This window comes from Pseudomonas sp. L13 (genome assembly GCF_009935965.1).
Classification (GTDB): domain Bacteria; phylum Pseudomonadota; class Gammaproteobacteria; order Pseudomonadales; family Pseudomonadaceae; genus Aquipseudomonas; species Aquipseudomonas lactis.
Genome location: NZ_QODJ01000038.1, coordinates 1 through 57637 on the forward strand (window position 1 = coordinate 1; position 57637 = coordinate 57637).

Below are 57637 nucleotides of genomic sequence, written 5' to 3' on the forward strand. Positions count from 1 at the left end.
AAGAGCGTTTTGCTTACTTTGCCGCTTTTGCAAAGTGAGCCGCCGTCAGGGCGGAACCCTAAGTGGCCGTTACCTAACTAACGGATATGTACTCAATCTGATCCCACATCCCGGTCGGCTGTCAGGCCGCCTTCGCGAGCAAGCCCGCTCCCACATTGGGATCATGGGGTGTCAGGTAGATAGCCGTCGGCTGGCAAGCCGTCATCGCAGGCAAGCCACACACAGTTGAATCGTGGGGTGTCAGGTAGATAGCCGTCGACTGGCAGGCCGTCATTGCAGGCAAGCCAGCTCCCACACAAGCTCCTTGGCCACAAGATATGTGCCGCCCATGCTATGGTGCTCGCCCCTTACCGTGCCTGTTCATCATCGTATGATCGTGATCCCTCGCCCCCTGCGTCTGACCTTCTATTCGCTGTTGATCATCGCCGGTGCGGTGCTGGCCACCGCCTTGGCCACGCGCCATGCCGAACGCCAGGCCCTGGTGGACGACGCCGCCCGTGCCAATCAGCAACTCGCGCTGTATGCCAACTCGCTGCACACCCTGATCGAACGCTACCGTGCCCTGCCTGCCGTGCTGGCGCTGGATTCGGAGATGATCAGCGCCTTGAAGGGCCCGCTGGACGCCGCCACGCAAGACCGGCTCAACCGTAAGCTGGAGCGTATCAACGGGGCTGCGCAGTCTTCAACCCTGGAACTGATGGACCGCACCGGCCTGGCCGTGGCCGCCAGCAACTGGAACCTGCCCAGCAGTTATGTCGGCCACAATTACGCGTTCAGGCCGTATTTCAGCCAGACCCTGAGCCAGGGCACCGGGCGCTTTTATGCGGTGGGGGTGACCACGGGCATTCCGGGTTACTTTCTTTCCAGCGCGGTCGTGGATGAGCACGAGCAGTTCCTCGGCGCCATGGTGGTCAAGCTGGAGTTCCCCGAGCTGGAACGCGAATGGGCCCAGGGCAATGACCTGCTGTTGGTCAGCGATGCGCGGGGCATCGTGTTTATCGCCAACCAGCCGGGCTGGCGTTATCGCAACCTGCGGCCGTTGTCCGAAAATGACCTGGCCGAACTCAAGGCCACCCGCCAATACGACAAAAAGCAACTGCAGCCACTGGACACCCAGCCCCTGCAACGCTTTGACGAAAACAGCCACTTGATCCGCGTCAACGGCCCCGACGGCAACGCCAATTACATCTGGGAGTCGCTGCCGCTCAAGCGCGAAGGCTGGACCCTGCACCTGTTGCGCAAACCCCAGTTCGCCTTTGAAGACCAACGCAACGCCGGCCTTGCCGCTGCGGGTTCGTGGCTGGCCCTGGTGTTCCTGGTACTGTTCCTCAGTCAGCGTTGGCGCCTGGCCCGCTTGCGCCAGCGCAGCCGTGAAGAACTGGAGCAATTGGTCGAAGAACGCACCCAGGCGTTGCGCACCGCACAGGATGGCCTGGTGCAGTCGGCCAAGCTGGCGGCGCTGGGGCAGATGTCCGCCGCCCTCGCCCATGAAATCAACCAGCCGCTGACCGCCCAGCGCATGCAATTGGCGACGCTGCGGCTGTTGCTCGACCATGGTCGCGTGGACGATGCCTACAAGGCCCTCACGCCATTGGATGACATGCTCACGCGCATGGCCGCGCTCACCGGCCACCTCAAGACGTTCGCCCGCAAGAGCCCCAGCGGCCTGCGCGAAAAGCTGGACCTAGCAACGGTGGTCGACCAATCCCTGCACCTGCTCGACGCGCGCCTGCGTGACGAAGCCATCGGTGTGGTGCTGGACCTCACCCGCCCGGCCTGGGTACGTGGCGACGCGATCCGCCTCGAACAGGTACTGATCAACCTGTTGCGCAACGCTCTGGACGCCATGGCCGACAAACCGCGCAAGCGCCTGGAGATCCGCCTGCATGCCGATCAGCAGCTGTGGCAATTGAGCGTCTGCGACAGCGGCGGCGGGATTGCCGAAGAACATTTGAGCAGCGTGTTCGACCCGTTTTTCACCACCAAGCCGGTGGGCGACGGGCTCGGCTTGGGGCTCGCGGTGTCCTACGCTATCGTGCATGAACTGGGCGGCCGCCTGAGTGCCGATAACCGTGGCGATGGCGCAATTTTCACTCTGACCTTGCCTATCGCCCTGGAGACGCCAGACCTATGTTGAACGCGGTGATTGTGGTCGATGACGAAGCCAGTATTCGCACGGCCGTCGAGCAATGGCTGAGCCTGTCGGGGTTTGACGTGCAGTTGTTCAGCCGCGCCGAAGAGTGCCTGGCGCAACTGCCCAAGGACTTTGCCGGGGTGATTCTGAGTGACGTGCGCATGCCGGGGCTCAGCGGCCTTGAGCTGTTGGCCGAGGTGCAGCGCCGCGATGCCGATTTGCCAGTGATTTTGCTCACTGGCCATGGCGACGTGCCAATGGCCGTCGAAGCCATGCGCGACGGGGCTTACGACTTCCTGGAAAAACCCTTCAGCCCCGACGCCTTGCTCAACAGCCTGCGCCGGGCGCTGGACAAGCGCGGCCTGATCCTGGAAAACCGCCGCCTGCATCAACAGGCCGATCATCGTGCGCAGTTGGAGTCCAGCCTGCTGGGCGTGTCCAAGGGCCTGCAAAGTTTGCGCCGCCAAGTGCTGGACCTGGCGAGTTTGCCGGTCAATGTGCTGATTCGTGGCGAGACCGGCAGCGGTAAGGAGCTGGTCGCCCGCTGCCTGCATGACTTCGGCCCACGCGCCAAGAAGCCCTTCGTGGCCCTCAATTGCGCGGCGATCCCCGAGCAGTTGTTCGAAGCCGAGCTGTTCGGGCATGAAAGCGGCGCCTTCACCGGCGCCCAGGGCAAACGCATCGGCAAGCTGGAGTATGCCCACGGCGGCACCTTGTTCCTGGATGAAATCGAAAGCATGCCCCTGGCCCAACAGGTGAAATTGCTGCGGGTGTTGCAAGAGCAGAAGCTGGAGCGGCTGGGCTCCAACCAGAGTATCCAGGTGGACCTGCGCATCATCGCCGCCACCAAGCCCGACCTGCTGGAAGAAGCGCGGGCCGGGCGCTTTCGCGAAGACCTGGCCTATCGACTCAACGTCGCGCAACTGCGCCTGCCGCCATTGCGTGAGCGTCGCGAAGATATTCCGCTGCTATACGAGCATTTTGCGCAAAGCGCCGCCGAGCGTCTGGGCCGCCAGGTCGAGCCCTTGAGTGGGCCACAGTTGGGGCGCCTGCTCAGCCATGAGTGGCCGGGCAATGTGCGCGAACTGGCCAACGTCGCCGAGCGCCAGGTGTTGGGGCTGGACGAGCCGGAACCGCAAGGGATCGAAGCCGGGCAGTCGTTGGCGGCGCAGCAGGAGGCGTTCGAGGCACACTGCCTGAAGGCCGCGTTGACGCGTCACAAGGGCGATATCAAGGCGGTACTGGCCGAGCTGCAACTGCCGCGGCGGACCTTCAATGAAAAGATGCAGCGGCATGGGTTGGTGAGGGAGATGTTTGTGTAGCGACCTTTGAATCGCCATCGCGGGCAAGCCCGCTCCCACATTTTGATCTGTGAACACAGGCAGGTGTGGGAGCTGGCTTGCCTGCGATGGCGTCGGTAGCCATAAGCGGATTTCCGCTCATCACCCCAAAACCATCAGCGACTTTCCGCTCAAAAAAATCCCGCAACCCTTCTATTCCGGGCCTTCCTCTACCTGGCACAGCTCCTGCTATAGCCCCAACAGGCTGCGCACGCGCCGCTCCATAAAAACAACTAGATGAAGGATCCTTTAATGGATAACTCCAATACCGTGCCTCTGGGATCGACGGCTGCAAAAGCGCAGGAGCGCACCACCTCCAGCCGCATCAAGTCGATTTTCAGCGGATCAGTCGGCAACATGGTCGAATGGTACGACTGGTACGTCTACGCCGCCTTCTCGCTGTATTTTGCCAAAGCCTTCTTCCCCAAGGGCGACACCACTGCCCAACTGCTCAACACCGCCGCGATTTTCGCCGTGGGCTTCCTGATGCGCCCGATCGGTGGCTGGCTGATGGGCCTGTACGCCGACAAAGTCGGGCGTAAAAAAGCCTTGATGGCCTCGGTCTACCTGATGTGCTTCGGCTCGCTGCTGATTGCCCTGAGCCCAGGCTATGAAGTCATTGGTATCGGTGCGCCGATCCTGCTGGTGTTTGCCCGCCTGCTGCAGGGCCTGTCGGTCGGCGGCGAATACGGCACCTCTGCCACTTACCTGAGTGAGATGGCCACCAAGGAACGTCGCGGTTTCTACTCCAGCTTCCAGTACGTGACCCTGATCTCCGGCCAGCTCATCGCGCTGGCGGTGCTGATCGTGCTGCAACAGGTGCTCACCACCGAGCAGTTGTACGCCTGGGGCTGGCGTATCCCGTTCGCCATCGGTGCCTTGTGTGCAGTGGTCGCGCTGTACCTGCGTCGTGGCATGGAAGAAACCGAGTCGTTCACCAAGAAAGAAAAAGCCAAGGAAAGCGCAATGCGCACCTTGATGCGCCACCCCAAGGAACTGCTGACCGTGGTCGGCCTGACCATGGGCGGCACGCTGGCGTTCTACACCTACACCACCTACATGCAGAAATACCTGGTGAACACCGTCGGCATGAGCATCTCCGACTCCACCACCATCTCGGCGGCGACGCTGTTTCTGTTCATGTGCCTGCAACCGATCATCGGTGGGCTGTCGGATAAAATCGGCCGCCGCCCGATCCTGATCGCTTTCGGCGTGCTTGGTACCCTGTTCACCGTGCCGATCCTCACCACTTTGCACACCATCCAGAGCTGGTGGGGTGCATTCTTCCTGATCATGGCAGCGCTGATCATCGTCAGCGGCTACACCTCGATCAACGCCGTGGTGAAGGCCGAGCTGTTCCCGACCGAAATCCGCGCCTTGGGCGTGGGCCTGCCGTATGCCCTGACCGTGTCGATCTTCGGCGGTACCGCTGAATACATCGCGCTGTGGTTCAAGAGCATCGGTATGGAAACTGGCTACTACTGGTACGTGACGGCGTGTATCGCGGTGTCGTTGATGGTGTACGTGACCATGAAAGACACGCGTAAACACTCGCGCATCACCACCGACTAAAACATGTGGGAACGGGCTTGCCCGCGATAGCGGAGGATCAGTCAAAGTTGTATCAACTGACCCACTGCAATCGCGGGCAAGCCCGCTCCCGCATTTAGTCTTAGGACAACTCTGCAGCCTCGCTGCGCCCATAGCGCCGTTGTGCATACGACGCGCCGACAATCATCACCAGCAACACCGCCGCCAACACCGCCGATGAACCGACGGTGCCAAAATCCAGGCCGCCCTTTTCATGGGGTTTGGTCAGGAAATCTCCCAAGGTCGCGCCAAACGGCCGTGTCAGTACAAACGCCACCCAGAACAACAGCACCGACGAGATGCGCGTGAAGTACTTGAGCGCCACCACCGCGGCGATGGTCGAGCCAATCAACAATGCGCCGCCGGCGAAGCCCAGTCCCGAATCGTCCGCGAGGAAATCGCCCAAGGCGGTGCCCAAGGTGTTGGAGAACAGGATCGCCATCCAGTAAAACAGCTCGCCCCGGAAAGTCTGCACCTTGTTCACGTTCAGCGAGTCACCACTGAGGTGCCACAGCGCAAAGATGATCATCAGGATCACGATCAGGATCATCGACCCGGTGGCGTAGCCCAGCCCCAGCGTGCGGTCCATGAAGTCGGACATCGTGGTACCCGCCGTGCTGGTGGACAAAATCACGATCCAGTACAGCACCGGGTTGTAGGTTTTCGACCAGAGTTGCGTCACCAGGGTCACCAGGAACACGCTGATGAGGATCATGGAGCTGATGGCGTAGCCAACGTTCAAGGTCATCGACAGCAAGTCCCCGGCGGTTTCGCCCAAGGTGGTTGCGCAGATTTTCATGACCCAGAACGCCAGGGTGATCTGAGGAAGTTTGTTCATGCAGTAAATGGCTCCAAGGCTCAGTCTTATAGGGGGTATTGACCTTGGGGCGCAGACTGAAGGGAAAGCTGTGAAAAATAGGTGGCCTATGTATGAAAAATCCATGGGCACCGTGGAAATTCACCGCCATGAATTGCACTATGACGGCCTCCCAAACCGCGTAGCAGGAACCCCGGCCATGCCTGACGACATCCACTTTTACGAACCCGCCAACGGCCACGGCCTGCCCCATGACCCGTTCAATGCCATCGTCGGCCCACGCCCGATTGGCTGGATCTCCTCGCACGACCGCGAAGGCCGCCTGAACCTGGCGCCCTATAGCTTCTTCAATGCCTTCAACTACATTCCGCCGATCATTGGGTTTTCCAGTGTCGGACGCAAAGACAGCCTGAACAATATCGAACAGACCGGCGAATTCGTCTGGAACCTGGCCACCCGTCCGCTGGCCGAGCAGATGAACCAGAGCTGCGCGGCGGTATCGCCCGAGGTGAATGAATTCGAACTCTCCGGGCTGACGCCAGTGGCTTCGAAAATCGTCGGCGTACCACGGGTGGGCGAGAGCCCGGTGTCGTTCGAGTGCAAGGTGACGCAAATTATCCAGCTGCAACGTGCCGACCAGCAGTTGGTGCCAAGCTGGCTGGTGTTGGGCGAGGTGGTTGCGGTGCACATCGCCAAGTGGTTGCTCAAGGATGGGATCTACGACACCGCTGCCGCCGAGCCGATTTTGCGCGGAGGTGGCCCGGCGGATTATTTCCAGCTGGGGCCTGAGGCCCTGTTCAAAATGTACAGACCAGGCGCCACCAAACCCTGACTGAAATGCAATCAAAACTGTGGGAGCTGGCTTGCCTGCGATGGCGGTGGGTCAGTTAACTCAGGGTGACTGATACACCGCTATCGCAGGCAAGCCAGCTCCCACATTGGTTAGGTGTGCTGCCTCAGCGTTCAGCAGTCGCCCAGGTCAGTTGGCCTTCTGCATCCACATCGACCAGATGCTCAAGTTGCAGCGTCGCCGCATCATCGGCATCCGAAGCCGTCTTGAACGTCTGCCCATCAAGGATCTTGTGAAACCGGGGTGCGCCCATGCCATCCAGTGCCTTGACGGCGACGGCGGCGCTGTAGCCACCTTCGCCCGGTACTACGGCGGAAACGGCTTCGTGGTGGGCAAATTGTTTACGTGCCATGTTGCAGGTCCTGGCCAATGGAAAGTCGGCCATTCTAACCGTTAACCGGCCAGTTGCAGGTACTCGCCGTAGGCCTGTGCCGCCGATGCGTCGGTGAAGGTCTGGAAATCCATGCTACGCACGACCATGTCGTTCAGCAGCTCGGTGAAGATCATCAGGGCTGGGGAGCTGAAGTAGGCGCTCATGGCCTGCTCGCTGCTCCAAAACCCGGACACCAGCCAGACATCGGGGTCGACCTGGGAGTGCTGCAACGAGAATTGCAGGCAGCCCTGGGTCTGGCGACCCGGTTCAATCAAACTGCTCAAGCGTGCACCGAGTTCGGTGCTGCACCCGCTACGGGCACGGATAAAGGCCATATGGCTCGCGGGAATGGGGGTGGACATGTTCGACTCTCCCGTTGAGAAGTGATGCTCGGCAGCACAATAAGGGCGTGTTGCCACAGGATCAAAGATAACGGCGCGAGGGTGGGCGCGGTTAGTCAATTCCTGCAGGCTTATTGCACAATCCTGCGAGAAGCGTAGGGAGGACGTTCGGCCCCAGGATTTATTCCAGGCCCAGGCCCCATGTTTCAGGCAGATGACAGGCTGCGTACTTGCCTGATTCACGCTATCTCGCAGGATCAGGCAAGGATGCTGCAGAATCGACGTAGCACTACTTGAACAGCCGCCGCTAAGCTGAGCCCATCAAAGCAGCGTGTAGAGGACGCCCCATGCCGTCGCCCGAATCCAAGTCCACTCCCCTCGATGCCGAAATGGAGAAACAACGCGCCGAGCTGGCCAGTATCGTGCACCGTCATACCTGGGAGGACGGCTCCTACGGCACAGCGATTACCTCGCTGTACCTGAACCGCCACAACGCGCCCCGGGATTTCATGCCGGTGCTGGTGGAACCTGCGCTGTGCATCCTCGCCAGTGGCAGCAAGGAGGTGCGCCTGGCCGACGAGATCTTTGCCTACGACCCACTCAACTACCTGGTGTTCTCGGTGGCGATGCCGGTGGCCGGCCGCATCATCGACGCCACCGCCGAGGACCCCAACCTCTCGGTGCGCATCAACATCGACCCGGCGCAGCTCACAGCGCTGATCGCAGAGGCCGGGCCGATGGGCGTGCCCTCACGCCCGACCTCGCGAGGCATGTACGTCGACCGCATCGATCACGCACTGCTCGACGCGGTGCTGCGCCTGACCCGCTTGCTGGACACCCCTAAAGACATCGCGATGCTCGCGCCGTTGATCAACCGTGAAATCCTCTACCGTTTGCTGCGTGGCCCGCAGGGTTATCGCCTGTATGAAATTGCTGTGGCTAACAGCCAGAGCCATCGGGTGAGCCAGGCAATCACCTGGTTGAACGGCAACTACGAACAGCCGCTGCGTATCGACGACCTGGCCAAGGAAGTGAACCTGAGCGTCTCGACCTTGCACCACCGGTTCAAAGCGATCACCGCCATGAGCCCGCTGCAATACCAGAAGCAACTGCGCTTGCAGGAAGCCCGGCGGCTGATGATCGCCGAAGGGCTGGAGGCTTCGGCGGCGGGGTATCGGGTGGGGTATGAAAGCCCGTCGCAGTTCAGCCGGGAGTACAGCCGGTTGTTTGGTGCGCCGCCGCTGCGCGACTTGGCCCGGCTGCGTCAAAGCATCTGATGTACACAGAGCAACATGTGGGAGCTGGCTTGCCTGCGATGGCGGCGTGTCAGTCACTATTGTATTAACTGACCCACTGTCATCGCAGGCAAGCCAGCTCCCACAGTAGTCCTGCGTATATTCAGTCTAATCCGCGGGGGAGTTGCAGGGTGACGCGCAGGCCGCCTTCGCGCAGGTTCTGCAAACTCACTTCGCCCCCGTGGCTGTGGGCAATGTTGCGCGCAATCCCCAACCCCAACCCGTAACCCTGCTGCTGGCCGGCCAGGCGGAAGTGCGGTTCAAACACCTGCTCCAGTCGCTGCTGTGGCACGCCTGGGCCCTCATCATCCACGTGCAGGATGAACTGCACGCCATCGTCCTCGATATGCAAATGCGCGTTCTGCCCGTACTTGAGCGCGTTGTCGATCAAATTGCCGATGCAACGCTTGAGCGCCAGCGGTTTGCCTGGGTAGGCAGACAGCGCCGCGCCATCGAGGGTCACTCGGCCATTGCCATGGGGTGCCAGGTACGGCTCCACCAGGCATTCGAGGACGTGGTTGAGGTCGACCGGCTGGATGTTTTCGTGGATATCGGTGTCTTTCACGCATTGCAGCGCGCCCTTGACCAGTAACTCCAGCTCATCCAGGTCCCGGCCGAATTTGTTTTGCAGGTTCTCGTCTTCCAGCAATTCCACGCGTAGGCGCAGGCGGGTAATGGGCGTGCGCAGGTCATGGGAAATCGCGCTGAACAACTGGCTGCGCTCGGTCAGGTAACGGCTGATGCGTTCACGCATGGCATTGAATGCACGGCCCACTTCCACCACTTCACTGCCTCCGCCTTCAGCCACCGGCTCCACATCGGCGCCCAGGGACATGTCCCGCGCCGCTCGTGCCAGGCGCTTGAGCGGCCGGCTTTGCCAGTGCACCAGCAGGCCGATGAACAGCAGCAGAAAACCGCTGGTGAGCACGATGAACCACACCTGCTGGGACGGCAGGCCCTGTTCTTCCAGGCTGGTGTAGGGTTCGGGCAACAGCGAGGCGATGTACAGCCATTCGCCGGGCGCCAGTTGAATCTGGGTGACCAGCACCGGCGGGTTCACCGGCTCCAGGGTCAGCGCGTAATGGGCCCAGGAGCGTGGCAGTTCGTCGAGCTTCAGGCCGGCATTGAAGATGCGCAGGTCTTCGGCGCTGACGAACTCTACCGAGATATGCACGTCGGCGCCCAGGGTCTGGCGCAGCACTTCATCCACCGCCACCAGCACCGCTTGTTTGCGCGGGGTTTCGGGCAGTATTTGCATGTCCAGCGGACGATCGTTGAGGGTCACCACAAAACGCGTGCCACCCATGCTGCGCAATTGGTCCAGCACCAACGGGCGATAGGCCACCGGCAGCGACCGGAAGTAACTCACGCTGGCGGTCATTGAATGCGCGAGGCTGCGGGCGCTGGTGACCAGGCCCTCAAGCTGGGTGGCGCGCAATTGCGACACCCAGATCACGCTGGACAGCGCCTGGGCGAACAACACCGCCAGCAAGGTCAGCAATAACATGCGCCCCAGCAGCGAGCGGGGTACCGGCAAGCGGCGCCGGCGTTCGATCAGCGGTTCAGTGGGCATTGCCGGCAACCACGCTGGCTGCCAGTTGATAGCCGCTGCCGCGCACGGTGCGGATCAGCCGCGGAGGTTTCTCGGTGTCGCGCAGGCGCTGGCGCAGGCGGCTGACGGCCATGTCGACGATACGGTCCAAGGGCATCAGGTCGCGGCCACGGGTGGCGTTGCCGATGGTGTCACGGTCGAGAATCTGCTGCGGGTGGTCGAGAAACAACTTGAGCAGGGCAAAGTCGGCACCGGAGAGAATCACCTCTTCACCGTCCACATGAAACAAGCGGTGGCTGATCATATCCAGGCGCCACTCATCGAACACCCACACATCGCCGCCACTGCTGCGCTCCTGGCCGAACTGGCAGCGGCGCAGCAATGCCTTGATGCGCGCCTGCAACTCGCGGGGGCTGAACGGCTTGCCGATATAGTCATCGGCGCCCAGTTCCAGGCCGATCACGCGGTCGGCTTCGTCGGAACTGGCGGTGAGCATGATGATCGGCACCTGCGCCTGGCGCGGGTGCTGGCGGATCCAGCGGCACAGGCTGAAGCCGTCTTCGTCTGGCAACATCACATCGAGGATGACCAGGTCACAGGGTGCCTCGTTCATGGCCTGGCGGAACCCCGCCCCGTCGGACACGCCACGGACCTGGAAGCCGGCGCGACTGAGGTAAGTTTGCAGCAATTCGCGGATTTCCTGGTCGTCGTCGACGAGGAGAATGGATTTACTGATTACGCTCACGGGGGCCTCCTTGTTGTTATGGCCTGGCTTAAATCATTGGGTGCCCTTTAGGCCGCCATCGCAGGCAAGCCAGCTCCCACACTTGGAATGCATTCCAGACGGTGGGAGCTGGCTTGCCTGCGATGGTGCCATTATGACCTATGCAAAGGCTTGCTCAAGCGCCACACCCGCCCCAGTCAGCCCGGAATACGGCGCCGTCACCAACCACACTGGAATACCCTTGAAGTAGTCGCTCATGCAGCCTTTATCCGCAAAGCTTTTGGCGAAACCGCTGGTGATAAAGAAGTCGGCAAACCTCGGTATCACACCGCCCACGATATACACACCGCCACGCCCGCCCGTGGTCAGCACGTTGTTACCCGCCACCCGGCCCAGCCAGATGCTGAACTGGTCCAATACTTCCATGGCCACCGGGTCACCGGCCAGGCCCGCCGCCGTGATGGCTTCGGGGGTGTCCAGCACCGGCTCATGCCCATCCACCGCACAAATCGCCCGGTACAGCCGCGGCAGGCCACCACCGCTCAACGCGGTTTCGGCGCTGACATGCCCGATCTCGCTGTAGATGTGTTGCCACAGCTGGGTTTCCCGTGGGCTGCTCAGGGGCAGGTCGACATGCCCACCCTCCCCCGGCAGCGCTGCCCAACGGCCTGCGCCGAGGTCCAGCAAGGTGCCGACGCCAAGGCCAGTGCCCGGGCCGATCACCACGGCCGGGCGCAAGGGCTCTGGCGCGCCTTCGCAGACCACGCGAAATTCGTCGGGCTTGAGCCGGGTCATGCCCAGGGCCATGGCCGAAAAATCATTGACCAGCAACAGTTCATCCACCTGCAGGGCCTGGCAAAACGCGGTTTTGCTCAGGCGCCAGTGGTTGTTGGTGAACTTGAATTCATCGCCGCTCACCGGCCCGGCCACCGACAGGCACACCGCACCGATGTCGCCGATTTGCAGGCCTTCCTCTTTGAGGTAGAGCTTGATCGCCTCTTCAGGGCTGCCGTGATCCGCCGTGGCATGCACGCGGATCGAATGCAGCTCCTGATCCCGCCATAACGCAAAACGGGCGTTAGTCCCCCCGATGTCACCGACCAGCGCAAGCTTCACTTAAGCGTCTCCAAGGCAGAGGTAAAGGCGCTGGCGCCCTGCTCTGCGGAGCTTGCGGCCAAGCGCATGAATGCAAACAGCTCGCGACCGGCCCCCACGTTATTGCCCAACAGGCCCGTGGCAGGCGTGCGCGCTGCAAATACTTCGGCGTCCACCTTAAGCTCCAGGGTGCCGGTAACGCCATCCACACGGATGATATCGCCATCCTGGACCCGCGCCAGCGGCCCGCCGCTCTGGGCTTCGGGGTTGACGTGGATCGCGGCAGGGATCTTACCCGACGCGCCGGACATTCGCCCGTCTGTCACCAGCGCCACTTTGAAACCACGGTCCTGCAACACGCCCAGAAACGGGGTCATCTTGTGCAATTCGGGCATGCCATTGGAGCGCGGCCCCTGGAAGCGCATCACCGCAACGAAGTCTTTTTCTAGCAGGCCGGCCTTGAAGGCATCGGCCAGGTCCTGCTGGTCCTGGAACACCACCGCCGGCGCTTCGACCACCTGATGCTCTGGCGCTACCGCCGAAACCTTCATCACGCCACGGCCGAGGTTGCCTTCCATCACGCGTAGGCCGCCTTCCGGCGAGAACGCACGGGCCACCGGGCGCAGGATGGTTTCGTCGAGGCTTTCGATCGGGCCGTCGCGCCAGACCAGTTCGCCATCCACCAGGAAAGGTTCCTGGATATAGCGGCTCAGGCCCTTGCCGGCCACGGTGTTGACGTCTTCGTGGAGCAGGCCGGCCTCCAGCAATTCGCGGATCAGGAACGACATACCGCCCGCCGCCTGGAAGTGGTTGATGTCGGCCTTGCCGTTTGGATACACGTGGGACAGGGTCGGCACCACCTCGGAGAGGTCGGCCATGTCCTGCCAGGTCAGGATGATGCCTGCCGACATGGCGATGGCCGGCATGTGCAGGGTGTGGTTGGTGGAACCGCCGGTGGCGTTGAGTGCGACGATGGAGTTGACGATGGACTTCTCGTCGACAATCTCGCCAATGGGCGTGAAGTTGCCATTGGCCTTGGTCAAGCGCGTGACCTGGTGCGCGGCTTCGCGGGTCAACGCATCGCGCAGTGGCGTGTACGGGTTGACGAACGAAGCGCCGGGCAAGTGCAGGCCCATGACTTCCATCAGCAACTGGTTGGTGTTGGCGGTGCCGTAGAAGGTGCAGGTGCCGGGGCTGTGGTAGGACTTCATCTCCGATTCCAGCAGTTCTTCGCGGCTGGCCTTGCCTTCGGCGTAGCGCTGGCGCACATCGGCCTTCTGCTTATTGGAGATACCCGACGGCATCGGCCCGCCCGGCACGAAGATCATCGGCAAATGGCCGTAGCGCAGCGCGCCCATCATCAGACCAGGAACGATCTTGTCGCAGATGCCCAGCATCAGCGCGGCGTCGAACATGTTGTGGGACAGCGCTACCGCCGTGGACATGGCGATGACTTCACGGCTGAGCAGGCTCAGCTCCATGCCAGGCTCGCCCTGGGTCACGCCGTCGCACATGGCGGGGGTGCCGCCGGCGAACTGGCCGACCGAGCCGACTTCGCGCAGGGCCTTTTTGATTTGTTCGGGGAAATGCTCGTAGGGCTGATGCGCCGAAAGCATGTCGTTATAAGAAGAAACAATTGCCACGTTGGCGGCATTCATCATGCGCAGGCTGTTTTTGTCTTCGGTGCCGCAACCGGCCACGCCGTGGGCGAAGTTGGCGCATTGCAGCTTGCCGCGCATCGGACCGTCGCTGGCTGCGCCGCGAATGAGCGCAAGGTAAGCCTCGCGGGTGGCGCGGCTGCGGGCGATAAGCCGTTCGGTGACCTCAAGAACGCGGGGATGCATGTATAGAACTCCAGGCTAACGGATGTGGCGACCTGAGAGTCTATGCTGATCAAACGCCCACGGCTCATGGGATGGCAGGGGGTCGTTTGGATCATCGGACCAGTTGATTCAGGTCACTCGTTGTAGATTGAACAAAATATTGCCACTAAAAAGGCTTGTTTTCTATTTTTATGCGAATAATCTTGTAATTCTTACAACAAATCGACGACAGGCACTTTCCGATGACTCTTCGAATCGCAATCAATGGTTTTGGCCGTATCGGCCGTAATGTCCTGCGCGCACTGTATACCCAAGGCTATCGCCAGGATCTGCAGATCGTCGCCATCAACGATTTGGGCGACAGCTCGATCAATGCCCACCTGCTCAAGTACGACACCGTACACGGCACTTTCGACGCAGAGGTTGCCCACGATCAGGAAAGCCTGACCGTCAATGGTGACCGGATTGCCGTGAGTGCCATTCGCAACCCCGCCGACCTGCCGTGGGCTGCGCACAAGATCGACGTGGTGTTCGAATGCACCGGCCTGTTCACCGACCGTGACAAGGCTGCCGCCCATATTAGCGCCGGCGCGCGCAAGGTGATCATCTCCGCCCCGGCCAAAGGCGCGGACGCCACGGTGGTCTACGGCGTAAACCATGACATTTTGCGTCAATCCCACCAGATCATTTCCAACGCGTCGTGCACCACCAACTGCCTGGCGCCAGTGGCTCAGGTCCTGCATCGCGAGCTGGGCATCGAAAGCGGGTTGATGACCACCATCCACGCCTACACCAACGACCAGAACCTCACCGACGTCTACCACACCGACCCGTACCGCGCGCGTTCGGCCACCCAGAACATGATCCCGAGCAAGACCGGCGCCGCTGAAGCGGTGGGCCTGGTGCTGCCGGAACTGGCAGGCAAGCTGACCGGCATGGCGGTGCGTGTACCGGTGATCAACGTGTCGCTGGTAGACCTCACCGTGCAGCTCAAGAAAGAAGCCACGGCCGATGAGGTCAACGCCCTGCTCAAACATGCCAGCCAGCATTCGAAGATCCTCGGCTACAGCACCCTGCCGCTGGTTTCCAGCGACTTCAACCATAACCCGCTGTCGTCGATCTTCGACGCCAATCACACCAAGGTCAGCGGTAAATTGCTCAAAGTGCTGGCGTGGTACGACAACGAGTGGGGTTTCTCCAACCGTATGCTGGATAACTGCCTGGCGCTGTGTAACGCCGAGTAATCCCCGGGCTGGATTGTGTGAACTGGCTTGTGTGTGAACTGGCTTTTGTGGGAGCCGGGCTTGCCCGCGATGCAGGCGACTCGGTCATTCAGTCAAACCGAGGTGATGCTATCGCAGGCAAGCCAGCTCCCACATAAGCCTGGCTCCCACACAATCTTCAAGGCATCTCAAAGTGCCACTTGCCATTTCAGTTGATGATAAGCATTATCATTCACTGCAAATCGGTCTGGTATCACTGTGAGCCAATCTCGCTTCAACCACGTCTTCCTCACCCAACGGGTGATCCTGCTACGAACCCTGCAACGCATGGTGCACAACCACAGCACCGCCGAGGACCTGTTGCAGGAAACCTACCTGCGCGTGACTCGGGCCCTGAGCGAGCGGCCAATCGACCACCTTGAACCTTTTGTCTACCAGACAGCCCGCAACCTGGCGCTGGATCACTTGCGTTCGCGCAGGATTCAGGCGCGTACCCTGCAGGAGGATGTCCCGCTGGATGTGCTGCAAAGCGTCGCCGCGCCGGCCAGCACGCCGGAGGAAGCCACCCAGGCCGAGCAACTGCTGGAGCACCTGAGTGTCAGCCTCGGCCAGTTGAGTGCCCGCCAGCAGCGGATTTTCATCCTCAGCCGCCTGCACGGTTGCAGCTATCAGGAGATTGCCGACCAGTTGGGTGTGTCCTTGAGCACGGTGCAAAAGGAACTCAAATTGATCATGGCTATCTGTGTGGGTGTGGCCGAACGGCTGGATCAGCCTTAAGCTTCACCCGACAGAGGCGTCGATCCAAGCTGTAGGAAAAATGAATAGAACGTGGCGAAGACCCGAGGAACACCGTGACGGACCCGAATAAACTGCGCCCCCATGCGTTGGCTCATGAGGTGTTGCAAGACGCGGCCATGGACCAAGCCCTCGATTGGCTGATCGCCTTGCAGTGCCCACAACCTGGGCAGCAGGCCGCGTTCGACGCCTGGCTGGCCCAGGACCCGGCGCATGTCCACGCCTTCAGCAAGGCCCAGGCTGCCTGGGGTGACGCGCCGGTACACAGCGCCGCCGTGGCCCTCGCCGCACCGCGCAAGCCCAGCGGCTGGCGCCGGATCAAACCGCACTGGAAACCCTTGGCCACCGCCGCCGTGTTGCTGGTCAGCCTGTTCAGTTTCAGCAACCTGCCGGTGCGTTTGCAGGCCGACCATCTGACGGTGGTGGGCGAGCGCCAGCGCCTGCAGCTGGACGATGGCTCCAAGGTGCTGCTGAACACCAACTCGGCATTTTCCAGCAGCCTCAAGGGCCACCAGCGCATTGCCCGCCTGTACCAGGGCGAAGCGTTCTTTGAGATAGCGCCCAGCCGTGGCCTACCCCTGGAGATCGACGCCGGCCCGGTGCGCGCCAGCGTGCGTGACACCGCCTTTGCCGTGCGCTACCTCAATGGCGAAGCCCAGGTTCAAGTGCAGCGCGGCGATGTCGACCTGAGCAACACGTTCGACGATGCCCGCGTGCGCCTGAGCGCCGGTGAAAGCATCCGCATCGGCCCCAAGGGTTTCGGCCAACCGGCCAAGCTCGACCCCAGCAAGGACCTGGCCTGGGTGCAGGGCCGGCTGGTGTTCGAAAACTGCCCGCTGAGCGAAGTGCTGGCTGAGTTGCGTCGCTATTACCCAGGCTGGATCGTCAACAACAACGAGCAGTTGGCCAGCGTCGCCGTCACCGGAAACTATCGCCTCGACCAGCCCCTGGACGTGGTGCGCTCCCTGGCTCACATCACCTCGGCCAAGCTGTCGGAGTACCCGGCGCTGGTGATCCTGAACTAAATGAGAATTATTTTTACTCGATGTTAACCGGCGATACGTCTCGTTATAGCCAATGCAACTGATTCCTATTTGGTTCGGTTCGCAACTATAAGATTCGTATCCCGGAGCGCTCTCGATGTCCTCTCGTTTCAACCGCCGGTCTGCTTCGCCCGTTTTGTCCTTGCTGACCGCCGCGATCCTGCTGGCTGGCGCGCCCATCATGAGCGCCAGCGCCGCCGAACCTGCCGCTCGCAGCCACGCCAATTACACCTTCAGCATCGAACAGCAGCCACTGGTGTCGGCGCTAAACGCCTTTACCGCCGTGACCGGCTGGCAAGTCGGCCTGCCGGCCGAACTGGGCCAGGGCGTGTCGTCCCCGGGCGTACGCGGCCCGCTGCCAGCGGAAAAAGCCCTGGACCGGCTGTTGGTGGGGACCAACCTGAGCTATCGCAAACTGGGCAGCAACAATATCGTGCTGGAAAAACGTAGCGCCGGCAGTGCCCTCGCCCTGCAACAGGTGACCATCAGCGCCACCCGTAACGAACAGGATGTGAACAGCGTACCGAGCACCGTCAGCGTGCACGACCGCCAGGAACTGGACCGCCAGAACGTCAACAACATCCGTGAACTGGTGCGCTACGAACCCGGCGTCTCCGTCGGCGGTGCCGGTACGCGCTCGGGTAACGCCGGCTACAACATTCGCGGTATAGACGGCGACCGCGTCCTCACCCAGGTGGATGGCGTCGAAGTGCCGGACAACTTCTTCAACGGCCCTTACGCCAAGACCCGCCGCAATTACGTCGACCCCGAAATCGTCAAGCGCGTGGAGATCCTGCGCGGCCCGGCCTCGGCCCTGTATGGCAGCAGCGCCATCGGCGGCGCGGTGAGTTATTTCACCCTCGACCCGGACGACATCATCAAGCCAGGCCAGGACGTTGGCGCCCGCCTGAAGACCGGCTACAGCTCCGCCGACGAGAGCTGGCTGACCTCCGGCACCTTCGCCGGGCGTGTGCAGGACTTCGACGGTTTGCTGCACCTGAGCCAGCGCAATGGCCACGAAACCGAATCCTACGACGGCAACAACGCCACCGGCCTGGCCCGTACCGGCGCCAATCCGGAAGATGCACGCACCACCAACGTGCTGGCCAAGCTGGGCTGGAACTATGGCGATGACAACCGTTTGGGCCTGACCTACGAGAAGTTCAAGGATGACCGCGACGTCAATCTGAAAAACGCCGTGGGTGGCCCGTTCATCGGTGGCCGGGGCATGAACCTGTACCGCGACCGTCGCGGTAACGACACTATTACCCGCGAGCGCTTCGGCCTGGAAAACACCTTCGCCCTGGAGTCGCCGATTGCCGACCGCATCAAGACCAGCCTCAACTACCAGATCGCCAAGACCGACCAGACCACCGCCGAAATCTACCAGGCCGGCCGTCGCGTCCTGCGTACCCGCGACACGCTTTACGAAGAGAAACAGTGGGTCTTCGACGCTCAGCTGGACAAGGCTTTCAGCCTGGGTGAAACCGACCACCAGGTCACCTACGGCACCACCCTCAAGCAGCAGAAAGTCACCGGCTCACGCGAAGGCTCGGCCTCGTGCCTGGCCATTGGCGCCGGCTGCACCGCCATCGGCGGGCCCAGCCCATCAGCTGGCGACAGCGTGAAGAAGGCCAGCGACTTCCCCGACCCGACCATCAACACCTACTCGCTGTTCGCCCAGGACCAGATCACCTGGGACAAATGGACCTTCCTGCCCGCCGTGCGTTATGACTACACCCGGCTCAAGCCCAAGCTGACCCAGGAGTTCCTCAATACCGTCAACCCGACCGGCGAGTACGCCGTCGACGGCAAGGACAAAACCTGGAACCGCGTCACGCCCAAGTTCGGCCTCACCTACGCCCTGACCGACAACTACACCTGGTTCGGCCAATACGCCGAGGGCTTCCGCACGCCGTCGGCCAAGGCCCTGTACGGTCGCTTCGAAAACCTCAACATCGGCTACACCGTCGAACCCAACCCCGACCTCAAGCCGGAAACCAGCAAAGGCATCGAAACCGGGATTCGCGGCAAATTCGACGAAGGCTCCTTCGATATCGCGGTGTACTACAACAAGTACCGTGACTTTATCGACGAAGACAACGCCGTGGTCGGCGGCACCGTGGAGCAGTTCCAGGCGGTCAATATCAAACGCGCCACCATCAAGGGCGTGGAAGCCAAGGGCCGCCTGAATCTGGATACCTTCGGCGCGCCGAAGGGCCTGTATACCCAGGGCTCGGTTGCCTACACCTACGGTCGCAACGACGACAATGGCGAGCCGCTGAACAGCGTCAACCCGCTCAAGGGCGTGTTTGGCCTGGGCTACGACCAGGACAACTACGGTGGCTTGGTGAGCTGGACTGTGGTGAAGAAACAGGACCGCGTCGACAGCACGACCTTCCACGCGCCCGACGGCGGCACCGATGGCCCGTTCAAGACCCCGGGCTTCGGCATCCTCGACCTGACCGCCTACTACAAGGTGAGCAAAGACGTGACCGTCAACGGTGGCCTCTACAACCTCACCGACAAGAAGTACTGGAACTGGGATGACGTGCGCAGCTACGACAGCGTCGGCGAGGCCGGTGTGACCGGCCCAGCCAACCTCGACCGCCTGACCCAGCCCGGTCGCAACTTTGCGATCAACGTGATCTGGGACATCTGACCCATGCGCTTCACTTCGCCGCCCATGCATCTGCGGCGAGGTGAGGATTTTTTACTGTGCCGCGTCTTCTTGTTCGTCTAGTTGATAACAGCTCTCTTTAAGGGCACCCAGGCGTTTCTCTTCTCAAGGACTTTTTTCATGACCGCTTCTTCCACCGCAGAACGCCCAAGCCTGCGCTCCCAGCGCCTGAACCAGATCACCAACGAGCCGCACACCAAGCTCGATGCATTGGTGAAGGCTCACGCGCCGTTCGAAACCCAAGCCAACTTTGCCCGTTTCGTCGTGGCGCAGTACCTGTTCCAATCGGAACTGGTGGCCCTGTACAACGATGCCGAGCTGAACCAGATTATCCCGGACCTGGCCGCCCGCTGCCGCGCCGAAGCGGCCAAGCTCGACCTGGCAGACCTGGACACCGAAATCCCGGCCCCGGTTGCCGGCGCGGTGAACAACCCCAGCAAAGCCGAAGCTTTGGGCTGGCTGTTCGTCTCCGAAGGCTCCAAGCTGGGCGCTGCGTTCCTGATCAAGCGCGCCGTGGGCCTGGGCCTGAGCGAGACCTTCGGTGCGCGCCACCTGGGCGAGCCAGCCGGTGGTCGCGCCGAGGGCTGGAAGAGCTTCACCCGCACCCTCGACGGCCTGACATTCAGCGTCGAGGAAGAGGCCGCCGTGGAAAAAGGCGCGATTGATGCGTTTGTGCGCTTCACCGTGTTGCTGGAACAGGCGTACGCTAGCGCCCCAGAACTGGCGTAAGTGTTCCGGTAGACAGCGGTTCAATGTGGGAGCTGGCTTGCCTGCGATGGCGGTGGGCCAGCTCCAGATGTCTAACCTGATACACCGCTATCGCAGGCAAGCCAGCTCCCACAGTTGAGTGCATTTAATGGCTGATAATGTGTAAACCTTCCCACCAGAAAACTGCAGCATGACCGGCAAACCCCAATCCTCCTCCAAAATCGCCCAGCTTCTCTTCGGCCTGCTGGCCTACGTCAGCCTGGGGATCGGCCTGGTGGCGATTGTGATACCGGGGTTGCCCACCACCGAATTCATCCTGCTCGCCGCCTGGGCCGCCACCAAAAGCTCGCCGCGCCTCAGCGCCTGGCTGGAAAACCACCGCCTGTTCGGGCCGATCCTGTCCAACTGGCGCAATGGCAAGATCATCGCCCGCCGCGCCAAGGTCAGCGCCACCGTGAGCATGTTGCTGTGCGCCGTGTTGATGCTGGTGATGCTCGATCACGGCTGGCCGGTGTACCTGGCGATTGCCGGGATGAGCCTGGGCAACCTGTGGATCTGGTCCCGCCCCGAACAGCTGGCCCGGCCCGTCTAAGGCGGCGTGTAGGCGTTTTCCTACCGCTCATCGCCTATTTCTCATGAATTGATTTGTGACGCCGATGTTTCAGGCATGACGCTGAAGGGACTTGGCGCGTTTGCGTGCATTCCAACAAGTCCATTCGTGAGTGAACCTATGTTCGACACCCTCTCCATCCGCTTGAAAATCGTGTTGCTGTCCGGCCTGTGTCTGCTGGGTGTGATTGCACTGGTGGTCGGCATCAATATCTACAACACCAACCAGAACGATCGACTGGTCAGCGATTCAAGCTCACGAATGCTCACCGCCAGCGTGGAGCAACTGCTGCAATCCAAAGCGGCCGAACAGGCCACGCAACTGCAGAAGACCTTCGGCGAAAACCTGCTGGTAATCACCGCCCTTGCCGACCAGATCAAAGACCTGCGTCAGTTGGGCACCCAGCGCTCCCTTGAAGCCGGAGCCCTGCGTGAAGAACTCAACCGCAGCGTCAAAACCGCGTTCGAGCGCAACAACAAGGTGCTGGGCATCTGGTTGTCGTTCGAACCCAACGGGCTGGATGGCAAGGACAGCGAATTCATCGCCGACAAGGCGCGCGTCTCCAACGAAAAAGGACGGTTCTCCAGCTACTGGAGCCGGGCGGGCGGCGAAAGCCTGAACACCGTCATGGTCGAAGATGACCTGACCAAGACCACCCTCAACCTCAGCGGCACGCCCTACAACATCTGGTACACCTGCCCACGGGACACGCGCAGCACTTGCCTGCTGGACCCTTACGAAGACACGGTGGCCGACAAGCCAGTACTGATGACCACCATTTCCCTGCCGCTGATCATCGACGGCAACGTCATCGGTGTGGTCGGCGTAGACATCGCCCTCGCCGCCCTGCAAGCGACCACCGATGCCGCGCAAAAAGACCTGTTCAACGGCGGCGCCCACCTGGAGATTCTGTCCAGCAGCGGCCTGATCGCCGCCTACAGCGGCGAGCCGGGCAAAGTCGGCAAGAACTTGATCGACAGCATCGGTGCCGAAGGCAAGGAGATCGTGCAATTGCTCGCCAATGACCGCCCGGTGATCCGCGAACAGGACGACACCATTCGTGCCGTGTACCCGCTCAAGCCGATTGCCGGTGCCAAATCCTGGGGCGTGGTGATCAAGCTGCCCAAAGCGGTGATGCTGGCCGACAACGAAAAACTCCAAGCCTTGCTCGACGAGGCCCAGGCCACGGGCACGCTCAAAGCCCTGCTGGTGGCCGCCGCCGCTGGCCTGCTGGGCTTGCTGCTGGTCTGGCTGACCGCTACTGGCGTGACCCGCCCTATCAATAGCGTGGCCGCCATGCTCAAGGACATCGCCAGTGGTGACGGCGACCTCACCCAGCGCCTGGCCTACGCCAAGAAAGACGAATTGGGCGAGTTGGTGAACTGGTTCAATCGCTTCCTCGACAAGCTGCAGCCGACCATTGCGCAGATCAAGCAAAGCATCACCGAAGCCCGCGGGACGGCTGATCAGTCGTCCGCCATTGCGCGCCAGACCAGCGAAGGCATGCAGGTGCAGTTCCGTGAAATCGACCAGGTCGCCACCGCGTCGAACGAAATGAGCGCCACCGCCCACGACGTGGCCAATAGCGCCTCCAATGCCGCCAGCGCGGCACGCGGCGCCGACCAGTCGGCACGCGAAGGCATGTCGATCATCGAGCAGAGCACCCGCGATATCACCACGCTGGCCGACGAAGTCAGCAAAGCCGTGGGCGAGGTCGAAGCCCTGGCGGTCAACAGCGAGCAAATCGGTTCAGTGCTGGAGGTGATCCGCAGCATTGCCGAACAGACCAACCTGCTGGCGTTGAATGCGGCGATTGAGGCGGCACGCGCTGGGGAAAGCGGGCGTGGTTTTGCGGTGGTGGCCGACGAAGTACGTAACCTGGCCAAGCGCACCCAGGACTCGGTGGAAGAAATCCGCCTGGTGATCGAGCGTATCCAGAGCGGCACCCGGGGCGTAGTGGCGACCATGCACTCCAGCCAGCATCAGGCGCAGAGCAATGCCGGGCAGATCCATCAAGCCGTGCAAGCCCTGGGCAAGATCAGCGACGCGGTCACCGTGATCAGCGACATGAACCTGCAAATCGCCAGCGCGGCCGAACAGCAGAGCGCGGTGGCCGAAGAGGTCAACCGCAACGTCTCGGCGATTCGCACCGTGACTGAAACCCTCACCGGCCAGGCTACCGAGTCAGCGGCGATCAGCAGCCAGCTCAATGCGTTGGCCAGCCAGCAGATGAAGTTGATGGATCAGTTCAGGGTCTGACTCGGTTCTGAAAACATTGATTCCTGTAGGAGCGAGCCTGCTCGCGAAAAACGTCAACGATAACGCGTGCTTCCTGAATAAACGCGGCGCCTTTGAGTTCTTCGCGAGCAAGCTCGCTCCTACAGAGATAGAGCAGAATGGTGGTGAATTACCGGCCGGGCCAGGCCTGGACGAACGGCGTCAGGTCTTCCTTCGGCGCCGTACGCGGCGGGTTCTGCGGCGTGCCCAGGTAGAGAAAACCAATCACTTCTTCATTCGCCGCCAGCCCCAGGCCTTTGGCGACATGGGCCGAGTAGGACAATTCGCCGGTACGCCACACCGCACCAATACCCTGGGCATACGCCGCCAGCAGAATGCCGTGGGCCGCACAGGCGGCGGCCAGCAATTGCTCGGACTTGGGCACTTTGAAGTGCTCTTGCAAGCGTGCAATCACCACCACCACCAGCGGCGCACGCAGCGGGCCGTTCTGGGCTTTATCGATGGCGGCTTGCGGTGCGTCGGCGTCCTGCAGGCGGGCGGCTTCGGCCAACAGCGTGCCCATCTGCTCACGCGCTGCACCTTCCACGGTAAGGAAACGCCACGGCCGCAGTTGGCCGTGATCGGGCGCGCGCATGCCGGCGGCGAACAGCAGGTCGCGCTGCTCCTGGGTCGGTGCCGGGTCGAGCAAACGGGGCACGGAAACACGGTTGAGCAAAGCGTCGAGAGCCTGCATTGGCCACCTCCATAAAAAAATGTGCGGTCATTCTAACGGGAAAGAATCGGGATGCCACCAAACGATAATTGCTCTTATTCAATCTGCCCTGCCCTGTTAGACTTTGCGCCTTAATTTTCTGCCCTCGTCCAGGAATCTCGATGTTCCGTGCGCTTTTATACCTGCCAGCAGCGTTGATGGCTTTAAGCCTGACTGCTTGCGATGACGCCCCTCGCTTCACCAAAGCAGAGCCGGGTGAATCGCGGGCTGGTGGCGCGGCGACGGTCAACAAGCGCGACCAGAATGCCTTCTCCCTGCCCTCGGCCAACCTGGCGCCCACGCGGCGCCTGGATTTCAGCGTCGGCAACAGCTTCTTTCGCAACCCGTGGGTGATTGCGCCGTCCACCACCACGGCGCGCGATGGCCTGGGCCCACTGTTCAATACCAACGCCTGCCAGAACTGCCATATCAAGGATGGCCGTGGCCACCCGCCACTGCCCGACGCGCCCAATGCCGTGTCGATGCTGGTGCGCCTGTCCATCCCGGATGCTCAGCCTTACGCTAAGCTCATCGAACAGATCGGCGTGGTGCCCGAGCCGGTCTACGGCGGGCAACTCCAGGACATGGCCGTGCCCGGCGTCGCGCCGGAAGGCAAGGTGCGGGTCGACTACACACCGGTCAACGTCAGGTTCAACGACGGCACGATCGTTGAATTACGCAAGCCCGACCTGCAGATCACCCAACTCGGTTACGGCCCGATGCACCCCGACACACGCTTCTCGGCGCGTATCGCCCCGCCGATGATCGGCCTGGGCCTGCTCGAAGCGATCAGCGATGCCGATATCCTGCGCAACACTAACCCCGAGACCGCCGACAAAGAGGCCATCGTGGGCCGCGCCAATTGGGTCTGGGATGACGCCCAGAACAAAACTGTCCTCGGGCGTTTTGGCTGGAAAGCCGGGCAGCCCAACCTCAATCAACAAAACGTTCACGCATTTTCTGGTGATATGGGCCTCACCACGTCCCTGAGACCCTTCGATGACTGCACCGACGCCCAAGTGGCCTGCAAGCAGGCGCCCAACGGTAATGGCCCCGAGGGTGAGCCGGAAGTCAGCGATAACATCCTGCGCCTGGTGCTGTTCTACACCCGCAACCTCGCGGTGCCCGCCCGTCGGGACGTTGATACGCCACAAGTGCTGGCCGGCAAGAACCTGTTCTACCAGGCCGGTTGCCAGGGCTGTCACAAACCTACGTTCACCACGGCCGCCAACGCCGCCGAACCTGAACTGGCCAACCAGGTGATTCGCCCTTACAGCGACCTGCTGCTGCACGATATGGGCGAAGGCCTGGCCGACAACCGTAGCGAATTCAAAGCCACCGGCCGCGACTGGCGCACCCCGCCGCTGTGGGGCATCGGCCTGACGCAAACCGTGAGTGGCCACACCCAGTTCCTGCATGACGGCCGCGCCCGCAACCTGCTTGAAGCCGTGCTGTGGCATGGCGGTGAAGCCCAAGCGGCGCAGCAACATGTGTTGTCGTTCAATGCCGAGCAACGTGCCGCGTTGCTGGCGTTCCTGAATTCTTTATAAGCTTTGCCCCACTTACAGAAGGGAGCTCGACATGTTTCGTCCCAAGTTGTTGTTCACCAGCCTCGCCGCCCTGGCCTTGGGCGCTTGCTCGCCCCAAGACCCGCAAGCAGTGACCTCGGCAGCCATCGCCAAGCAAGTGATCCTGCCAACCTATAGCCGCTGGGTTGAGGCCGACCGTCAGTTGGCCGTCAGCGCCCTGGCCTACTGCCAAGGCAAAGAAAGCCTGGACACCGCCCGCGCTGACTTCCTGCACGCACAAAAAGCCTGGGCCGAGCTGCAACCGCTGCTGATTGGCCCGCTGGCCGAAGGCAACCGGGCGTGGCAGGTGCAGTTCTGGCCAGACAAGAAGAACCTGGTCGGCCGCCAGGTCGAGCAACTGGTCAGCGCCCAGCCGCAGATCGACGCCGCGGCCCTGGCGAAATCCAGCGTGGTGGTGCAAGGCCTGTCGGCCTACGAATACATCCTCTACGACGCCAAGCCTGACGTCGCCGACGACGCCCAGAAAGCGCGCTATTGCCCGTTGCTGATGGCGATCGGTGAACGCCAGAAAGTCCTGGCCGAAGAGATCCTGGCGAGTTGGAACAGCACCGACGGCATGCTCGCGCAGATGACCAAGTTTCCGAACCAGCGCTACGCTGATTCCCACGAAGCCATCGCCGACCTGCTGCGCGTGCAAGTGACCGCCCTGGACACCCTGAAGAAAAAGCTCGGCACCCCAATGGGCCGCCAGACCAAAGGCATCCCGCAACCGTTCCAGGCCGATGCCTGGCGCAGCCAGTCGTCCCTGCAAAGCCTGGAAGCCAGCCTTGCCGCCGCTCAAACCGTATGGGTAGGCGTCGATAACAAAGGCCTGCGTGGCCTGCTGCCGGCGGACCAGAAGCCACTGGCCGAGAAAATCGACGCCGCCTACGCAGCGTCCCTGAAACTGTTCGCCAGCAACCAGCGCACCCTCAACGAACTGTTGAACGACGACGCCGGGCGCCAGCAACTCAACGACATCTACGACAGCCTCAACGTAGTCCACCGCCTGCATGAAGGCGAACTGGCCAAGGCGCTGGGCGTACAACTGGGCTTTAACGCCAACGACGGTGACTGATGATGCTCAGGCGACAGGCTTTGGCGGTGGGCAGCGTGCTGCTCAGCGCTATCACCTTGGGTGGCTGGACGCTGTTCAAGCACAAAGACAAAGGCCAGCTGCTGCTGTCGGCGCGTGATGATGCCGACGGCAAGCACTACGCTGTCGGCTATCGCCTGGACGGCAAGCCGGTATTTGCCACCCAGGTCGGCCAGCGCTGCCATGACATCATCAACCATCCGACATTGCCGATTGCGCTGTTCGTCGCCCGTCGCCCGGGCACCGAGAGCTACCTGATCGACCTGCGCGATGGCAGGCTGCTGCAAACCATCACCTCGAACGCCAACCGCCATTTCTATGGCCATGCGGTGATCCACAAGAGCGGTGACTGGCTGTACGCCACCGAGAACGACACCTCCGACCCTGGCCGCGGCCTGTTGGGTGTGTATAAGTTCGAAGGTGAGCGGCTGGTGCACAGCGGCGAGATATCCACTCACGGCATCGGCCCGCATCAAGTCTCGTGGATGCCCGACGGCGAGACGCTGATCGTGGCCAACGGTGGCATTCGCACCGAAGCCGAAAGCCGGGTGGAGATGAACCTCAACGCCATGGAGCCGAGCCTGGTGCTGATGCGCCGCGATGGCAGCCTGATCAGCAAGGAAACCCTGGGCCAGCAGATGAACAGCGTGCGGCACATGGGTATTGCCAGCGATGGCACCATCCTCACCGGGCAGCAGTTCATGGGCCCGTCCCAGGAGCGTTCCGAGTTGCTGGCGATCAAGCGCCCGGGGCAGCCGTTCAAGGCGTTCCCGGTGGCCGATGAGCAGTTGCAGGCGATGGGGCACTACACCGCCAGCGTGGCGGTGCACAGCGAACTGCGCCTGGTGGCGTTGACGGCACCGCGGGGCAACCGCTTTTTTATCTGGGACATGGACACCGCCGAACTGCGCCTGGATGGGCCCTTGCCGGACTGTGCGGGGGTGGGCGCTGTGGCGGATGGGTTTGTGGTGACATCCGGCCAGGGGCGTTGCCGCTTCTATGACTGCCGCCAGGAAAAGTTACTGGCAACACCCCTGGAGTTACCGGCGGGGTTCTGGGATAACCACCTGCACCTGGTCTGAAATTACCCTTCTGTAGGAGCGAGCTTGCTCGCGAAGATCGCCAGGGATAACGCGCCCATCCTGGATGAACGTGTCGTCTGCAGGTTTTTCGCGAGCAAGCTCGCTCCTACAACAGTTGAGGTGTCAGGCACAAAAAAGGGCCTTGCATCGCAAGGCCCTTTTCGAGGTCAATCGTTTCAACTTTGCGGCCTCATCGCTTGAGACATGCCGAACATGAATAACAGCAATTCATGGTCCGGCTTGGCCGCCACACTCGTCTTGGCAATGCGTGGCAGCAGGCATTGCCCGCCACCGTCTACCGCACTCAACACTTGTGTACGAGGTTGCTCCCATACCGCCAGGGCCAGGGCTGCAACACCCAATGCCCCGACCAGAAACAAACCTCGTGCTATTTCTAGCTTCATCTGGTTAAACCCTTGATAGCGCTGCCAAACGCCGTCTCGTAAAAGTAGCTGAGTTTTTTCCAGTCAGTATCATTCCACGACGAATGGCGGCGCAATTGCAGCATGTCGTGGGACGCGGCCCGATAAGCGGTCAGGCGCTGGCGGCATTTTTCAAAGTCCAGCAGGGCCACTTCCACTGTCGCCGCATCAGGCTCACCGGTCACCCGCACGAAAATGTGCTTGATATACAGGCAACCGTGTTGCCAGCGGCCTTTGTGCATACGGGCCAAGGTGCCTGCCAACTCTTGCAGCAGGCGCTCATGAACCGCCTCGCCATACTGCTGGCGGCCACCGGCGGCGTACCAGTTTTCGATCTCGTCGAAACCGTCCAGGGACGCGGTCACCAACAGGGCTTTCCATTGGTGCTCGGGATCGCGACGCGCTTCGCAAAACACCAGTTCCGGCACACGCACATCCAGCAAACGCAGGCCTTTGAGGGCATCACGTTCACGCAGCACGGTCGGACGCCCAAAGGGGTGCAGCCAACTGCGGTAAATGTGGCCGGTCTGGCGCTTGCAATAGAGCAAGCGACCGTTAGGGCTGATCACCCGCTGCACGCCACTTTCACCACCCCGGCGACGGTTGGGTTCTTCCACCCATTCACCTTGCTGACGCCAGAAAAAATCAAATCGTTCTTCGGGAGCTACATGACTGCCTACTACGCACTCAACTGCCATCCTGTTACCTCTTGCGCAATACATACACTCGCCACATGGCGTAGAGCGGTATGAAGTCCAGGGATTCCTGAACACGGAAACCGGCCTGCTCGAATTCTGCCTCGACAGTAGCAGCCGGTAACACAAACCGGTTTTGGTAACCTTCCTGCTCACCTTTTTTACGACGACGCACTTCGCTGCGCTTGCGCTTCCAGGCCTTGAAATTACCGTCTACCCACAGCGAAATAATCACGCTGTCGCGGGTAACACGTTGAAACTCGCGCAGTATTGTCAGCCTGTGCTCCGGCTCACCAATGTGGTGCATCAAGCGCATGCAGAAAATACTGTCGACGGAATTATCTGGCAAATCGATATCAAAGGCAGACGTCTGCAAAGGGCGTACCCGTTTCACCACATCTGCCGGTTGGGCAGCGGTGGCGATCTTCAACATCGACGCCGAATTGTCAGCTCCGATAATCACACGGTTGGGTTTTTCGGCCAGCAATGGCCAGAAGCGCCCAGCGCCACACGGCAGGTCCAACACCAGGCCCGGCTCACCGGCCATGGCCAATGCGCCGCGCGCCAACTGCTCGTCGCGTTTGTGGGACAACCGGCGAGCCAGATTGTCCTGATGCTTGAGCAAATATTTCTGCGCGTGTTGATCGTCGTACTTGTCAGAAAATTCCAGCTTGATCGGGGAAGGCATCTTACGTCTCCAGTAACTGATGCCTACGACCTTAAGCAGCGAACTGTGATCAACAGGTCAACTCGTTGTGAAAATCTTGTCCTGTCCAACTGCATACATTTCAAGACTTTACAGAAACATTCAGTAGCATCGGGCCATCTTCGCCGAAAAGCAGGCAGTCTGCATCAGCAAAACGACAGACTGAAGGGTCAGGTTTTGACTGGGTTGAGCTCCACATGAAAGCGGCAGCCATTGGGCTCCATGGTGCTCAGGCTTACGCTCCAGCCCTGGCTTTCGCAGATCCGTTGCACCAGCGACAGGCCGAGGCCAAGGCCCTCACCACGTTTCTCGCTACCGCGCACGAACGGCTCGAACATCGCTTCGCGCTTCTCTTCGGGGATGCCGACACCGGAGTCCTCCACCACGAAGCCACTGGGCTCCAGCGTCAAACGGATAAACCCGTGTTCGGTGTAATGCAGGGCATTGCGCAGCAGGTTGCCCATCACCGCATGCAAGAAGGTGGTGTTGTAGCGGGTGTCCAGGGGGTTGCCCGGCAGGTAGATCAACGCCAGGCCTTTTTTCTCGATGGGCTCGCGCCAGATGCCGAGCAGGTCTTCGGCCACCTGGGTGAGGTTGCCCTGGGGCGAACTGGCAGCGTCGTCGTGTTTGGCGCGGGCCAGCATCAGGAAGGTCTGCACCAGCTCGCGCATTTCTTCACAGGCACGGGCAATGCGCTCGACCTGGTTGCGACCACGCTGATCGATGGCTGGGTTTTCGCGCAGCAGTTCGCAGGAACTGGCCAAGACCATCAACGGCGTGCGCAACTCATGGCTCACATCGCTGGTAAACAGCTGCTCGCGTGACAACGCCTGGCGCAAGCGGCCGAGGGTGGCGTCGAACGCCACCGCCAGTTCGCCCACTTCATCGGCGGCGTAATCCGGTGCCAAGGGCGGTGCCAGGCCCAACAGTTGGTCACGATGACGGACCTGACGGGCCAGGCGTACCACCGGCGCCATCACCTTGCGGGCCAGCACCCAGCCGAGGAACGCCGCAAGCGCCAGGCTGAGCACGAAGCCCACCAGCACCACCGCAAACAGCACGCGCTCACGCTCTTCGAAATCGCTCTGGTCTTGCAGCAACACATAACGCCGACCATCGACCACTTCAACCATGGCGTGGTAGGACAGCGACTCGCGAAATACTTCGTGAAAACCCTGGTCCAGATGGCGCAGATCCTTGGGCAGTTCAAAATCGCCACGCCCGCCGCTGAAATAAAACAGCTGGTCCGGCTCCGGCCGGTGGCTCCAGTCTTCGACGCTGTCCATCAACAACAGGCGCTGCAGGTCACCGCCCAGGCCCGCCGAGATCAACTTCTCCTCCACCAGGTGCACCGTCGCGATGATACCGATGGCGAAGGCGCCTGCCACCAACGCGCTCATCAAGGCAAAGGCGATGATGATCCGTTGGGCAAGGCTTTGCTTAAACTCCATCACGACCCTCGGCCAGGCGATAACCCACACCGTGCACCGTTTGCAGCAACGGCTTGGCGAAGGGTTTGTCGATCACTTGGCGCAGTTGATGAACGTGGCTGCGCAGGCTGTCGCTGTCCGGGCAGTCGTCGCCCCACAGGGCTTCTTCGAGCACTTCACGGCGCAAAACATGCGGGCTTTTCTGCATCAGCACGGCGAGCAGTTTCAGGCCCACCGGGTTGAGTTTGAGCAGGCGCCCTTCGCGGGTGACCTCCAACGTATCGAGGTCGTAGTTCAGGTCGCCCACTTGCAAGGCACGACGCCCGCCGCCCTGGGCACGGCGCAACACCGCTTCGATACGCGCGGCCAGTTCCGACAAGGCAAACGGCTTGAGCAGGTAATCATCGGCGCCGGACTTGAAGCCCTGCAGCCGGTCGTCCAATTGGTCGCGAGCGGTGAGCATGATCACTGGCGTATCGCGGCGCGCATCTTCGCGCAGGCGTTTGCACAAGGTGTAGCCATCAATGCCGGGCAGCATGATGTCGAGCACGATCAAGTCGTAATGCTCGGTGGCAGCCAGGTGCAGGCCCGACAAACCGTCCTGCGCACAGTCCACTGTGTAGCCTTTGAGCCCCAGGTAGTCGGCCAGGTTGGCGAGGATATCGCGGTTGTCTTCAACCAATAGAATTCGCATGGGCAGTGTCTCCGTACGCGGTAACGGCCGTGTTGGCTCGCGCAGCTTAAGGCTAAGCGGGGCTCAGGGCTAGGCCTGCAAGGCGCGCCGATAAAGGTTTTCAACTGATTATTCGCCTAAACGAGTTTTTCACTATAGCTTCACAAACTGACTACAGTGTCAGGGCGAAGATCGCGTCCCATTGATATAAGGAACTTGGACATGGGTTTTTTCAAAACAGCGCCAATGCGCTATTTGCTGTTGATAACCGGTGCCTGGTTATTAGTTTTCCTCCTCACCCGAAGCGTGCTGCTCATCACCCACCTGGATGAAGTCAGCGGCAACTTGTTGCCGGTGTTTGGCGTGGGTTTGCTCTACGACTTGGGTTTCCTGGCCTATGCAGCCTTGCCGCTCGGCCTGTATCTGCTGCTCTGCCCGCCTGCCTTGTGGCGCCGCCGTGGCCATCGCTGGTTCCTGCAAGCGGTGCTGACCGTCAGCCTGTTCGCCATGCTGTTCACCTCGGTGGCCGAATGGTTGTTCTGGGATGAGTTTGGCGTGCGCTTCAACTTTATCGCCGTCGATTACCTGGTGTACTCCGATGAGGTACTGAACAACCTGCTGGAGTCCTACCCGATCGGCAAGCTGCTGAGCCTGCTGGCGATGCTTGCACTGATTCTGAGTGTGGCTCTGCGTAAGCCCTTCAATGCCGCGATGGCAGCGCCGTTGCCAGCACTACGCAGCCGCTTGGTCAACGCCCTCGCTCTGCTGGTCGTCGCTGGCCTCAGCCTGCAACTGGTCAGCCAGGACAGCCCGCGCACCCAAGGCGGCAACGCGTACAACAACGAACTGGCCAGCAATGGCCCCTATCAGTTCTTCGCCGCGTTCCGTAACAACGAACTGGACTACACCCAGTTCTACAAAAGCCTGCCGACCGACGTCGTCGCCAAGCAGTTGCGCGCCGAACTCAGTGAGCCCAACGCCCGCTTTGTCGACCAGGACCCGCTGGATATTCGCCGTGCCATCACCAACCCCGGCACACTGCGCAAGCCCAACATCGTACTGGTGACCATCGAGAGCTTCAGCGCCAAGTACATGGGCAGCAATGGGGATGAGCGCAACCTCACGCCCAACCTGGATGCGTTGCGCCAACAGAGCCTGTACTTCAATAACTTCTACGCCACCGGTACGCGCACCGACCGTGGCCTGGAGGCTATTACCCTGGCAATTCCGCCGACGCCGGGGCGCTCGATCGTCAAGCGCATCGGCCGCGAAAGCGGGTTCGCCAGCCTGGGTCAACAGCTCTCGGCCATCGGTTATGACAGCGTATTTGTCTACGGCGGGCGCGGTTACTTCGACAACATGAACGCGTTCTTCAGTGGCAACGGCTATCGAGTGGTGGACCAGAGCAGCGTGCCCGAAGCAGAAATCTCATTCAAAAACGCCTGGGGCATGGCCGATGAAGACCTGTTCAAGCAGACCTTGAAACTGGCCGACACCGATTACGCCAAGCAACAGCCGTTCTTGCTGCAACTGATGACCACCTCTAACCATCGCCCTTATACCTACCCGGACGGGCGTATCGACATCAAGTCCGGCAAGGGCCGCGACGGCGCAGTCAAATACACTGACTACGCCATCGGCCAGTTCCTTGAGGCGGCGCGCCAGAAGCCGTGGTTCGATAACACGATCTTCGTGTTCGTCGCCGACCACACCGCCGGCAGCGCAGGCAAGGAAGACCTGCCGATCACCAACTACCAGATCCCGCTGTTTATCTACGCACCCAAGCTGATCGACGCACGGGAATCAGCCCAACTGGCCAGCCAGATCGACCTGGCGCCGACCTTGCTGGGCCTGCTTAACCTGAGCTACGAATCGACATTCTTTGGCCGCAACCTGCTGCAAGACAACCCACTGCCTCCACGGGTGGTGGTGGGCAATTACCAACACCTGGGTCTGTTTGATGGCAAGGACCTGGCAATCCTCAGCCCGCGCCAAGGCTTGCGTCGCCACGACCAGGCCCTGGGCGAGAGCCAGGAGCTGCGCGTCGGTAGCGATGATCCCTTGATCCAGCGGGCGATCACCTACTACCAGGCCGCCAGTTATGGCTACAAACAGCAACTGCTGAGCTGGAAAGCGCCCAAGGAAGAGGCTCCCGTCTTAAGCAAACGCTAATCAAAAAGCCCCGTGCAGGTGAGCACGGGGCTTTTTTACCAAGGTTCGTGATGAAATCCCCCTCCTCTTTACCGGTTTCCAAACCGCTTAATTTTTGGCTGTGCCTGGGCCTGCCTGCCAGCGCTGCAGTGGCCTTGCTGTTGCTGGAGCTAACGTCACTGGACATGGACCTGGCCAGGCATTTCTACAGCGCAGAGGCCGGCGGCTTCATTGGCCGCTATAGCTTCTTTCTTGAAGACATCCTGCATGACCGTGCCAAGCAACTGGTGATCCTGTTTTCGGTACTGGCGATTCTCGGCCTGGTCGGTAGCTTCATTCTGCAGCGGCTCAAGCCTTACCGCCGTGAACTGGTGTGCCTGGTGCTATCGCTGGGCATGGCGACGGCGTTCGTGTCGCCATTGAAAACCATCACCGCTGTGCAATGCCCCTGGAGTCTCAAGGAGTTCGGCGGCCAGGAAACCTACAGCGAACTGCTCAGCCCGCGCCCGCCTACCGATAAACCCGGCCGCTGCTGGCCCGGCGGGCATGCCGCCACCGGGTTTGCCTTGTTCGCCTGGTTCTTCGCCCTGCGGGATCGACGGCCACGGCTGGCGCGCTACGCGTTCATCTTTGCTGTCAGCCTGGGCAGCGTGTTTTCCGTCAGCCGTATGCTGCAAGGGGCGCACTTTTTTTCCCACAATGTGTGGACAGCGATTTTTTGCTGGCTGATCTGCCTGGGGCTGTACTGCTTGTTGCTGTACCGGCCTGCACGGCAACGGTCATAGCCTTCTGTAGGAGCGAGCTTGCTCGCGAAAAACTTCAACGATAACGCGTGCTTGCTGAATGAACGCGGCGCCTTTGAGTTTTTCGCGAGCAAGCTCGCTCCTACAAAAAAGCCATTAGGGCTGCCTGCGAAAGCCAACGGTAACCACGATGCGAAGCGAGTCGCTCTTGATCTGCTTGTGATCTTGATCTTAGGCGCCCCGTTAAACCACGCTGGCCGAACACAGGCTTGAATTCGTGGGTAACCCGGCAGGACGCCGGGTTAGCCGCCCCGCGCCATGGATGGCGCGTGGCGGCGGCCCACGGATTCAAGCCTGTGTTCGGGCACACCGAGCCCAAGCGAGGTGCCGAGTGGTGGGGCAAGAGCGTTTTGCTTACTTTGCCGCTTTTGCAAAGTGAGCCGCCGTCAGGGCGGAACCCTAAGTAGCCGTTACCTAAATAACGGATATGTACTCAATCTGATCCCACATCCCGCTCGGGTGTCAGGCCGCCTTCGCGAGCAAGCCCGCTCCCACATTGGGACCGAGGGGCGTCAGGTAGATAGGCGTCGGCTAGCAGGGCGTCATCGCAGGCAAGCCAGCTCCCACAGTTGGATCGCGGGGTGTCAGGTAGATATCCGTAGTCACGGGAGCAAGCTCCCTCGCCATAGGTCCAGGATACAGCCGTGCATAAAAAAGCCCCGCCTGCATCACTGCAGGCGGGGCTTTTTATAGCGCCGGGTAAGGCTGGCTTACATCATGCCGCCCATGCCACCCATGCCGCCCATGTCTGGCATACCGCCGCCAGCGCCTTCAGCCTTAGGCTTTTCGGCAATCGCAACTTCGGTGGTCAGCAACAGACCAGCGATCGAAGCGGCTGCCTGCAGAGCCGAACGAGTCACCTTGGTTGGATCCAGGATGCCCATTTCGACCATGTCGCCGTATTCGCTGGTAGCAGCGTTGTAACCGTAGTTACCTTTGCCGTTCTTCACTTCGTTGACCACAACACTTGGCTCGTCGCCGCTGTTGGAAGCGATCTGGCGCAGCGGTGCTTCAACAGCACGACGCAGTACAGCGATACCGACGTTCTGATCAGCGTTGTCGCCGGTCAGGCCAGTCAGGGCTTCCAGAGCACGGATCAGCGCAACGCCACCGCCAGGTACCACGCCTTCTTCAACGGCTGCACGGGTTGCGTGCAGGGCGTCTTCAACGCGGGCCTTCTTCTCTTTCATTTCAACTTCGGAGCCAGCGCCAACCTTGATCACTGCAACACCGCCAGACAGCTTGGCCAGGCGCTCTTGCAGTTTTTCACGGTCGTAGTCCGAGGAGGTCTCGGCAACCTGGGCACGGATCTGAGCGATACGCGACTCGATGTCGCCTTCAACGCCAGCACCGTCAACGATGATGGTGTTTTCCTTGGACAGGGTTACGCGCTTGGCGCTACCCAGGTTTTCCAAAGTGGCGCTTTCCAGGCTCAGGCCGATCTCTTCGGAGATAACGGTACCGCCGGTCAGAACGGCGATGTCCTGCAGCATGGCCTTGCGACGGTCGCCGAAGCCTGGAGCCTTGACGGCTGCAACCTTGACGATGCCACGCATGTTGTTCACAACCAGAGTCGCCAGGGCTTCGCCTTCAACGTCTTCAGCCACGATCAGCAGTGGGCGACCGGCTTTGGCAACGGCTTCCAGCACTGGCAGCATTTCGCGGATGTTGGAGATCTTTTTGTCGACCAGCAGGATCAGCGGGCTGTCCAGCTCGGCAACCATGGTGTCCGGCTTGTTGACGAAGTACGGGGACAGGTAGCCACGGTCGAACTGCATGCCTTCTACAACCGACAGTTCGTTTTCCAGGCCCGAACCTTCTTCAACGGTGATCACGCCTTCTTTACCGACTTTTTCCATGGCTTCGGCAATGATGTCGCCGATGGAGCTGTCGGAGTTGGCAGAGATGGTACCTACCTGAGCGATGGCCTTGGTGTCGGCGCATGGCTTGGACAGGTTCTTCAGCTCTTTGACGATGGCGATGGTCGCCTTGTCGATGCCGCGCTTGAGGTCCATCGGGTTCATGCCGGCCGCAACGGACTTCAGGCCTTCATTGACGATCGACTGAGCCAGTACGGTCGCGGTGGTAGTACCGTCACCTGCGTCATCGTTGGCACGGGAGGCAACGTCTTTGACCAGCTGCGCGCCCATGTTTTCGAAACGGTCTTCCAGTTCGATTTCTTTTGCTACGGAAACGCCGTCCTTGGTGATGGTCGGAGCGCCGAAGCTCTTCTCGATGATCACGTTACGGCCTTTCGGGCCCAGGGTCGCTTTTACTGCGTCAGCCAGGATGTTGACACCGGTGAGCATTTTCTTGCGGGCGGAGTCGCCGAATTTAACTTCTTTAGCAGCCATGATCGATATTCCTTAAATACTTTGTAGTAACGGGAAAATGAGCGGGGAAATCAGCCTTCCAGTACAGCGAGAATTTCGTTCTCAGCCATTACCAGCAGGTCTTCGCCGTCGACTTTCACAGTGTTGCTGCCGGAGTAAGGGCCGAAAACAACCTTGTCACCCACTTTCACGGCCAGCGCACGTACTTCACCGTTATCCAGGGTCTTGCCTGGGCCCGCAGCGACAATCACACCGTGGTTGGCTTTTTCAGCAGCCGAACCTGGCAGAACGATGCCGCCAGCGGTTTTCTTTTCTTCTTCGCTGCGACGGATGACGACGCGGTCGTGCAGAGGACGAAGCTTGCTCATTGTCGATCTCTCCTAATTGTGTTTTTCATCGGCCGGTTCAATCCGGCGGGTTAAATTCCGGCGGTGCCGGTCGCGGCTCGCTGGGCGAGACGCGGAAGTCTGTCTAGTGTCACCACCAGAAACCTTGCGGTGACCGTTACATAAGGGCGCCCAGGCTTATTACAAGGGGCCGGGGATGAAATTTTTTGTGTCGGTTCAAGGGCAAATGCAACACGGCACCCGAAGGTGCCGTGCCGGTGAACCGGTTATTTGCTGTCGCGGTGTTCGAATTCGCCTTCGATCACATCACCTTCACGCCCCAGGGGTTGGCGCGGAGCCGGGCCGCCACGGGGTTGCAGGTCGTCGGCGAACGCACGCTGGCGCATCGCGGCCTCTTCGGCCCGCTGGCGCATCTTGCCGGCCAGCAGCTTGCGGGTGAACGGCAGCAACAGCACCAGGCCGAGCACATCGCTGATAAAGCCCGGCAGGATCAGCAGGCCACCGGCCAGGGCCATCATCAGGCCCTCAAGCATGGTCTGGGCCGGCAGTTCGCCGCGGTTCAGGCTTTCACGGGCACGCAGCGCGGTCGCCAGGCCGGCGACACGCAGCACCAGCACGCCGAGCATGGAGCCAGCGATGATCAGCAGCAACGCCGGGAAGAAACCGATCGCACCGCTGACTTTAACGAATACGAACAGCTCCAACACCGGGAACAGCAGAAAGAGCAATAAAAAAGGGCGCATCAAATGGTTCCTCAACGCAAGAATGCCTTGCCAGTTCACCTTAGATGACGTCGCCATTGCGTGAATTCAAGCAGTGGCCGCGGATTTTTTCGGCCAGACCTCGGCGTGCGCCAATGAAACCAAGGCTTCGCGTACTTGTGTCGGCGTGTTGCAAGGCTCGGCAAACCCTAGCCAATGTAACGACTGGCCAATGCGCAGGTGCATCCCTTCGCTGTCGATACCGGCCAACTGCGCAGGCTCGGTGGTGGGCAAACCGCCCAACTCAACGTAATGGGCGATCGCTTTGGTGTGATCGCTGTTCATGTGCTCGATCATGCTGCGCTCGGCCTTGCCCGCAAACGGGTTGGCCAAGGTCAACTGGTCGACCCAATGGATCGCGCCAAATCCACCGATATAACGGTGGCGCACCGGTTTGAGCACCCAGAAATCGAAATCGTGGGCCTTGTGGTAGTTGGCCGAATCGGGGAAGTAGCGGTAGTAGCGCTCTGCAGCCGCTTCGATGGCGGCGGGGTCTTCCAGCTTCTCGGCTTCGGCCAGGTAGGTCAGGCGCCCGACGGCTTGCACATCATCGGCCTCGCGCTCACCCACCAGCAGCGAACACTTGGGGTCTTTTTGCAGGTTATGGGTGTGCTGGGCAATGCGGCTGATCAGGATCAGCGGGCGACCCTGCTCGTCCAGGCAGTAGGGCACCACCGAGCCGAAGGGAAAGCCGGGCATGGCTTTGGATTGTGTGGCGAGCGCCCCACGGTATTCCTTGAGCAACAGCTCTCGGGCGTTCTTGGCAACCTGCGTGCTCAATATAGGATTCCTCGGATGTTCCGCCGCCCATGGCATATGGGAATGGATCTCAACACAAGGTAATCAATATTCGCGCAGGTTGCCAGAGTGGCCGACGCCGGTTTACCAGGCCACGCCAAAGCCTGCGGTGTAGCGGGTCTTGCTCAAGCTGCTGTCGGAGTCGCCACTGATGATGTCACGCTCGGCCTTGAGGTTGAGCGAGGCCCATTCAGTGACTTTGTAACGCAGGCCCATCTCGGCATCCAGGGCGTAATCGGCCGGACCGTCCAGAGGCTTGCCCACTTCGCCATTGGTGAAGAACTCCACCGTCTTGCCCACCAGGTAGCGGTTGTAGTTCCACTTCATGGCCAGGGAATAGAAGTTGTCTTTGCCACCATCGGCATATTCGTAATCGGTGCGGTTGACCAGCGAACCGAGGGAGAACGCGCCCAGTTCATCGTCCCAGAACTGGTAGCCCGGGCCGGTACCCACGGTGCGCTGGCGCGCCAGGTCTTCGATTTTGTCGCGCTTGTAGGTCAGGCGCCCCTGCCAGAACCAGTGCTCGGTGATAAAGCGGTCCAGGTCGTATTCCAGGGCCCAGTTGTCGGTGGTGGTGACATCGTCCTGGAACTCGCGGTTGTATTCGCCCTTGCCCGTATGGCGCCATTGGCCGTGACGGGCCGAGGTTTTGAAGTCGATGTCGTAGTCGTTGGTGTCTTTATCCGCGCGTTTGTAGTCCAGCGCCAGGTCGACGTTGCCCTTCCACACCAGGTCTTCGATCACGGGCTTGGGCTTCATGATCTGTTGAATACTCGCCAGTTCCACCGTCTTGGGCGCCTCGCCATTGGCCAGCACCACCTTGCCGTCATCGGATGCCTGCAAGGACTTGGCCTTTTCACCGGTGTAGGCGTCCTGCTTGACCAGTAGTTCCTGGTCGCTTTCCAGGGTTTTGACCTGCTTCCAGTCCACCGGGATGGAGCCCGCGTAGGTGGTTTGGATCAGCAACTTGCCACCGTCGAAGACTTTGATCTTGCCGGTGAGGCGGTCACCGTTTTTCAACCAGACGGTATCGGCGAGCAAGGGCGTGGAAGCACTTAACACAGCAAGGCACAACAGGGTTCTGGACAACATAAGCAGGTACGGGGCTCAGGGTAGGCAAAAAAGGGGCGTTATAGTGTTACATGGCTAGAACTGACTCAAGGATTTATATTGAGTTCAATACTCATCGCCATGTTTACAGACGTTTCTGACAAAACAACGACGATCTCAACGGATATGCCCACAGTGATCCTACCCGCCGATACGCCACAAAGCCCCGCCGAGATGCGCCGCACCGCACTCTACCTGACGTTGTCGCAGGTGCCCGAAGGCTGCGTGGTCAGTTACGGCGAGCTGGCGCACCTGGCGGGTCTGGGCCGTGCTGCCCGTTGGGTCGGGCGCACCCTGAGCCAGTTACCGCAGGACACGCGATTGCCCTGGCATCGGGTGTTGGGTGCCGGTGGTCGGATAAGTCTGCCGGTGGGCAGTGCCTCGGGTGACGAACAACGTGCGCGTTTACGTAGCGAAGGCGTCACTATCCTGAACAATCGTGTTGATATTCAGCGTCATGGCTGGCGCCCGGTAGAGCACAGCGGTTAGAGTGCGCGCTTTGTTTCCGCAAATCTGAGGCAGACTCCAGCCCATGCCCCGTAAAACCTGGCGCGCCGCGCTCGCCGCCTATGCCAGCCCTTCGACGTTAGTGCTGTTGTTGCTCGGTTTCGCCGCCGGCATGCCTTACATGTTGGTGTTTTCGACGCTTTCGGTGTGGCTGCGTGAAGCCGGGGTGGCTCGCGAGACCATTGGCTATGCGAGCCTGATCGGCCTGGCCTACGCCTTCAAATGGGTCTGGTCGCCGCTGCTCGACCAATGGCGCCTGCCGTTGCTCGGTAAACTGGGACGCCGTCGCTCGTGGCTGGTGCTGGCCCAATCGCTGGTGATCCTGGGATTGATCGGCATGGGTTTTTGTGACCCACAAAAACACCTGTCCTGGTTGATCGCCATTGCGGTGATAGTCGCCTTCGCGTCGGCCACCCAAGACATCGCCGTGGATGCCTACCGCCTGGAAATCGCCGACGACAGCCGTCAGGCAGCCCTGGCGGCAAGCTATATGTCTGGTTATCGCATCGCTGCCCTGCTGGCCACGGCCGGTGCGCTGTTCTTTGCCGAAGGCTTCGGCTCCACCGGCTTCAACTATAAACACTCGGCCTGGACCGGCACCTATGTGCTGTTCGGCGTGTTGATGGTGCCGGCGCTGCTCACCACGTTGTTTATGCGTGAACCCGATGTGCCACTGCGCACCCAACTGCAGGCCGGGCGCTACAGCTTTGTGCACCAGTTGGTGTCGGTGTTTGTACTGATCGTGCTGTTGGTCTCGGTGCCGGCGATGTTTACCCAGCTGTATAACACCGACTTTGCCAGCGTACTGTTCCAGGGCGTGAGCCTGTGGGAACTGCTGATGGAAGACCGCGCCTTCCTGCGTGCCATCCTCTATATCACACTCACTGCGCTGTGCCTTTCGGCCATGGGCCGCCGGGGCCTGGCGCCGGTGCTGACGCCGGTCAACGACTTTATCCTGCGCTACCGCTGGCAGGCGCTGCTGCTGCTCGGGCTGATTGCGACCTATCGCATGTCCGACACAGTGATGGGCGTCATGGCCAACGTGTTTTATATCGACCAGGGTTTCACCAAGGACCAGATCGCCGGGGTGAGCAAGATCTTCGGCCTGATCATGACCCTGCTCGGTGCCGGCATGGGCGGGCTGTTGATCGTGCGGTTCGGGATATTGCCGATCCTGTTCATCGGCGGCGTGGCCTCGGCCGGTACCAACCTGCTGTTCGTGATGCTCGCCGACATGGGCCCCGACCTGCAGATGCTGATTGTCACCATCTCCCTGGACAACTTCAGCTCGGGCATGGCCACCTCGGCGTTCGTGGCTTACCTGTCGAGCCTCACCAACCTCAAGTTTTCTGCCACCCAATATGCGCTGCTCAGTTCGATCATGCTGTTGCTGCCACGCCTGATCGGTGGGTATTCGGGGGTGATGGTGGAGAAGTTCGGGTATCACAACTTCTTTATGATCACTTGCCTGATGGGTGTGCCGACGCTGTTCCTGATTGCGCTGCATTGGTTCCAGGAGAACCGCCGCGCCCGGCTCAATCCCCCTGAAGAAACGGACCCCTTGTAGGAGCGAGCTTGCTCGCGAAAAACGTCAACGATAAAGCGGGCTTCCTGAATGAACGCGGCGCCTGTGAGTTTTTCGCGAGCAAGCTCGCTCCTACAGCCATCAGGGCCAGTCACCCCACAGCCAGATCCCCCGCAACGTCACGCCTGTACTCCGGCGACAAGCGCCCGTACAATCCCAAGTCATTTCAAGTCCAAGCAACCGACAACGGCCTACCATGCGTACCAGTCAATATTTGCTCGCCACACAGAAAGAAACGCCTTCCGACGCGGTTGTGATCAGCCATCAGCTGATGCTGCGCGCCGGTATGATCCGCAAACTGGCCTCGGGCCTGTACACCTGGTTGCCCATGGGCTTGAAGGTGATGCGCAAGGTCGAAGCCATCGTTCGTGAAGAAATGAACGCTGCCGGCTCTCTGGAAGTGTTGATGCCGAGCACCCAACCGGCTGAGTTGTGGCAGGAATCCGGGCGCTGGGAAGAGTACGGCCCTGAGTTGCTGCGTTTTAAAGACCGTCATGGCCGCGACTTTTGCGCCGGCCCGACCCACGAAGAGGTCATCACCGACCTGATGCGCAATGAGCTGAGCAGCTATAAGCAGTTGCCGCTCAACCTGTATCAGATCCAGACCAAGTTCCGTGATGAAATCCGCCCACGCTTCGGCTTGATGCGTGGTCGCGAATTCATCATGAAGGACGCCTATTCGTTCCACGCCGACCAGGCTTCCCTGCAAGCGACCTACGACCGCATGCACCAGGCCTACTGCAACGTGTTCACGCGCCTGGGCCTGAAGTTCCGCCCGGTTGAAGCAGACAACGGCTCCATCGGCGGTGCCGGCTCCCACGAATTCCACGTGCTGGCCGAGTCCGGCGAAGACGATATCGTGTTCAGCAACGGTTCCGACTACGCGGCGAACATCGAGAAGGCCGAAGCCATACCACGTGAAACCTCGCGCCCGGCTCCCACCGAGGAGCTGCGCCTGGTCGACACGCCAGACACCAAGACCATCGCGGCCCTGGTGGAGAAATTCAATCTGCCGATTGAAAAGACCATCAAGACCCTGATCGTGCGCGCCGAAGAAGAAGGCAAGCTGATCGCCCTGGTGATCCGTGGCGACCACGAGCTCAACGAAATCAAGGCCGCCCAGCAACCTGGCGTGGCCAGCCCGCTGGTCATGGCCACCGATGCCGAACTGCGCGACGCCATTGGCGCCGGTGCCGGCTCCCTGGGCCCGCTGAACCTGCCGCTGCCGATCATCATCGACCGTTCGGTCGAGCTGATGAGCGACTTCGGTATCGGCGCCAACATCGACGACAAGCACTACTTCGGCGTGAACTGGGAGCGTGACCTGCCGGTTCCGACCGTGGCAGACCTGCGCAACGTCGTGGCCGGCGACCCGAGCCCGGATGGCAAGGGCACCCTGGAGATCAAGCGCGGCATCGAAGTCGGACACATCTTCCAGCTGGGCAACAAGTACAGCAAGGCGATGAAGTGCGAAGTACTGGGTGAGAACGGCAAGCCGATCACCCTGGACATGGGCTGCTACGGCATTGGCGTGTCCCGCGTGGTGGCTGCTGCCATCGAGCAGAACAACGACGAGAAAGGCATTATCTGGAGTGACGCCCTGGCGCCGTTCCAGGTGGCCCTGGTGCCACTGCGCTATGAAACCGAGCAAGTGCGCGAAGCCACTGACAAGCTGTACGCGGAACTCACCGCTGCCGGTTTTGACGTGCTGCTCGATGACCGGGACAAGAAAACCAGCCCGGGTATCAAGTTCGCCGACATGGAACTGATTGGCATCCCGCACCGGATCGTGGTCAGTGACCGCGGCCTGGCTGATGGCAATCTGGAATACAAGAGCCGGACCGAAGCCGAAGCCCAACCGTTGCCGGTGGCTGACGTGCTGTCTTTCCTCCAGGCGCGTATTCGTCGCTGAAAACCAGATCAAGAGAAGTCATGTTCAAGCGAAACACCAGAGCCCTGGGGGGCGCCGCCTTGTGCGGCGCCCTGCTGGTCAGCGGCTGCGCCAATCAGATGTCGCAACGCAGTGAGCACGAGGAGCGGGTCGAGCGTAAGTTGCTCGACCACAGCCTACAGATCGATGTAGGCGAGCCTAAAGTGCTGGAGCTGCCGCAACGCCGGGTTCGCATTCATGAGCAGAAGACCTTCGAGGTCACAGAATTCGAAGTCACCCGTCGTTACGACCGCTACACGCCCTACCAACCCTGGCGCAAACTCTATGAGATGCCGTTGGGTGCCGTGGCGCTGGTAGCGGGCGTGGGTGCCAACGTGGTGAATATCTTCGCCCTCGGCAACCTTCCCACGAGCGTGACCCGTGACTGGCTCAGCTACGGCGTGGACGGCATCAACCCCTTCATGAACGTGCAATCCCACGGCCGTGCGCAACAGAACCTGGCGGCTATCGATGAAGTCCAGCGTGACAAGCGCCTGGAGTATTCGAGCCTGCCCTGGAGCGAGCGCCCGGTACAAGTCACCGCCGGCAAGCAGACCCACGAGCTGACCACCGACCGCAACGGCATACTGCGCCTGAACCTGTTGGACAGCCCGTTTGCCGAGCAGGACCTGAACCGCGTCACCACGCTGAAAATCAGTGTGGAGGATGGCCAGGACGACGTGCATACCGACTCGACCCTGGCGGTCAGCAACACGCTGCGCAGCAAGCTGCTCGAGGCCCATGCCCTGATCTACGACGATCTGGAAGATGACGAGGTGAACCAGTGGGTGCACCGAGTCAAACGCCTGTCGGAGTTGGGGCTGGAGGAAGAGGCCAGCGAGCTGGAACAAAGCCTGATCGAACTGACGCGCAATGACCCGGAGTTGCAGCAGGAGTTTGTGCAGGCGTTGACCAAGGATGCGGGGCGGCTGGTGGCAGACCCTGGCGCACGCTAGTTAAAACTTTCTGTAGGAGCGAGCTTGCTCGCGAAAAACTCACAGACACCGCGTTCACTCAGGAAGCACGCGTTATCGTTGACGTTCTTCGCGAGCAAGCTCGCTCCTACAGGGGGCATCCGGTTTTTACCAGGAAAATTCGAGCTGTTCGTTGCCGCCGCTCAGGTCCAGCAACCGTACGCCTATCCCCAGCAACCGCACCGGCTTGCCCCCGCGATTGAACGCCTGGGTCATCAACTGCTGATAACTCTCCAGATCCCGCCCTGCCCCCGCCTGCTCCAGCGTCGTCTGGGTAAAGTCATGAAACTTCACTTTGACGAACGGCTTGCCCGCCCGGTAGCTGCTGTCGATACGCGCCATGCGCCCGGCCAGGGTTTCCATCAGTTCCGGCAGTTTCGCCAGGCAACTTGAAAGGTCTGGCAGGTCCACGTCGAAGGTATTTTCCACACTGATGGATTGCCGCCGGCTGTCGTTTTGCACCACACGGTCATCAATCCCACGGGCCAGGCTCCAGAGGCGCTCGCCGAAACTGCCGAATTCGCGCACCAGTGCCAGTTTGTTCCAGTCGCGCAATTGCAGGCAGTCTTCGATGCCCAGGCGCGCCAGCTTGTCGGCGGTGACCTTGCCCACGCCATGCAGCTTGCTGACACGCAGCTGCGAGACAAAGTCTTCGACCTGGTCCGGCGTGATCACAAACAGGCCGTTGGGCTTTTTCCAGTCGCTGGCGATCTTGGCCAAAAACTTGTTGGGCGCCACGCCGGCAGACACAGTGATATGCAACTGGTTGGAGACCCGGCGCCGAATGTCCTGGGCAATACGCGTGGCGCTGCCGCCAAAATGCGGGCTGTCGGATACGTCGAGGTAGGCCTCATCCAGCGACAACGGCTCGATCAAGTCGGTGTAGTCGCGGAAAATCAGCTGGATTTCTTTCGACGCTTCTTTATAGGCATCCATGCGCGGCTTGACGATGGTCAAGTCCGGGCACAGCTTCAAGGCATGACGTGACGACATCGCCGAACGCACCCCATACGCCCGCGCCTCGTAGTTGCAGGTGGCGATCACGCCGCGCCGATCTGCCGAGCCACCGACAGCCAAGGGCTTTTGCGCCAGGCTCGGGTCGTCGCGCATCTCGATGGCGGCGTAGAAGCAATCACAGTCGACGTGGATGATTTTGCGCTGCGTCATATAAAACGAGGGACGTTAACCAACGGGTGGCCAGTATCGCACCCACCCCTGTATATAGCACCAGTAGTTTGAATCTTCCGCCTGAGCGGTAGGAAATTTCGTAGATGTATATATTTTCTCAATCGAATATCGCATCCCAATAGAGCTGAAAGCCTTGTCCTGCCTGGCCTGGGGCCCTCACGAACCGCCCTCTTAAGCGCTAACCGATTGAAGCACAAGCGCTTTTCTTCAGTTTACGGGTTGACACACTCGCGTTCCTCTGTAGAATGCCGACACACAGACGCGGGATGGAGCAGTCTGGTAGCTCGTCGGGCTCATAACCCGAAGGTCGTCGGTTCAAATCCGGCTCCCGCAACCAAACATCAAAAAAGGCTACTCGAAAGAGTGGCCTTTTTTGTGCGCGTCTGTTTTTCCTAGCACGATGCGCCAACACCTTGATTTCTGAATAATTAGCGCTTATTTCAACGATCAGCTCATTAACGGTTGACACCCTGCCATTGGGCTGTAGAATGCCGCCCACAGACGCGGGATGGAGCAGTCTGGTAGCTCGTCGGGCTCATAACCCGAAGGTCGTCGGTTCAAATCCGGCTCCCGCAACCAAACATCAAAAAAGGCTACTCGAAAGAGTGGCCTTTTTTGTATCTGGCGAAAAAGTTCTTCTGAAACAATGGCATGGCATCTTTCATGAAACCGTAGACGGTTTGCAGAGTCCATCTCATTGCACGCTATGCTCAATGCTCAAGCGCTACCCCTCTACGACCAATGGCCGCAGTCGCCGCGCCCGGTGATCCGCGTTAATATTTGTAATTATTTTGTCCATAGGGATTGGTAACTTGGCTGGATACCTCCATCCTGTCGCGCACAATCCACGAGGTGATTGATGCGCGCCAACTCGTCTGAACCACAAGACACCGTTACAGCAGAACAACCGATCACTCCCACCCGTTTGCGGTGGCTGGACCTGTTGAGCAAGTATCGCCAGCCCATCGGCCTGGCCGTGACGCTTCTGCTGTTTGCAATCGCCCTGATCGCCTGCCGGCACCTGCTGCTGGAGCTGGACCTCTACGCCTTGCACGATTCGATCCTGGAAGTGCCCAAGCCTGCCCTGTTGGGGGCCTTTGCGGCGGCAGTCGCCGGTTTTGTGATCCTGCTCGGCTATGAATTCTCCGGCGCGCGGTATGCCGGCGTGCAATTGCCCGCCAAAACCCTGGCCCTGGGTGGTTTCACCGCCTTTGCCATCGGCAACGCCATTGGTTTGTCGATGCTCTCGGGCGGTTCGGTGCGCTACCGTTTATATGCACGGCATGGCATCGGCGCCTCGGAAGTGGCGCACATGACCGTATTCGCCAGCCTGGCCCTGGGCTGTGCCCTGCCGCCGCTGGCCGCGCTGGCCACGTTGAGCAACTTGCCGGCCGCTTCCACTTACCTGCATTTATCGCAAAGCCTGCTCGGCGGTATTGCCGGCGCCGTGCTGCTGTTGTCGGTGCTGCTGTGTATCGGCATCTATCGCCGCCGCCTGCCAGAACAGCCCTACCCCGACAACCTGCTGGTCAAGGCCGGGCGCCGTACCCTGCGCCTGCCGGGCCGACGCCTGACGTTCCTGCAACTGATCATCACCGCACTGGACGTCGCCGCAGCCGCTACCGTGCTATATCTGCTCTTGCCGGAAGCACCGCCCTTCGGTCCGTTCCTGCTGGTGTACCTGCTGGCCCTGGCCGCGGGTGTGCTCAGCCATGTGCCGGGCGGCGTGGGCGTATTCGAAGCGATCCTGCTGGCGGCCTTTGCCGACAAACTCGGTGCCGCGCCCCTGGCCGCGGCCTTGCTGCTGTACCGCATGATCTACGTGGTGCTGCCGCTGCTGATCGCCTGTGTATTCCTGCTGGTCAACGAGGCCCAGCGCCTGTTCCAGACCCAGCAAAGCCTGCGGGTGGCGTCGGGGCTGGCAGCGCCAGTATTGGCCGTCCTGGTTTTTTTGTCCGGCGTGGTCCTGCTGTTTTCCGGCGCCACGCCAGAGATCGACTCACGCCTGGAAAACATCGGCTTCCTGATCCCCCATCGTCTGATTGACGCGTCGCACTTCGGTGCCAGCCTGATCGGCGTGTTGTGCCTGTTGCTCGCCCAGGGCCTGCGTCGGCGGTTGTCGGCGGCCTGGATGCTGACCATGGTGCTGCTGCTGGTCGGCGCCCTGCTCTCGCTGCTTAAAGGTTTCGACTGGGAAGAAGCCAGCCTGATGACCATGACCGCCGTGCTGCTGGCGATCTTCCGGCGCTCGTTCTACCGCGCCAGCCGCCTGACCGAGTTGCCGTTTTCGCCGCTGTACCTGGTGGCCAGTGTCTGTGTGCTCGGCGCTTCGATCTGGCTGCTGCTGTTTGCCTACCAGGACGTGCCCTACAGCCATCAACTCTGGTGGCAGTTCACCCTCGACGCCAACGCCCCGCGTGGTTTGCGTTCGCTGCTCGGCGCCGCCGTGTTGCTGGTGATCGTGTCGCTGACCTGGCTGCTGCGCACGGCACGCCCGGTCATCCACCTGCCGACCCCGGAAGAACTGGAGCGCGCCAGCAAGATCCTGATGGCCTCGTCCCAACCCGACGGCGGCCTGGCGCTCACCGGCGACAAGGCGCTGCTGTTTCACCCCAACGATGAAGCCTTCCTGATGTATGCCCGTCGCGGGCGTAGCTTGGTGGCCTTGTACGACCCGATCGGCCCGACCCAACCGCGCGCCGAGATGATCTGGCAGTTCCGCGATCTGTGCGACATCCACCACGCCCGCCCGGTGTTCTACCAGGTACGCGCGGAGAACCTGCCGTATTACATGGACATCGGCCTCACCGCGATCAAGTTGGGTGAAGAAGCCCGCGTCGACCTGAAACGCTTTGACCTGGAAGCCAAGGGCAAAGAAATGAAGGATTTGCGCTACACCTGGAACCGCGGCACCCGGGACGGCCTGTCCCTGGAGATCTGCGAACCGGGCAAGGCGCCCATGGATGAATTAAAAGTCATCTCCGATGCCTGGCTTACAGGTAAGAATGTGCGGGAAAAGGGCTTCTCTCTGGGCCGTTTCAGCGATGACTACCTCAAGCACTTTCGTATCGCGATCATTCGCTTCGAAGGGCGCCCGGTGGCCTTCGCCAATTTACTCGAAACCTACAACCATGACCTGGCCAGCCTCGACCTGATGCGTGCCCACCCGGACGCGCCCAAGTTGACCATGGAATTCATGATGGTGGGCCTGATTCAACACTATAAGAGCCACGACTACGCGCGCTTCAGCCTCGGCATGGTGCCGTTGTCGGGCTTGCAACCGCGCCGTGGCGCACCGCTGACCCAACGCCTGGGCTCAATGGTGTTCCGCCGTGGCGAGCAACTGTATAACTTCCAAGGTTTGCGCCGCTTCAAAGACAAGTTCCAGCCCGACTGGGAACCCCGTTACATGGCCGTGCCCGCAGGACTGGATCCGCTGGTGGCATTGGCCGATACCGCCGCCCTGATCGCGGGCGGCTTGACTGGATTGGTGAAACGCTGATGATTCGACGCTCCTGGCGGTATGTATTGGCTTTAGTGGTGCTGCTTGCGCTGATCGCGGCGGGTGGCTTCTGGTACTGGAACCGCCCTGCCCCGCAACCGACCCTGGAGCACTTGCCCCAGGCCGACGGTTCGGTAATGACCCGCGTGACCCCGGCCAGCAACGCAAAAGCCCGCGTGGCCGTGGCGGTGATGGCCGACGAAACCCTGACCGACAGCCAACTGATTGCCCTGAGCCAGGGCGGTGCTGCGCAACTGATTCAGGTGGTACTGCCCAAGGATGACTGCGCGCTGCAGGAAAAAGCCCTGCAAGGCGCCCTGGCCCAGCTCAAAGGCCCGGCGACCCTGGTCAGCGGCATCGGCCCTGGCGCCGCACTTGCCTGGCGCTGGCTGGCCACCCAGAGCGACGACAAGGCCAACGCTATCTCCGTGGGCTTCGCCCTGAAACAGGAAGGCTGCAACGACCCGCTGCCGAAAACCGCCGCCCATGGCAGCTGGCTGGTGGCGTGGAACGATAACCCCGACGATGAAAGCGCCAGCTTCGTACGTGACACACCGCGCGCTACGACCAGCATCAGTGACTACGACATTCATTACCCCCAGGTGCTGAACAACGAACTGCGCAAGCAACTGGTCGGTTCGGACAACGGCGGCCTAGCAATTCCGGTGGTAGAAGTACCCGCCGGCCAAGCCAAGGACACCGTGACCCTGTTCCTCTCCGGTGACGGCGGCTGGCGCGACCTGGACCGCGACGTGGCGGGCGAGATGGCGAAGATCGGCTACCCGGTGGTGGGCATCGACACCTTGCGCTACTACTGGCAGCACAAGACACCAGAGCAAAGCGCCAAGGACCTCACCGAGCTGATGCAACACTACCGGCAAAAGTGGGGCACCAAGCGCTTCGTGTTGACCGGTTACTCGTTCGGCGCCGACGTACTGCCGGCGATCTACAACCGCATGCCAGAGAACGAACAACAACGGGTAGACGCGATCATCCTGCTGGCCTTCGCCCGCACCGGCAGCTTTGAAATCGAAGTAGAAGGTTGGCTGGGCAACGCCGGCAAAGAAGCCGCCACCGGCCCGGAAATGGCCAAGCTGCCGCCAGAGAAAGTCGTGTGCATCTACGGTGCCGAAGAAGTCGACGAGAGCGGCTGCACCGACAAGACCGCCGTGGGTGAAGCCATGAAGCTGCCGGGCGGGCATCACTTCGATGAGAACTACCCGGCGCTGGCCAAGCGTTTGGTGGATATTATCGTCAAGCATCAGGCCAAAGCCGAATAACTCAAGCTTAACCTAAGAACCAATGTGGGAGCGGGCTTGCCCGCGATGGCGGAGTATCAGTCAACGCTACTGTGACTGAGCCAGCGCTATCGCGGGCAAGCCCGCACATTGATCTGTAGTGTTGATGAAAACTAGCGCGGTTCGATGTGGGCAATCATCAACTGCACCGTCTCATTGCCACGAAACTCATTCACATCCAGCTTGTAGGCCAACTCCACCCAACGCACGGTCGGGTTTGGCCATACTTCGCGGTCCACGCCAAAGGCAATGCCATCGAGCTTCACCGACCCGCATTCGCTCTTGAGCACCACTTTCAAATGCCGCTCGCCCACCACCCGCTGCTCCACCAGTTGGAATACCCCATGAAACAACGGCTCGGGAAAGTGCTGCCCCCACGGGCCGGCATGGCGCAGGGCGCGGGCCAGTTCCAGGTGAAACTCTTCCACCGCCAGGGTACCGTCTGAAAGCAGGCGGCCGGTGAGGTCTTCTTCGCGCAGTTGCCGACGCACTTCGGCATCAAAGGCTTCGGCGAACAACGGGAAGTTGGCCTCGGGCAAGGTCAGCCCCGCCGCCATGGCGTGGCCGCCGTACTTGGTGATCAGGTTGGGATGCTGGCTGGCGACGACCGCCAGCGCATCGCGGATATGAAAGCCTTGCACCGAGCGTCCAGAGCCCTTGAGCAGGCCATCGCCGGCATCGGCGAAGGCGATGGTCGGGCGGAAATAACGCTCCTTCATACGTGACGCGAGGATCCCGATCACCCCTTGGTGCCACTCCGGGTCGAACAGGCACAGGCCATACGGCATCGACTCCACCGGCAAGTCCTTGAGCTGGGCCAGGGCCTCGCGCTGCATGCCTTGTTCGATGGACTTACGGTCCTGGTTCATGCCGTCCAGTTGCGCGGCCATTTCCCGTGCGGCGGCGAAGTCGGTGGTGAGCAGGCATTCGATACCTAGGCTCATATCATCCAGGCGCCCGGCGGCATTCAGGCGCGGGCCGAGGATAAAACCCAGGTCGGTGGAGGTGATACGCGCATGATCACGCTTGGCCACTTCCAGGATCGCCTTGATCCCCGGCCGTGCCCGACCGGCCCGAATACGCTCCAGGCCCTGATGCACGAGGATGCGGTTGTTGGCGTCCAGTGGCACCACGTCAGCGACACTGCCCAGGGCCACGAGGTCGAGCAGTTCACCGATGTTCGGCTGGGGCTTGTTGTCATACCAACCCAGGCTGCGCAACCGCGCGCGCAGGGCCATCAACACGTAGAAGATCACGCCGACCCCGGCCAGGGCCTTGCTGGGAAACCCGCAGCCCGGCTGGTTCGGATTGACGATGGCGTCAGCGGCCGGCAGTTCATCACCGGGCAAGTGGTGGTCGGTGACCAGCACCTGCAACCCCGCCGCCTTCGCCGCCGCCACGCCTTCGACGCTGGAGATACCGTTGTCCACGGTGATCAGCAACTGCGGCTCGCGCTGCAGGGCCACTGCGACGATTTCCGGGGTCAGGCCATAGCCGTATTCGAAGCGGTTAGGCACCAGATAGTCGACGTGGGCCGCCCCGAGCAAACGCAGGCCCAGGGTGCCTACGGTGCTCGCTGTGGCGCCATCGGCGTCGAAGTCACCGACGATCAGGATGCGCTGGCGCTGCTCCAAGGCCGTCACCAGCAAGTCCACCGCGGCGTCGATGCCCTTGAGCTGCTGATAGGGAATCAACCGCGCCAGGCTCTTGTCCAGCTCGGCTTCCGATTGCACCCCGCGTGCGGCGTAAAGGCGGGTCAACAACGGCGGCAGTTCACCGAGAAAAGGCAGGACGGCGGGCAATGGGCGGGGATCGATACGCATACGGTGGTGATAACTTCTCTTTAATCATTGTAGGAGCGAGCTTGCTCGCGAAGGTGGTTAACGATGACACGTGTGCCTGGGTGATCGTGGTGCCCTGGAGTTTTTCGCGAGCAAGCTCGCTCCTACAGGGAGCCGGGTTCAGCCAAGGTTTAACCGCGCTCGCCGACCAGCCATTGCAGTTGCACTTCATGCTGGCCACGGTCATCGGTCACAAAGATAGTGCCTTCGCTGATCATCACATCCCACTTGATGACGCGGGGCATGTCCTTGGCCAGGGTCTCCAACACTTCCTGGGGCACGGCAGCGATGTGCACGTTTTTCAGGTTGTTGGCCACCGGCACCACCTTGCCTTCCCACACGCGCAGGCTGCCATAGGCCAGCAGGCTGGTGCGTTCGGTGCGGCGCGAGCACCAGGTGAGGCGGTCGGCATCCGGCTGGCCGACTTCGATCCAGTGCAAAACCCGATCATCCAGGCTCTTTTCCCACAGGGCCGGTTCGTCCACATCCGACAGGCCACGCCCGAACGCCAATTGCTCGTTGTACCAAAGGGCGTAGGCCAGCAGGCGCACGGTCATGCGCTCTTCGGTTTCCGAAGGGTGGCGGGCGATGGTCTGTTTGACGCTCTCATACACCGAGCGGTCGAGGTCGGTGAGGTTGAGTTCGAATTTGTAGGTCGTGGACGGCTGGGCCATGAACGGGCTTCTAAAGACAAGGAAAGGCGGCCAGTCTAACCGATGGCGAGGGCATTGAACGAATACTGCGCTGCATCCGCGCGGCTCGCCTATGTTAAAAAGCAGTACATCATCGTCCCGCGCTTGTAAGGATCACCATGTCGCTTAATGCCAAACCACTTGCCGGCCTGAAAGTCATCGAACTGGGCACTCTGATCGCCGGTCCGTTTGCCTCACGCATCTGCGCCGAATTCGGCGCCGAGGTGATCAAGGTCGAATCCCCGGACGGCGGCGACCCGCTGCGCAAATGGCGCAAGCTGTATGAAGGCACTTCACTGTGGTGGTTCGTGCAGGCGCGCAACAAGCAGTCGCTGACACTCAACCTCAAGCACCCTGAGGGATTGGCGATCCTCAAGCAACTGTTGGCCGACGCCGACATCCTGATCGAAAACTTCCGACCAGGCGTGCTGGAGAAACTCGGCCTGAGCTGGGAAACCCTGCACGCCCTCAACCCCAAGCTGGTGATGGTGCGCCTCTCGGGCTTCGGCCAGACCGGGCCGATGAAGGACCAGCCGGGGTTTGGCGCGGTGGGCGAGTCCATGGGCGGCTTGCGCTATATCACCGGCTTCGAAGACCGCCCGCCAGTGCGCACCGGCATTTCCATCGGCGACTCGATTGCCGCCTTGTGGGCGGTGATCGGCGCGCTGATGGCGCTGCGTCACCGCGAGGTCAACGGCGGCCTCGGCCAAGTGGTGGATGTGGCGCTGTACGAAGCCATCTTCGCCATGATGGAAAGCATGATCCCCGAGTTCGATGTGTTCGGGTTTATCCGTGAGCGCACCGGCAACATCATGCCCGGCATCACCCCGTCCTCGATCCACACCACCGCAGACGGCAAGCATGTGCAGATCGGCGCCAATGGCGATGCGATCTTCAAGCGTTTCATGCAGGTGATCGGCCGTGACGACTTGGCGAACGACCCGGCACTGGCCAGCAATGACGGGCGTGACACTCGCCGCGACGAGCTGTACGGCGTGATTGATCGCTGGGTCAATTCGCTGTCGCTCGACCAGGTGATTGAGCATTTGAATAAAGCCGAGGTGCCCGCCAGCCGTATCTACAGCGCCGAAGACATGCTGGGCGACCCGCAATTCCTGGCCCGGGAAATGTTCCTCAAGGCACAGTTGCCGGGCGGCAAGGACTTCAAGATGCCCGGCATCGTGCCCAAGCTCTCGGACACACCGGGCAGTTGCGAATGGGTCGGCCCGCAACTGGGTGAACACAACAGCCTGCTGCTCAATGCCCTGGGCTATGACGCGGCGGCTATCACCCGGCTGCGCGAGGATGGCGCGATCTGACAAATTGCAGGCAAAAAGAAACCCCGAGCAGTGGGGAGACAACTCGGGGTTAAACGTGGCCTACAAAGACCAGTACAGCAAGCTACAGACACCGGAGCACAATGCCTGCTCTTGCTGTTACAAACTCTGACTGAACACCTTGTAGGAAGGTTCCGAAGAAAAATAATGTTTCATGCCAGTGCGCCGCCACGGGTCTGGGAGGCGTTGCGCAAGGCAGCGATGACTGAAGGTTCCAGGCGCCCTTCGGCGATTTTCAGGTCGCGAAGCAGGCAATCCACCACATCCACCAGCGCACGCTTGTCGCTCAATTGCGCACGATCGACTTCACGTTCAACCACGATGGCGCCACCGGGGTTCTTCACGGTTACCAGGCAGTCGTCGCGCATACCGGCAGAGGTCAGCGTAACCTGATAAGGGCTCAGTGCTTGGCTGAGCAATAGGTTGATACTTTCCATCTCGATCACCACTCAATCATTCGAAAAAGGTTCGAAAAACAAAAATGTCACGAAGAGGCTGACATTCAAGTGACCCGTGCTCAAAGCAGAAAGTTCTACCTTTTGTGTAATCCACTGCTTGAGGAAAACGAGCATGCACGGAAAAGATGACAGAGAAAAAACAACGGCGCACAGGCTAGAATCCCTGGATTGTCCCGGGAGCCTGACTTGAGAGCTGCGTCTGAACCGCCTTTGCGTATCGTGATTGCCGACGATCACCCGATTTTCCTGATCGGCCTGCGCGCCGTGCTCGAGCGGGACCCGCAGATCAGCATCGTCGGTGAGGCCAATTCCCCTCAGGCCCTCAGTGCAGTGTTGCAACACTGTGCCTGCGATGTGGTGGTGACCGACTTCATGATGCCCGTCGAGCCCCAGGCCGACGGATTGCGCTTGATCGAGCAACTGCGCCGGCACTATCCGCACCTGCCCATTGTGGTGGTGACCATGCTCAACAACGCCGGCTTGTTTCATTCCATCCTGGCATTGGGTGTGATGGGTTTGCTGAGCAAGGCCAGCCTGGCCGATGAGCTGCCCCAGGCGATCCGCCAGGTGCGCCAGCAACGCACCTACGTGGCCCAGACCATCCGCCAGGCGCTGAGCCTGGCCGGGGAAGTCGGCGCTGATCGCCTGCATTCCCAGGAGCACCTGTCACCCCGGGAGCTGGAGGTGATTCGCCTGTTGGCCAGTGGCATGACGGTGGGCGAGATCGCCGCGCACTTGCACCGCAGCAAGCAGACCGTCAGCGCGCAAAAAGTCAGCGCCATGCGCAAGCTCGGGCTGGTCAACGATGCCGCCCTGTTTATTTACGTGCAGGAACACGGGCTGGCCTAGCCTGGAACGCGATCCATTGCTTGAGCGCCTCGGCCTCCATCGGACGGGCGATAAAGCAGCCTTGCAGCCACGCCGCGCCCAGTTCGCCCACGGCGTGATAGTCGGCGGCGGTTTCCACGCCGGTGACCACCACGGCGACATCCAGGCGCGCCGCCATGCTCATGGCGCCCGCCACCACCGCGGCCTTGCGGTCATCGTTGGCCATCCCACAGGCAAACGCCGGGGGGATTTTCAGTTCGGTAAAAGGCAGTTCCAGCAAATGCTGCAGGCTGGTGCCGCCCATGCCGAAGTCGCCGATGGACAACTGGCAACCCAACATGCGCAAGCGCAGCAACCCGGTGACATGGGCGCTGTCGGTTTTCAGCGTCGAGGTTTGCACCAACTCCAGGGTCAAGCTATGGGCAGGCACACCGTGCAGTTGCAGCAAACCTTGCAGTACCCGGGGAAAGTGCTCGCGCTCCAGCATGCGCCCGGGGATGTTCACCGCTACCGGTAGCACCTGGCCGCTTTCGCCCATCACCTGGTTCGCCAGGCCAAGCGCCTGCTCCAGCACGTGCCAGGTAAACGCCTCTTCCATGCCGGCAAACTCCAGCACCGGCAGGAACTCGTCAGGCAGCAATAGCTCACCGTCCTGCAACTGCCAACGCGCCAGCGCCTCCACCCCTTGCAACACCCCGGCCTGACTGACGATGGGCTGGTACCAGACCCTGCCACACGCCGCGATAGTCACCTGGCTGACATCCGCCGAGGGCGGCAGTTGTTCCTGCTCGCTCAAGCTCAGTAGTTGACGGACGCGCTCCCAGGACAGCACTGGAGGCCCTGGGCGCAAGTGCTCCTGACAGTCGCTCAGCACTTGCCCGATCAGCTTGGCCGAAGCCGGCTTGGGCAAGCACGCCAAGACCTTGAGCCCCAATTGGCGCGCCATGTTCGCCACGCCTTCCAGCACGTCGGGCTCGGCGTTGCTGAGCAGGATCAACACCTGGGCCAGACGGCGCTCGGCCAACTCACGGATCAACGCCAGGCCATCGCCCTGCTCCAGGTACAGATCGCAGATGGCGATATCCACCGGGCCTTTGCTGTCCAGGGACTGGCGGGCGATTTCGACCGTTTCCGCGGCGCGTACATTGAACACACCGTTGGCATTGAGCATCTGGTGCAGGGCCATCAGTTGAAACGGGTTATCTTCGAGGATCAGGACGTTCAGGGATCGCATGGCTAGGGGTGTCGATACAGGGAAAGTCCTGCACAGTAGTCATATGCTGCGGCGTGCCCCATAGGACGTGTCCTAAAAGCTTGCTTAAATGTGGGAGGGGCGAGCCTTGTCGGTCAAGCGCAGATCTCCTGTGGGAGCTGGCTTGCCTGCGAAGGCGGTGTGTCATTCGCTACATCTGGTACTGCACTACCGCTATCGCAGCATAGGTATCTACACAACTTTGTAGGTTGTAGCAGCCGACGGTAACCACGATGCGAAGCGAGTCGCTCTTGATCTTGATCTGCTTTTGATCTTAGGCGCCCCGTT

At 60.9% G+C, this 57637-nt stretch carries 48 protein-coding genes, 2 tRNA genes and 1 pseudogene; 28 read left to right on the forward strand and 23 right to left on the reverse strand.

All coding sequences use genetic code 11. The annotated features are described in order from the left end of the window. Nucleotides 1-370: 370 nt before the first annotated feature. The 3 genes from DK871_RS18520 (at nt 371) to DK871_RS18530 (ending at nt 5046) form a co-directional block, all read left to right on the forward strand. Nucleotides 371-2137 (forward strand): ATP-binding protein, encoded by a 1767-nt coding sequence (locus DK871_RS18520; protein WP_161906219.1) that lies wholly within the window; start codon nt 371-373, stop codon nt 2135-2137. Further along, nucleotides 2131-3456, forward strand: coding sequence for a sigma-54 dependent transcriptional regulator (locus tag DK871_RS18525; protein ID WP_161906220.1), 1326 nt, complete (start codon nt 2131-2133; stop codon nt 3454-3456). The genes DK871_RS18520 and DK871_RS18525 overlap by 7 nt, the downstream gene beginning before the upstream one ends. A 270-nt stretch (nt 3457-3726) precedes the next feature. Then, nucleotides 3727-5046: an MFS transporter gene (locus DK871_RS18530; protein ID WP_032895468.1), complete on the forward strand. Its 1320-nt coding sequence runs from the start codon at nt 3727-3729 to the stop codon at nt 5044-5046. Between the two features lie 100 nt (nt 5047-5146). Here DK871_RS18530 and DK871_RS18535 read toward each other — a convergent pair whose 3' ends face one another. Beyond that, the gene (locus DK871_RS18535; protein ID WP_161906221.1) at nt 5147-5902 is read right to left on the reverse strand and encodes a hypothetical protein; all 756 of its coding nucleotides are present in this window, start codon (nt 5900-5902) and stop codon (nt 5147-5149) included. 178 nt (nt 5903-6080) lie between these two features. Here DK871_RS18535 and DK871_RS18540 point away from each other — a divergent pair, with 178 nt between their 5' ends. Continuing rightward, on the forward strand, nt 6081-6713 hold the full coding sequence (locus DK871_RS18540) for a flavin reductase family protein (RefSeq protein ID WP_014719748.1): 633 nt from the start codon (nt 6081-6083) through the stop codon (nt 6711-6713). A gap of 124 nt (nt 6714-6837) precedes the next feature. On the opposite strand, the gene DK871_RS18545 is transcribed toward DK871_RS18540, so the two are convergent. Continuing rightward, on the reverse strand, nt 6838-7083 hold the full coding sequence (locus tag DK871_RS18545; protein ID WP_019817340.1) for a hypothetical protein: 246 nt from the start codon (nt 7081-7083) through the stop codon (nt 6838-6840). Between the two features lie 41 nt (nt 7084-7124). Beyond that, nucleotides 7125-7466 (reverse strand): antibiotic biosynthesis monooxygenase family protein, encoded by a 342-nt coding sequence (locus tag DK871_RS18550; RefSeq protein WP_161906222.1) that lies wholly within the window; start codon nt 7464-7466, stop codon nt 7125-7127. 326 nt (nt 7467-7792) lie between these two features. Between DK871_RS18550 and DK871_RS18555 the strand changes: the two genes are divergently transcribed. Next, entirely contained in the window at nt 7793-8722 is a 930-nt protein-coding gene (locus DK871_RS18555; protein WP_073522886.1) for an AraC family transcriptional regulator, read from the forward strand. 121 nt (nt 8723-8843) lie between these two features. Here DK871_RS18555 and DK871_RS18560 read toward each other — a convergent pair whose 3' ends face one another. The 4 genes from DK871_RS18560 to edd form a co-directional block, all read right to left on the reverse strand. After that, complete coding sequence (locus DK871_RS18560; RefSeq protein ID WP_161906223.1) at nt 8844-10313, reverse strand: ATP-binding protein; 1470 nt, start codon at nt 10311-10313, stop codon at nt 8844-8846. Further along, nucleotides 10303-11037 (reverse strand): response regulator, encoded by a 735-nt coding sequence (locus tag DK871_RS18565; RefSeq protein ID WP_003193918.1) that lies wholly within the window; start codon nt 11035-11037, stop codon nt 10303-10305. The genes DK871_RS18560 and DK871_RS18565 overlap by 11 nt, the downstream gene beginning before the upstream one ends. Before the next feature lie 138 nt (nt 11038-11175). Further along, entirely contained in the window at nt 11176-12132 is a 957-nt protein-coding gene (locus DK871_RS18570; protein WP_161906224.1) for a glucokinase, read from the reverse strand. Then, nucleotides 12129-13955: a phosphogluconate dehydratase gene (edd, locus tag DK871_RS18575; RefSeq protein ID WP_014719752.1), complete on the reverse strand. Its 1827-nt coding sequence runs from the start codon at nt 13953-13955 to the stop codon at nt 12129-12131. Before edd ends, DK871_RS18570 begins: the two co-directional genes overlap by 4 nt. Nucleotides 13956-14176: 221 nt before the next feature. On the opposite strand from edd, the gene gap reads away from it, so the two are divergent. The 8 genes and pseudogenes from gap (at nt 14177) to DK871_RS29745 (ending at nt 23252) form a co-directional block, all read left to right on the forward strand. Beyond that, on the forward strand, nt 14177-15178 hold the full coding sequence (gap, locus tag DK871_RS18580) for a type I glyceraldehyde-3-phosphate dehydrogenase (protein WP_161906225.1): 1002 nt from the start codon (nt 14177-14179) through the stop codon (nt 15176-15178). A gap of 237 nt (nt 15179-15415) precedes the next feature. Beyond that, entirely contained in the window at nt 15416-15934 is a 519-nt protein-coding gene (locus DK871_RS18585; RefSeq protein ID WP_003193922.1) for an RNA polymerase sigma factor, read from the forward strand. Nucleotides 15935-16008: 74 nt separating this feature from the next. Next, complete coding sequence (locus DK871_RS18590) at nt 16009-16977, forward strand: FecR domain-containing protein (protein WP_161906226.1); 969 nt, start codon at nt 16009-16011, stop codon at nt 16975-16977. Between the two features lie 115 nt (nt 16978-17092). After that, nucleotides 17093-19657, forward strand: coding sequence for a TonB-dependent receptor (locus DK871_RS18595; protein ID WP_161906227.1), 2565 nt, complete (start codon nt 17093-17095; stop codon nt 19655-19657). A gap of 138 nt (nt 19658-19795) precedes the next feature. After that, nucleotides 19796-20404: a biliverdin-producing heme oxygenase gene (locus tag DK871_RS18600; protein ID WP_161906228.1), complete on the forward strand. Its 609-nt coding sequence runs from the start codon at nt 19796-19798 to the stop codon at nt 20402-20404. Nucleotides 20405-20573: 169 nt separating this feature from the next. Further along, nucleotides 20574-20975, forward strand: a complete 402-nt coding sequence (locus tag DK871_RS18605; protein WP_161906229.1) for a YbaN family protein — start codon at nt 20574-20576, stop codon at nt 20973-20975. Nucleotides 20976-21254: 279 nt separating this feature from the next. Next, nucleotides 21255-22394, forward strand: a pseudogene (locus DK871_RS29740) (HAMP domain-containing protein); the annotation flags it as partial. A gap of 102 nt (nt 22395-22496) precedes the next feature. Further along, the gene (locus DK871_RS29745; protein WP_370706227.1) at nt 22497-23252 is read left to right on the forward strand and encodes a methyl-accepting chemotaxis protein; all 756 of its coding nucleotides are present in this window, start codon (nt 22497-22499) and stop codon (nt 23250-23252) included. 148 nt (nt 23253-23400) lie between these two features. Here the strand turns inward: DK871_RS29745 and DK871_RS18615 are convergent, their stop codons facing one another. Continuing rightward, complete coding sequence (locus DK871_RS18615; protein WP_161906230.1) at nt 23401-23964, reverse strand: NAD(P)H nitroreductase; 564 nt, start codon at nt 23962-23964, stop codon at nt 23401-23403. 140 nt (nt 23965-24104) lie between these two features. Here DK871_RS18615 and DK871_RS18620 point away from each other — a divergent pair, with 140 nt between their 5' ends. From DK871_RS18620 to DK871_RS18630, 3 genes are read left to right on the forward strand one after another with little or no spacing between them, the layout of a single operon-like run. Next, nucleotides 24105-25532, forward strand: coding sequence for a di-heme oxidoredictase family protein (locus tag DK871_RS18620; RefSeq protein ID WP_161906231.1), 1428 nt, complete (start codon nt 24105-24107; stop codon nt 25530-25532). A 31-nt stretch (nt 25533-25563) separates the two neighbouring features. After that, nucleotides 25564-26628, forward strand: a complete 1065-nt coding sequence (locus DK871_RS18625; protein ID WP_003193930.1) for an imelysin family protein — start codon at nt 25564-25566, stop codon at nt 26626-26628. 2 nt (nt 26629-26630) lie between these two features. Then, nucleotides 26631-27728 (forward strand): DUF1513 domain-containing protein, encoded by a 1098-nt coding sequence (locus DK871_RS18630; RefSeq protein WP_161906245.1) that lies wholly within the window; start codon nt 26631-26633, stop codon nt 27726-27728. Between the two features lie 176 nt (nt 27729-27904). Here DK871_RS18630 and DK871_RS18635 read toward each other — a convergent pair whose 3' ends face one another. The 5 genes from DK871_RS18635 to colR all read right to left on the reverse strand — a co-directional run bounded on the left by DK871_RS18635 (nt 27905) and on the right by colR (nt 31675). Continuing rightward, nucleotides 27905-28132, reverse strand: coding sequence for a hypothetical protein (locus tag DK871_RS18635; protein ID WP_003193932.1), 228 nt, complete (start codon nt 28130-28132; stop codon nt 27905-27907). Continuing rightward, nucleotides 28129-28848 (reverse strand): lipopolysaccharide kinase InaA family protein, encoded by a 720-nt coding sequence (locus tag DK871_RS18640; RefSeq protein ID WP_003193933.1) that lies wholly within the window; start codon nt 28846-28848, stop codon nt 28129-28131. The genes DK871_RS18635 and DK871_RS18640 overlap by 4 nt, the downstream gene beginning before the upstream one ends. A 4-nt stretch (nt 28849-28852) precedes the next feature. Then, complete coding sequence (locus DK871_RS18645) at nt 28853-29533, reverse strand: class I SAM-dependent methyltransferase (RefSeq protein WP_098950474.1); 681 nt, start codon at nt 29531-29533, stop codon at nt 28853-28855. Nucleotides 29534-29721: 188 nt separating this feature from the next. Beyond that, complete coding sequence (locus DK871_RS18650) at nt 29722-31002, reverse strand: HAMP domain-containing sensor histidine kinase (RefSeq protein WP_161906232.1); 1281 nt, start codon at nt 31000-31002, stop codon at nt 29722-29724. Continuing rightward, nucleotides 30992-31675 (reverse strand): two-component system response regulator ColR, encoded by a 684-nt coding sequence (gene colR, locus DK871_RS18655; protein WP_003193936.1) that lies wholly within the window; start codon nt 31673-31675, stop codon nt 30992-30994. The genes DK871_RS18650 and colR overlap by 11 nt, the downstream gene beginning before the upstream one ends. 201 nt (nt 31676-31876) lie before the next feature. Here colR and DK871_RS18660 point away from each other — a divergent pair, with 201 nt between their 5' ends. Together DK871_RS18660 and DK871_RS18665 are read left to right on the forward strand one after the other, a co-directional pair. After that, nucleotides 31877-33826 carry an LTA synthase family protein gene (locus tag DK871_RS18660; protein ID WP_161906233.1) on the forward strand — a complete coding sequence of 650 codons (1950 nt, stop codon included), beginning with the start codon at nt 31877-31879 and terminating at the stop codon, nt 33824-33826. A 50-nt stretch (nt 33827-33876) separates the two neighbouring features. Next, entirely contained in the window at nt 33877-34590 is a 714-nt protein-coding gene (locus tag DK871_RS18665; protein ID WP_034134540.1) for a phosphatase PAP2 family protein, read from the forward strand. A gap of 728 nt (nt 34591-35318) precedes the next feature. Here DK871_RS18665 and groL read toward each other — a convergent pair. The 5 genes from groL to DK871_RS18690 all read right to left on the reverse strand — a co-directional run bounded on the left by groL (nt 35319) and on the right by DK871_RS18690 (nt 39939). Then, nucleotides 35319-36962, reverse strand: a complete 1644-nt coding sequence (gene groL / locus DK871_RS18670; protein WP_161906234.1) for a chaperonin GroEL — start codon at nt 36960-36962, stop codon at nt 35319-35321. A 50-nt stretch (nt 36963-37012) separates the two neighbouring features. Then, nucleotides 37013-37309: a co-chaperone GroES gene (gene groES, locus DK871_RS18675; protein ID WP_161906235.1), complete on the reverse strand. Its 297-nt coding sequence runs from the start codon at nt 37307-37309 to the stop codon at nt 37013-37015. 245 nt (nt 37310-37554) lie between these two features. Beyond that, a complete protein-coding gene (locus DK871_RS18680) occupies nt 37555-38031 on the reverse strand; it encodes an FxsA family protein (protein ID WP_161906236.1) in 477 nt (158 codons plus the stop codon). A gap of 66 nt (nt 38032-38097) precedes the next feature. Continuing rightward, nucleotides 38098-38829 (reverse strand): HugZ family protein, encoded by a 732-nt coding sequence (locus tag DK871_RS18685; protein ID WP_161906237.1) that lies wholly within the window; start codon nt 38827-38829, stop codon nt 38098-38100. Nucleotides 38830-38931: 102 nt separating this feature from the next. Next, a complete protein-coding gene (locus DK871_RS18690) occupies nt 38932-39939 on the reverse strand; it encodes a DUF481 domain-containing protein (RefSeq protein WP_161906238.1) in 1008 nt (335 codons plus the stop codon). 144 nt (nt 39940-40083) lie between these two features. Between DK871_RS18690 and DK871_RS18695 the strand changes: the two genes are divergently transcribed. The 4 genes from DK871_RS18695 (at nt 40084) to DK871_RS18710 (ending at nt 44935) form a co-directional block, all read left to right on the forward strand. After that, a complete protein-coding gene (locus tag DK871_RS18695; RefSeq protein ID WP_178116065.1) occupies nt 40084-40446 on the forward strand; it encodes an MGMT family protein in 363 nt (120 codons plus the stop codon). A gap of 43 nt (nt 40447-40489) precedes the next feature. Beyond that, nucleotides 40490-42031: an AmpG family muropeptide MFS transporter gene (locus DK871_RS18700; protein WP_161906239.1), complete on the forward strand. Its 1542-nt coding sequence runs from the start codon at nt 40490-40492 to the stop codon at nt 42029-42031. A 214-nt stretch (nt 42032-42245) separates the two neighbouring features. Continuing rightward, a complete protein-coding gene (locus DK871_RS18705; protein WP_161906240.1) occupies nt 42246-43961 on the forward strand; it encodes a proline--tRNA ligase in 1716 nt (571 codons plus the stop codon). Between the two features lie 20 nt (nt 43962-43981). Further along, nucleotides 43982-44935, forward strand: coding sequence for a hypothetical protein (locus tag DK871_RS18710; protein WP_003193947.1), 954 nt, complete (start codon nt 43982-43984; stop codon nt 44933-44935). A 126-nt stretch (nt 44936-45061) separates the two neighbouring features. Here DK871_RS18710 and dinB read toward each other — a convergent pair whose 3' ends face one another. Continuing rightward, the gene (gene dinB / locus DK871_RS18715) at nt 45062-46120 is read right to left on the reverse strand and encodes a DNA polymerase IV (RefSeq protein WP_020301354.1); all 1059 of its coding nucleotides are present in this window, start codon (nt 46118-46120) and stop codon (nt 45062-45064) included. Nucleotides 46121-46401: 281 nt separating this feature from the next. Between dinB and DK871_RS18720 the strand changes: the two genes are divergently transcribed. From DK871_RS18720 to DK871_RS18735, 4 genes are all read left to right on the forward strand, one after another. Further along, nucleotides 46402-46478: transfer RNA gene (locus DK871_RS18720), tRNA-Met, on the forward strand. Between the two features lie 165 nt (nt 46479-46643). Further along, a tRNA-Met gene (locus DK871_RS18725) sits at nt 46644-46720 on the forward strand. A 280-nt stretch (nt 46721-47000) separates the two neighbouring features. Then, nucleotides 47001-49643, forward strand: coding sequence for a bifunctional lysylphosphatidylglycerol flippase/synthetase MprF (gene mprF / locus DK871_RS18730; protein ID WP_120248577.1), 2643 nt, complete (start codon nt 47001-47003; stop codon nt 49641-49643). After that, on the forward strand, nt 49643-50923 hold the full coding sequence (locus DK871_RS18735; protein WP_161906241.1) for a virulence factor family protein: 1281 nt from the start codon (nt 49643-49645) through the stop codon (nt 50921-50923). Before mprF ends, DK871_RS18735 begins: the two co-directional genes overlap by 1 nt. A 131-nt stretch (nt 50924-51054) precedes the next feature. Here DK871_RS18735 and recJ read toward each other — a convergent pair whose 3' ends face one another. Further along, on the reverse strand, nt 51055-52764 hold the full coding sequence (recJ, locus tag DK871_RS18740) for a single-stranded-DNA-specific exonuclease RecJ (RefSeq protein WP_003193951.1): 1710 nt from the start codon (nt 52762-52764) through the stop codon (nt 51055-51057). Between the two features lie 149 nt (nt 52765-52913). Next, nucleotides 52914-53456: a YaeQ family protein gene (locus DK871_RS18745; protein WP_003193952.1), complete on the reverse strand. Its 543-nt coding sequence runs from the start codon at nt 53454-53456 to the stop codon at nt 52914-52916. Nucleotides 53457-53593: 137 nt separating this feature from the next. On the opposite strand from DK871_RS18745, the gene DK871_RS18750 reads away from it, so the two are divergent. Then, complete coding sequence (locus DK871_RS18750; protein WP_161906242.1) at nt 53594-54793, forward strand: CaiB/BaiF CoA-transferase family protein; 1200 nt, start codon at nt 53594-53596, stop codon at nt 54791-54793. Nucleotides 54794-54963: 170 nt separating this feature from the next. Here DK871_RS18750 and DK871_RS18755 read toward each other — a convergent pair whose 3' ends face one another. Then, on the reverse strand, nt 54964-55248 hold the full coding sequence (locus tag DK871_RS18755) for a DUF3509 domain-containing protein (protein WP_020301357.1): 285 nt from the start codon (nt 55246-55248) through the stop codon (nt 54964-54966). Between the two features lie 207 nt (nt 55249-55455). On the opposite strand from DK871_RS18755, the gene DK871_RS18760 reads away from it, so the two are divergent. Beyond that, entirely contained in the window at nt 55456-56118 is a 663-nt protein-coding gene (locus DK871_RS18760; RefSeq protein ID WP_047711699.1) for a response regulator transcription factor, read from the forward strand. On the opposite strand, the gene DK871_RS18765 is transcribed toward DK871_RS18760, so the two are convergent. Further along, on the reverse strand, nt 56087-57331 hold the full coding sequence (locus DK871_RS18765) for an EAL domain-containing protein (protein ID WP_161906243.1): 1245 nt from the start codon (nt 57329-57331) through the stop codon (nt 56087-56089). The genes DK871_RS18760 and DK871_RS18765 overlap by 32 nt on opposite strands. Nucleotides 57332-57637 lie beyond the last annotated feature (306 nt).

Coding starts and splice junctions, on each gene's coding strand:
- DK871_RS18520 (WP_161906219.1), top strand. CDS start 371: ATGATCGTGATCCCTCGCCCCCTGCGTCTGACCTTCTATTCGCTGTTG.
- DK871_RS18525 (WP_161906220.1), top strand. CDS start 2,131: ATGTTGAACGCGGTGATTGTGGTCGATGACGAAGCCAGTATTCGCACG.
- DK871_RS18530 (WP_032895468.1), top strand. CDS start 3,727: ATGGATAACTCCAATACCGTGCCTCTGGGATCGACGGCTGCAAAAGCG.
- DK871_RS18535 (WP_161906221.1), bottom strand. CDS start 5,902: ATGAACAAACTTCCTCAGATCACCCTGGCGTTCTGGGTCATGAAAATC.
- DK871_RS18540 (WP_014719748.1), top strand. CDS start 6,081: ATGCCTGACGACATCCACTTTTACGAACCCGCCAACGGCCACGGCCTG.
- DK871_RS18545 (WP_019817340.1), bottom strand. CDS start 7,083: ATGGCACGTAAACAATTTGCCCACCACGAAGCCGTTTCCGCCGTAGTA.
- DK871_RS18550 (WP_161906222.1), bottom strand. CDS start 7,466: ATGTCCACCCCCATTCCCGCGAGCCATATGGCCTTTATCCGTGCCCGT.
- DK871_RS18555 (WP_073522886.1), top strand. CDS start 7,793: ATGCCGTCGCCCGAATCCAAGTCCACTCCCCTCGATGCCGAAATGGAG.
- DK871_RS18560 (WP_161906223.1), bottom strand. CDS start 10,313: ATGCCCACTGAACCGCTGATCGAACGCCGGCGCCGCTTGCCGGTACCC.
- edd (WP_014719752.1), bottom strand. CDS start 13,955: ATGCATCCCCGCGTTCTTGAGGTCACCGAACGGCTTATCGCCCGCAGC.
- gap (WP_161906225.1), top strand. CDS start 14,177: ATGACTCTTCGAATCGCAATCAATGGTTTTGGCCGTATCGGCCGTAAT.
- DK871_RS18595 (WP_161906227.1), top strand. CDS start 17,093: ATGTCCTCTCGTTTCAACCGCCGGTCTGCTTCGCCCGTTTTGTCCTTG.
- DK871_RS18600 (WP_161906228.1), top strand. CDS start 19,796: ATGACCGCTTCTTCCACCGCAGAACGCCCAAGCCTGCGCTCCCAGCGC.
- DK871_RS18605 (WP_161906229.1), top strand. CDS start 20,574: ATGACCGGCAAACCCCAATCCTCCTCCAAAATCGCCCAGCTTCTCTTC.
- DK871_RS29745 (WP_370706227.1), top strand. CDS start 22,497: ATGCAGGTGCAGTTCCGTGAAATCGACCAGGTCGCCACCGCGTCGAAC.
- DK871_RS18615 (WP_161906230.1), bottom strand. CDS start 23,964: ATGCAGGCTCTCGACGCTTTGCTCAACCGTGTTTCCGTGCCCCGTTTG.
- DK871_RS18620 (WP_161906231.1), top strand. CDS start 24,105: ATGTTCCGTGCGCTTTTATACCTGCCAGCAGCGTTGATGGCTTTAAGC.
- DK871_RS18625 (WP_003193930.1), top strand. CDS start 25,564: ATGTTTCGTCCCAAGTTGTTGTTCACCAGCCTCGCCGCCCTGGCCTTG.
- DK871_RS18630 (WP_161906245.1), top strand. CDS start 26,631: ATGCTCAGGCGACAGGCTTTGGCGGTGGGCAGCGTGCTGCTCAGCGCT.
- DK871_RS18635 (WP_003193932.1), bottom strand. CDS start 28,132: ATGAAGCTAGAAATAGCACGAGGTTTGTTTCTGGTCGGGGCATTGGGT.
- DK871_RS18640 (WP_003193933.1), bottom strand. CDS start 28,848: ATGGCAGTTGAGTGCGTAGTAGGCAGTCATGTAGCTCCCGAAGAACGA.
- DK871_RS18645 (WP_098950474.1), bottom strand. CDS start 29,533: ATGCCTTCCCCGATCAAGCTGGAATTTTCTGACAAGTACGACGATCAA.
- DK871_RS18650 (WP_161906232.1), bottom strand. CDS start 31,002: ATGGAGTTTAAGCAAAGCCTTGCCCAACGGATCATCATCGCCTTTGCC.
- colR (WP_003193936.1), bottom strand. CDS start 31,675: ATGCGAATTCTATTGGTTGAAGACAACCGCGATATCCTCGCCAACCTG.
- DK871_RS18660 (WP_161906233.1), top strand. CDS start 31,877: ATGGGTTTTTTCAAAACAGCGCCAATGCGCTATTTGCTGTTGATAACC.
- DK871_RS18665 (WP_034134540.1), top strand. CDS start 33,877: ATGAAATCCCCCTCCTCTTTACCGGTTTCCAAACCGCTTAATTTTTGG.
- groL (WP_161906234.1), bottom strand. CDS start 36,962: ATGGCTGCTAAAGAAGTTAAATTCGGCGACTCCGCCCGCAAGAAAATG.
- groES (WP_161906235.1), bottom strand. CDS start 37,309: ATGAGCAAGCTTCGTCCTCTGCACGACCGCGTCGTCATCCGTCGCAGC.
- DK871_RS18680 (WP_161906236.1), bottom strand. CDS start 38,031: ATGCGCCCTTTTTTATTGCTCTTTCTGCTGTTCCCGGTGTTGGAGCTG.
- DK871_RS18690 (WP_161906238.1), bottom strand. CDS start 39,939: ATGTTGTCCAGAACCCTGTTGTGCCTTGCTGTGTTAAGTGCTTCCACG.
- DK871_RS18695 (WP_178116065.1), top strand. CDS start 40,084: ATGCCCACAGTGATCCTACCCGCCGATACGCCACAAAGCCCCGCCGAG.
- DK871_RS18700 (WP_161906239.1), top strand. CDS start 40,490: ATGCCCCGTAAAACCTGGCGCGCCGCGCTCGCCGCCTATGCCAGCCCT.
- DK871_RS18705 (WP_161906240.1), top strand. CDS start 42,246: ATGCGTACCAGTCAATATTTGCTCGCCACACAGAAAGAAACGCCTTCC.
- DK871_RS18710 (WP_003193947.1), top strand. CDS start 43,982: ATGTTCAAGCGAAACACCAGAGCCCTGGGGGGCGCCGCCTTGTGCGGC.
- dinB (WP_020301354.1), bottom strand. CDS start 46,120: ATGACGCAGCGCAAAATCATCCACGTCGACTGTGATTGCTTCTACGCC.
- mprF (WP_120248577.1), top strand. CDS start 47,001: ATGCGCGCCAACTCGTCTGAACCACAAGACACCGTTACAGCAGAACAA.
- DK871_RS18735 (WP_161906241.1), top strand. CDS start 49,643: ATGATTCGACGCTCCTGGCGGTATGTATTGGCTTTAGTGGTGCTGCTT.
- recJ (WP_003193951.1), bottom strand. CDS start 52,764: ATGCGTATCGATCCCCGCCCATTGCCCGCCGTCCTGCCTTTTCTCGGT.
- DK871_RS18745 (WP_003193952.1), bottom strand. CDS start 53,456: ATGGCCCAGCCGTCCACGACCTACAAATTCGAACTCAACCTCACCGAC.
- DK871_RS18750 (WP_161906242.1), top strand. CDS start 53,594: ATGTCGCTTAATGCCAAACCACTTGCCGGCCTGAAAGTCATCGAACTG.
- DK871_RS18755 (WP_020301357.1), bottom strand. CDS start 55,248: ATGGAAAGTATCAACCTATTGCTCAGCCAAGCACTGAGCCCTTATCAG.
- DK871_RS18765 (WP_161906243.1), bottom strand. CDS start 57,331: ATGCGATCCCTGAACGTCCTGATCCTCGAAGATAACCCGTTTCAACTG.